Origin of the sequence: Cryobacterium arcticum (assembly GCF_001679725.1) — a bacterium.
In the GTDB taxonomy this organism is placed as follows: Bacteria; Actinomycetota; Actinomycetes; order Actinomycetales; family Microbacteriaceae; genus Cryobacterium; species Cryobacterium arcticum_A.
This window is the reverse complement of sequence record NZ_CP016282.1, coordinates 4,049,188-4,102,629: the sequence shown is the minus strand read 5'-3', so window position 1 is coordinate 4,102,629 and position 53,442 is coordinate 4,049,188. Positions and strand designations below refer to the sequence as shown.

Annotated in this window: 60 protein-coding genes (2 of these 60 cut by a window edge); 22 read left to right on the top strand and 38 right to left on the bottom strand. The window is 69.8% G+C overall.

What is annotated here, in order from left to right; translation table 11 throughout:
* Positions 1–192: the end of an ABC transporter permease gene (locus PA27867_RS18860; RefSeq protein ID WP_066598582.1), read on the top strand. The gene continues 1,098 nt to the left of window position 1, outside the view; 192 of the gene's 1,290 nt are visible here — the last part of the coding sequence; its start codon lies off the left edge, out of view; it ends in the stop codon at positions 190–192.
* 264 nt (positions 193–456) lie between these two features.
* On the opposite strand, the gene nhaA is transcribed toward PA27867_RS18860, so the two are convergent.
* The 3 genes from nhaA to PA27867_RS18845 form a co-directional block, all read right to left on the bottom strand.
* A complete protein-coding gene (gene nhaA, locus PA27867_RS18855) occupies positions 457–1,878 on the bottom strand; it encodes a Na+/H+ antiporter NhaA (RefSeq protein ID WP_066598581.1) in 1,422 nt (473 codons plus the stop codon).
* 107 nt (positions 1,879–1,985) lie between these two features.
* On the bottom strand, positions 1,986–2,345 hold the full coding sequence (locus tag PA27867_RS18850; protein ID WP_084021316.1) for an SdpI family protein: 360 nt from the start codon (positions 2,343–2,345) through the stop codon (positions 1,986–1,988).
* Between the two features lie 17 nt (positions 2,346–2,362).
* Positions 2,363–3,457 carry an SDR family oxidoreductase gene (locus tag PA27867_RS18845; RefSeq protein WP_066598579.1) on the bottom strand — a complete coding sequence of 365 codons (1,095 nt, stop codon included), beginning with the start codon at positions 3,455–3,457 and terminating at the stop codon, positions 2,363–2,365.
* A 327-nt stretch (positions 3,458–3,784) separates the two neighbouring features.
* Here PA27867_RS18845 and PA27867_RS18840 point away from each other — a divergent pair, with 327 nt between their 5' ends.
* A complete protein-coding gene (locus PA27867_RS18840) occupies positions 3,785–5,077 on the top strand; it encodes a sodium:proton exchanger (RefSeq protein ID WP_066600340.1) in 1,293 nt (430 codons plus the stop codon).
* A 10-nt stretch (positions 5,078–5,087) separates the two neighbouring features.
* Here the strand turns inward: PA27867_RS18840 and PA27867_RS18835 are convergent, their stop codons facing one another.
* Entirely contained in the window at positions 5,088–5,795 is a 708-nt protein-coding gene (locus PA27867_RS18835; RefSeq protein ID WP_066598578.1) for a metal-dependent transcriptional regulator, read from the bottom strand.
* Positions 5,796–5,881: 86 nt separating this feature from the next.
* On the opposite strand from PA27867_RS18835, the gene PA27867_RS18830 reads away from it, so the two are divergent.
* Positions 5,882–6,232, top strand: a complete 351-nt coding sequence (locus PA27867_RS18830) for a hypothetical protein (protein WP_066598577.1) — start codon at positions 5,882–5,884, stop codon at positions 6,230–6,232.
* A 219-nt stretch (positions 6,233–6,451) separates the two neighbouring features.
* Here the strand turns inward: PA27867_RS18830 and PA27867_RS18825 are convergent, their stop codons facing one another.
* Complete coding sequence (locus PA27867_RS18825) at positions 6,452–7,339, bottom strand: D-hexose-6-phosphate mutarotase (protein ID WP_066598576.1); 888 nt, start codon at positions 7,337–7,339, stop codon at positions 6,452–6,454.
* A gap of 304 nt (positions 7,340–7,643) precedes the next feature.
* Between PA27867_RS18825 and pepE the strand changes: the two genes are divergently transcribed.
* Positions 7,644–8,408, top strand: a complete 765-nt coding sequence (gene pepE, locus PA27867_RS18820; protein ID WP_066598575.1) for a dipeptidase PepE — start codon at positions 7,644–7,646, stop codon at positions 8,406–8,408.
* A 132-nt stretch (positions 8,409–8,540) separates the two neighbouring features.
* On the opposite strand, the gene PA27867_RS18815 is transcribed toward pepE, so the two are convergent.
* Positions 8,541–9,044 (bottom strand): MarR family winged helix-turn-helix transcriptional regulator, encoded by a 504-nt coding sequence (locus tag PA27867_RS18815; RefSeq protein ID WP_084021466.1) that lies wholly within the window; start codon positions 9,042–9,044, stop codon positions 8,541–8,543.
* A gap of 129 nt (positions 9,045–9,173) precedes the next feature.
* Here PA27867_RS18815 and PA27867_RS18810 point away from each other — a divergent pair, with 129 nt between their 5' ends.
* Entirely contained in the window at positions 9,174–10,649 is a 1,476-nt protein-coding gene (locus PA27867_RS18810; protein ID WP_066598574.1) for an MFS transporter, read from the top strand.
* A 304-nt stretch (positions 10,650–10,953) separates the two neighbouring features.
* Here PA27867_RS18810 and PA27867_RS18805 read toward each other — a convergent pair whose 3' ends face one another.
* The 7 genes from PA27867_RS18805 to PA27867_RS21315 all read right to left on the bottom strand — a co-directional run bounded on the left by PA27867_RS18805 (position 10,954) and on the right by PA27867_RS21315 (position 19,095).
* Positions 10,954–11,658 (bottom strand): response regulator transcription factor, encoded by a 705-nt coding sequence (locus PA27867_RS18805; RefSeq protein ID WP_066598573.1) that lies wholly within the window; start codon positions 11,656–11,658, stop codon positions 10,954–10,956.
* The gene (locus PA27867_RS18800; RefSeq protein ID WP_084021315.1) at positions 11,655–14,303 is read right to left on the bottom strand and encodes an ATP-binding protein; all 2,649 of its coding nucleotides are present in this window, start codon (positions 14,301–14,303) and stop codon (positions 11,655–11,657) included. Before PA27867_RS18800 ends, PA27867_RS18805 begins: the two co-directional genes overlap by 4 nt.
* A 3-nt stretch (positions 14,304–14,306) precedes the next feature.
* Positions 14,307–14,939, bottom strand: a complete 633-nt coding sequence (gene kdpC, locus PA27867_RS18795; protein WP_066598572.1) for a potassium-transporting ATPase subunit KdpC — start codon at positions 14,937–14,939, stop codon at positions 14,307–14,309.
* Positions 14,940–15,014: 75 nt separating this feature from the next.
* Positions 15,015–17,207, bottom strand: a complete 2,193-nt coding sequence (gene kdpB, locus PA27867_RS18790) for a potassium-transporting ATPase subunit KdpB (protein ID WP_066598571.1) — start codon at positions 17,205–17,207, stop codon at positions 15,015–15,017.
* A 3-nt stretch (positions 17,208–17,210) separates the two neighbouring features.
* Positions 17,211–18,884, bottom strand: a complete 1,674-nt coding sequence (gene kdpA, locus PA27867_RS18785) for a potassium-transporting ATPase subunit KdpA (protein WP_066598570.1) — start codon at positions 18,882–18,884, stop codon at positions 17,211–17,213.
* Positions 18,884–18,973: a K(+)-transporting ATPase subunit F gene (kdpF, locus tag PA27867_RS18780; protein ID WP_066598569.1), complete on the bottom strand. Its 90-nt coding sequence runs from the start codon at positions 18,971–18,973 to the stop codon at positions 18,884–18,886. The genes kdpA and kdpF overlap by 1 nt, the downstream gene beginning before the upstream one ends.
* The gene (locus tag PA27867_RS21315; protein ID WP_255579453.1) at positions 18,970–19,095 is read right to left on the bottom strand and encodes a hypothetical protein; all 126 of its coding nucleotides are present in this window, start codon (positions 19,093–19,095) and stop codon (positions 18,970–18,972) included. Before PA27867_RS21315 ends, kdpF begins: the two co-directional genes overlap by 4 nt.
* Before the next feature lie 144 nt (positions 19,096–19,239).
* Here PA27867_RS21315 and PA27867_RS18775 point away from each other — a divergent pair, with 144 nt between their 5' ends.
* Positions 19,240–19,659 carry a GNAT family N-acetyltransferase gene (locus PA27867_RS18775; RefSeq protein WP_157109301.1) on the top strand — a complete coding sequence of 140 codons (420 nt, stop codon included), beginning with the start codon at positions 19,240–19,242 and terminating at the stop codon, positions 19,657–19,659.
* Positions 19,660–19,766: 107 nt separating this feature from the next.
* Positions 19,767–20,210 (top strand): hypothetical protein, encoded by a 444-nt coding sequence (locus PA27867_RS18770; protein ID WP_157109300.1) that lies wholly within the window; start codon positions 19,767–19,769, stop codon positions 20,208–20,210.
* Positions 20,211–20,439: 229 nt separating this feature from the next.
* On the opposite strand, the gene PA27867_RS18765 is transcribed toward PA27867_RS18770, so the two are convergent.
* Together PA27867_RS18765 and glgX are read right to left on the bottom strand one after the other, a co-directional pair.
* Entirely contained in the window at positions 20,440–20,949 is a 510-nt protein-coding gene (locus PA27867_RS18765; protein WP_066598566.1) for a septum formation family protein, read from the bottom strand.
* Between the two features lie 202 nt (positions 20,950–21,151).
* Positions 21,152–23,194 (bottom strand): glycogen debranching protein GlgX, encoded by a 2,043-nt coding sequence (glgX, locus tag PA27867_RS18760; RefSeq protein ID WP_066598565.1) that lies wholly within the window; start codon positions 23,192–23,194, stop codon positions 21,152–21,154.
* Positions 23,195–23,391: 197 nt separating this feature from the next.
* Between glgX and PA27867_RS18755 the strand changes: the two genes are divergently transcribed.
* From PA27867_RS18755 to PA27867_RS18745, 3 genes are all read left to right on the top strand, one after another.
* Positions 23,392–23,892 carry a Dps family protein gene (locus PA27867_RS18755; protein WP_066598564.1) on the top strand — a complete coding sequence of 167 codons (501 nt, stop codon included), beginning with the start codon at positions 23,392–23,394 and terminating at the stop codon, positions 23,890–23,892.
* A 182-nt stretch (positions 23,893–24,074) separates the two neighbouring features.
* Entirely contained in the window at positions 24,075–24,530 is a 456-nt protein-coding gene (locus PA27867_RS18750) for an SRPBCC family protein (RefSeq protein ID WP_066598563.1), read from the top strand.
* Between the two features lie 205 nt (positions 24,531–24,735).
* On the top strand, positions 24,736–25,194 hold the full coding sequence (locus tag PA27867_RS18745; protein WP_157109299.1) for a hypothetical protein: 459 nt from the start codon (positions 24,736–24,738) through the stop codon (positions 25,192–25,194).
* A gap of 9 nt (positions 25,195–25,203) precedes the next feature.
* Here the strand turns inward: PA27867_RS18745 and PA27867_RS18740 are convergent, their stop codons facing one another.
* Entirely contained in the window at positions 25,204–25,584 is a 381-nt protein-coding gene (locus tag PA27867_RS18740) for a DUF5655 domain-containing protein (RefSeq protein WP_066598561.1), read from the bottom strand.
* 156 nt (positions 25,585–25,740) lie between these two features.
* Here PA27867_RS18740 and PA27867_RS18735 point away from each other — a divergent pair, with 156 nt between their 5' ends.
* Positions 25,741–28,044, top strand: coding sequence for an MMPL family transporter (locus PA27867_RS18735; protein ID WP_066598560.1), 2,304 nt, complete (start codon positions 25,741–25,743; stop codon positions 28,042–28,044).
* Positions 28,045–28,132: 88 nt separating this feature from the next.
* On the opposite strand, the gene PA27867_RS18730 is transcribed toward PA27867_RS18735, so the two are convergent.
* Positions 28,133–28,888, bottom strand: a complete 756-nt coding sequence (locus tag PA27867_RS18730; RefSeq protein WP_066598559.1) for a DeoR/GlpR family DNA-binding transcription regulator — start codon at positions 28,886–28,888, stop codon at positions 28,133–28,135.
* A 55-nt stretch (positions 28,889–28,943) separates the two neighbouring features.
* Between PA27867_RS18730 and PA27867_RS18725 the strand changes: the two genes are divergently transcribed.
* From PA27867_RS18725 to PA27867_RS18705, 5 genes are all read left to right on the top strand, one after another.
* Entirely contained in the window at positions 28,944–29,330 is a 387-nt protein-coding gene (locus PA27867_RS18725; RefSeq protein ID WP_236900766.1) for a DUF4406 domain-containing protein, read from the top strand.
* 53 nt (positions 29,331–29,383) lie between these two features.
* A complete protein-coding gene (locus PA27867_RS18720) occupies positions 29,384–30,022 on the top strand; it encodes an NUDIX domain-containing protein (RefSeq protein ID WP_335582772.1) in 639 nt (212 codons plus the stop codon).
* 82 nt (positions 30,023–30,104) lie between these two features.
* Complete coding sequence (locus PA27867_RS18715; protein WP_066598557.1) at positions 30,105–30,674, top strand: helix-turn-helix domain-containing protein; 570 nt, start codon at positions 30,105–30,107, stop codon at positions 30,672–30,674.
* The gene (locus PA27867_RS18710) at positions 30,671–31,477 is read left to right on the top strand and encodes an MFS transporter (RefSeq protein ID WP_066598556.1); all 807 of its coding nucleotides are present in this window, start codon (positions 30,671–30,673) and stop codon (positions 31,475–31,477) included. Before PA27867_RS18715 ends, PA27867_RS18710 begins: the two co-directional genes overlap by 4 nt.
* A gap of 57 nt (positions 31,478–31,534) precedes the next feature.
* On the top strand, positions 31,535–31,912 hold the full coding sequence (locus PA27867_RS18705; protein WP_157109298.1) for an MFS transporter: 378 nt from the start codon (positions 31,535–31,537) through the stop codon (positions 31,910–31,912).
* 16 nt (positions 31,913–31,928) lie between these two features.
* Here the strand turns inward: PA27867_RS18705 and PA27867_RS18700 are convergent, their stop codons facing one another.
* The 6 genes from PA27867_RS18700 to PA27867_RS18675 all read right to left on the bottom strand — a co-directional run bounded on the left by PA27867_RS18700 (position 31,929) and on the right by PA27867_RS18675 (position 37,721).
* The gene (locus PA27867_RS18700) at positions 31,929–32,624 is read right to left on the bottom strand and encodes a DUF2306 domain-containing protein (RefSeq protein ID WP_066598554.1); all 696 of its coding nucleotides are present in this window, start codon (positions 32,622–32,624) and stop codon (positions 31,929–31,931) included.
* Between the two features lie 12 nt (positions 32,625–32,636).
* Entirely contained in the window at positions 32,637–32,867 is a 231-nt protein-coding gene (locus tag PA27867_RS18695) for a hypothetical protein (RefSeq protein WP_066598553.1), read from the bottom strand.
* Positions 32,848–33,600 carry a hypothetical protein gene (locus PA27867_RS18690; protein WP_084021313.1) on the bottom strand — a complete coding sequence of 251 codons (753 nt, stop codon included), beginning with the start codon at positions 33,598–33,600 and terminating at the stop codon, positions 32,848–32,850. Before PA27867_RS18690 ends, PA27867_RS18695 begins: the two co-directional genes overlap by 20 nt.
* Positions 33,601–33,783: 183 nt before the next feature.
* Entirely contained in the window at positions 33,784–36,513 is a 2,730-nt protein-coding gene (locus PA27867_RS18685) for a LuxR C-terminal-related transcriptional regulator (RefSeq protein ID WP_066598552.1), read from the bottom strand.
* Positions 36,514–36,665: 152 nt separating this feature from the next.
* On the bottom strand, positions 36,666–37,172 hold the full coding sequence (locus PA27867_RS18680; protein WP_066598551.1) for an SRPBCC family protein: 507 nt from the start codon (positions 37,170–37,172) through the stop codon (positions 36,666–36,668).
* Positions 37,173–37,229: 57 nt separating this feature from the next.
* Positions 37,230–37,721 (bottom strand): SRPBCC family protein, encoded by a 492-nt coding sequence (locus PA27867_RS18675; protein ID WP_066598550.1) that lies wholly within the window; start codon positions 37,719–37,721, stop codon positions 37,230–37,232.
* A 408-nt stretch (positions 37,722–38,129) separates the two neighbouring features.
* Between PA27867_RS18675 and PA27867_RS18670 the strand changes: the two genes are divergently transcribed.
* The 3 genes from PA27867_RS18670 to PA27867_RS18660 are packed head-to-tail and all read left to right on the top strand — an operon-like array spanning position 38,130 to position 39,804.
* Positions 38,130–39,035 carry a hypothetical protein gene (locus tag PA27867_RS18670; protein WP_066598549.1) on the top strand — a complete coding sequence of 302 codons (906 nt, stop codon included), beginning with the start codon at positions 38,130–38,132 and terminating at the stop codon, positions 39,033–39,035.
* Positions 39,036–39,081: 46 nt separating this feature from the next.
* Entirely contained in the window at positions 39,082–39,465 is a 384-nt protein-coding gene (locus tag PA27867_RS18665; protein ID WP_066598548.1) for a hypothetical protein, read from the top strand.
* Positions 39,466–39,483: 18 nt separating this feature from the next.
* Positions 39,484–39,804 (top strand): ATP-dependent DNA ligase, encoded by a 321-nt coding sequence (locus PA27867_RS18660; RefSeq protein WP_066598547.1) that lies wholly within the window; start codon positions 39,484–39,486, stop codon positions 39,802–39,804.
* Positions 39,805–39,859: 55 nt separating this feature from the next.
* Here the strand turns inward: PA27867_RS18660 and PA27867_RS18655 are convergent, their stop codons facing one another.
* From PA27867_RS18655 to PA27867_RS21310, 3 genes are all read right to left on the bottom strand, one after another.
* Positions 39,860–40,675, bottom strand: a complete 816-nt coding sequence (locus PA27867_RS18655; protein ID WP_066598546.1) for an MBL fold metallo-hydrolase — start codon at positions 40,673–40,675, stop codon at positions 39,860–39,862.
* A 78-nt stretch (positions 40,676–40,753) separates the two neighbouring features.
* Positions 40,754–41,446: a DUF4386 domain-containing protein gene (locus PA27867_RS18650; RefSeq protein ID WP_066598545.1), complete on the bottom strand. Its 693-nt coding sequence runs from the start codon at positions 41,444–41,446 to the stop codon at positions 40,754–40,756.
* A 97-nt stretch (positions 41,447–41,543) separates the two neighbouring features.
* Positions 41,544–42,101: a TetR/AcrR family transcriptional regulator gene (locus tag PA27867_RS21310; protein ID WP_066598544.1), complete on the bottom strand. Its 558-nt coding sequence runs from the start codon at positions 42,099–42,101 to the stop codon at positions 41,544–41,546.
* Between the two features lie 88 nt (positions 42,102–42,189).
* Here PA27867_RS21310 and PA27867_RS18640 point away from each other — a divergent pair, with 88 nt between their 5' ends.
* Positions 42,190–43,260 (top strand): SDR family NAD(P)-dependent oxidoreductase, encoded by a 1,071-nt coding sequence (locus PA27867_RS18640; RefSeq protein ID WP_066598543.1) that lies wholly within the window; start codon positions 42,190–42,192, stop codon positions 43,258–43,260.
* A gap of 343 nt (positions 43,261–43,603) precedes the next feature.
* Here the strand turns inward: PA27867_RS18640 and PA27867_RS18635 are convergent, their stop codons facing one another.
* Together PA27867_RS18635 and PA27867_RS18630 are read right to left on the bottom strand one after the other, a co-directional pair.
* The gene (locus PA27867_RS18635) at positions 43,604–44,545 is read right to left on the bottom strand and encodes an SDR family NAD(P)-dependent oxidoreductase (RefSeq protein WP_066598542.1); all 942 of its coding nucleotides are present in this window, start codon (positions 44,543–44,545) and stop codon (positions 43,604–43,606) included.
* 8 nt (positions 44,546–44,553) lie between these two features.
* Positions 44,554–45,351 carry an SDR family NAD(P)-dependent oxidoreductase gene (locus PA27867_RS18630; protein ID WP_066598541.1) on the bottom strand — a complete coding sequence of 266 codons (798 nt, stop codon included), beginning with the start codon at positions 45,349–45,351 and terminating at the stop codon, positions 44,554–44,556.
* Between the two features lie 54 nt (positions 45,352–45,405).
* Between PA27867_RS18630 and PA27867_RS18625 the strand changes: the two genes are divergently transcribed.
* Complete coding sequence (locus PA27867_RS18625; protein WP_066598540.1) at positions 45,406–46,050, top strand: TetR/AcrR family transcriptional regulator; 645 nt, start codon at positions 45,406–45,408, stop codon at positions 46,048–46,050.
* Positions 46,051–46,072: 22 nt separating this feature from the next.
* Here PA27867_RS18625 and PA27867_RS18620 read toward each other — a convergent pair whose 3' ends face one another.
* The 8 genes from PA27867_RS18620 to PA27867_RS18585 all read right to left on the bottom strand — a co-directional run bounded on the left by PA27867_RS18620 (position 46,073) and on the right by PA27867_RS18585 (position 51,217).
* Positions 46,073–46,483, bottom strand: coding sequence for a VOC family protein (locus PA27867_RS18620; protein WP_066598539.1), 411 nt, complete (start codon positions 46,481–46,483; stop codon positions 46,073–46,075).
* Between the two features lie 10 nt (positions 46,484–46,493).
* Entirely contained in the window at positions 46,494–46,976 is a 483-nt protein-coding gene (locus PA27867_RS18615; protein WP_066598538.1) for a helix-turn-helix transcriptional regulator, read from the bottom strand.
* Positions 46,977–47,052: 76 nt separating this feature from the next.
* Positions 47,053–48,144 (bottom strand): DUF418 domain-containing protein, encoded by a 1,092-nt coding sequence (locus PA27867_RS18610; protein WP_066598537.1) that lies wholly within the window; start codon positions 48,142–48,144, stop codon positions 47,053–47,055.
* Positions 48,145–48,216: 72 nt separating this feature from the next.
* Positions 48,217–48,417 carry a hypothetical protein gene (locus PA27867_RS18605; protein ID WP_066598536.1) on the bottom strand — a complete coding sequence of 67 codons (201 nt, stop codon included), beginning with the start codon at positions 48,415–48,417 and terminating at the stop codon, positions 48,217–48,219.
* A 111-nt stretch (positions 48,418–48,528) separates the two neighbouring features.
* The gene (locus tag PA27867_RS18600) at positions 48,529–49,347 is read right to left on the bottom strand and encodes an alpha/beta fold hydrolase (protein ID WP_066598535.1); all 819 of its coding nucleotides are present in this window, start codon (positions 49,345–49,347) and stop codon (positions 48,529–48,531) included.
* A gap of 390 nt (positions 49,348–49,737) precedes the next feature.
* On the bottom strand, positions 49,738–50,130 hold the full coding sequence (locus PA27867_RS18595) for a hypothetical protein (RefSeq protein WP_066598534.1): 393 nt from the start codon (positions 50,128–50,130) through the stop codon (positions 49,738–49,740).
* Positions 50,127–50,705, bottom strand: a complete 579-nt coding sequence (locus PA27867_RS18590) for a PadR family transcriptional regulator (protein ID WP_208857276.1) — start codon at positions 50,703–50,705, stop codon at positions 50,127–50,129. Before PA27867_RS18590 ends, PA27867_RS18595 begins: the two co-directional genes overlap by 4 nt.
* Before the next feature lie 53 nt (positions 50,706–50,758).
* Entirely contained in the window at positions 50,759–51,217 is a 459-nt protein-coding gene (locus tag PA27867_RS18585; RefSeq protein WP_066598532.1) for a MarR family winged helix-turn-helix transcriptional regulator, read from the bottom strand.
* A 229-nt stretch (positions 51,218–51,446) separates the two neighbouring features.
* Here PA27867_RS18585 and PA27867_RS18580 point away from each other — a divergent pair, with 229 nt between their 5' ends.
* Positions 51,447–52,262: a bacteriorhodopsin-like gene (locus tag PA27867_RS18580; protein WP_066598531.1), complete on the top strand. Its 816-nt coding sequence runs from the start codon at positions 51,447–51,449 to the stop codon at positions 52,260–52,262.
* A gap of 243 nt (positions 52,263–52,505) precedes the next feature.
* Here PA27867_RS18580 and PA27867_RS18575 read toward each other — a convergent pair whose 3' ends face one another.
* A complete protein-coding gene (locus PA27867_RS18575; RefSeq protein ID WP_066600331.1) occupies positions 52,506–53,120 on the bottom strand; it encodes a hypothetical protein in 615 nt (204 codons plus the stop codon).
* A gap of 10 nt (positions 53,121–53,130) precedes the next feature.
* On the bottom strand, positions 53,131–53,442 hold the final stretch of the coding sequence (locus PA27867_RS18570) for an endonuclease/exonuclease/phosphatase family protein (protein WP_066598530.1). The gene runs 567 nt beyond the window's last position; the window shows 312 of its 879 coding nt (coding positions 568–879); its start codon lies beyond the right edge, outside the window — the gene reads right to left on this strand; its stop codon occupies positions 53,131–53,133.

Here is a 53,442-nt window from a genome sequence, read left to right as displayed (position 1 = left end):
GGCACGGCCGCGAACGCCCTGCTCGCCGACACGCTGCTGGCGGACCTGCCCGGGCTCACCCTGGTGGCCTTCGATCCGGCAGCCCTGGCCACGATCGTGCTCACCGTGATGGGTCTGGCCTTCCTGGCCGGCACCATCCCGGCCCTGCGCGCCGCCCGCCAGGACCCGATCGAGTCACTCCGCTACGAGTAGTGCCGCTGGCCTTCCGGGCCGGTTCTGACAGAGGGTGTGCCGGGTGGCGCACCCTCTGTTTCGTGTGTACGGGTGTGTGTGTGTGTGTGTGGCTCGCGCTCGTAGCGTGCGAACCCTCGGTCTCGTCGCGGGGGTTCGCGCTCGCAGCGTGCGAAAAGGCTCGCAGCGTGCGAAAAGCACTGCATTAGCGCCCGCTGCGAGCACTTTCGCCTGCGGCGAGCACTTTCGCGTGGGGAGGTGTCGCTCAGGCCGAGCAGGTGCCGCTCAGGCTCCGGGCGTCACGCCGGCCCGACCCTCGGGAGTCTGCCGTGGGTCGTGCTGCTGGTAGACGTCGGGGATGCCGTCACCGTCGGCATCCACCGCCTCGGCCTGCTCGATGCGGCGGTAGAGCCGGTTGCGCGAGCGCAGGATCACCGAGGCGAGCAGGGCCGCCGTGAGCGACGCCACGAGGATGCCCACCTTGGCGTGGTCATTGGCCAGCGACCCGGCGCCGAAGCTGAGGTCGGCGATGAGCAGCGACACCGTGAAGCCGATGCCGGCGAGGATCGCGACCCCGATCAGGTCGATCCAGCGCAGCGTCGGGTCCAGGCGCACCGGGGTGAGCTTGGTCATCAGCCAGGTGGTGCCCACGATGCCGACGGGCTTGCCGAGCACCAGCCCCACGATGATGCCGATCGCGACGGGGTCGGTGACCGCGCCGATCAGGCCGTTCCAGCCGCCCACGGTGACGCCGGCGGAGAAGAACGCGAACACCGGCACGGCGAATCCGGCCGAGAGTGGGCGGAACCGGTGCTCGAAGTTCTCCGACAGGCCCGGCCCCGCTACTGCGGGCGCACCCGGGCGGCTGCGACCGTGCAGAACCGGCACGGCGAACCCCAGCAGTACCCCGGCGACGGTGGCGTGGATGCCGCCGGCGTGCACGAGCGCCCACACCGCGAAGCCCAGCGGCAGCAGGATCAGCCAGGCGGCCCAGGCCCGTTCCGCGAAGAAGCGCCGGTACTTCTGGGCCAGAACCGTGTACAGCGCCAGAGGGATCAGGGCCAGCAGCAGCGGGCTGAACTGCACGTCGTCGGAGTAGAAGATCGCGATGATCGAGATGGCGAGCAGGTCGTCGACCACGGCCAGGGTGAGCAGGAAGATACGCAGGGCGCTGGGCAGGTGCGAGCCCACGATGGCGAGCACCGCGACCGCGAACGCGATGTCGGTGGCGGTGGGGATGGCCCAGCCGCGCAGGGTCTCGGGGCTGACGAGGTTGACGCCAGCGTAGAACAGGGCGGGCACGGCCACGCCACCCATGGCGGCGGCCACCGGCACGATGGCCCGGGACGGGTTGCGCAGGTCGCCGGCCACGAACTCTTTCTTAAGCTCGAGGCCCACCAGGAAGAAGAAGATCGCCAGCAGCCCGTCGGCCGCCCAGGCGCCCAGGCTCAGCTCCAGGTGCCACGGTTCGTAGCCGATGCGGAAGTCGCGCAGCGCGAAGTAGCTCTCCGACGCGGGCGAGTTGGCCCAGATCAGCGCCACAGCGGCGGCGAAGACCAGCAGGAAGCCGCCGACAGTCTCACGACGGAGGATCTCGCCGATGCGGAGCTTCTCGCGGTAGCTGCCTCGCGAGGGAACGCTCTGCGGGGAGGGGGCGTGTGAGGAGGGGGCTTCGGGGGAGGGGGAACGAGGGGTGTCGCCGGACATGGCACTCCTGAGGTTTGGGGGTCGGTCGTACGAGTGCTGACCAGACTTCCCAGCTCACCTGCCACCCAGCCTACGCGGCGCGGCTGGTCAGGTCATGTGTGACCGGGCTACTCGGCCGCGAGGTCGTCGACCAGGGCGCGGTTGGCGGCCGGCGTCGCGACAACTGCCGCGATCACAATGAGAACGACCGAGGCGACGGCTGCCGACAGCACGATCGCGCCGGTGGCGGGCTCGCCCAGGCGAAACGCCAGAGCGACGCCTCCAGCCAGGAACAGCACGACTCCGGCCAGGCCCAGGGGGATCCGGGCGGCCCGGTGTCCGGCGGTCCACGCCGCCTCGGAAGCCATCAGCGCGCTCGTGCGGATTCCCGCCAGCGAGTTGATTCCCAGGCGCCCGCTCGCCGCCCGCTCGCTGATCACCACGACCAGGATTCCGCTGAACATCAGGACTATTGCGGAGATGAGCATGCCTGGAGACTATCGGGCTACGGGGTGAGCCGCTCGGCCCGGTAGCGCTCGAACAGGTCGAAGAAGGCCTGCTCGGTCTCGCGGTAGCCCGTGAAACCCGCGGCGCGGCTGCGGCCCATGTCGGCGAAGACCTCCATGGTGCGGCCGAGGTCGGCGTCGGTGTGCCACCAGGACGCCAGCCGGGAGAGATCACCTTCGACAAGGCTGTGCTTCGCTGCGATAGCGGTCCAGACCGGCTGGGCATCCGCCATCTGGGCCTCAAGGGGCCGGGGAGCATCGGAGAAGCCTTCCCACTCCACGCCGAAGTGCGCGGCAAGGCGCGGCCACAGCCAGCGCCACCGGAAGGTGTCGCCGTTGACGATGTTGAACGCGGTGTCGGCGGCGGCCGGGGTGGTGGCGGCCCAGACCATCTGCTCGGCCAGCAGGCCGGCATCCGTCATGTCGGTGACGCCGTTCCACTGGGTCTCGGAGCCGGGGAACACGAACGGCCGGCCGAGTTCACGGCAGATGGCCGCGTAGACGGCGAGGGTGGAGCCCATGTTCATGGCGTTGCCGACGGCGTGGCCGATCACGGTGTGGGCGCGGTGCACCGACCAGGTGAAACCGCGCGCCCGGGCTGCGGCCCAGAGCTCGTCCTCCTGGGCGTAGTAGAAGTTCTCCACCGACAGGCGGGGCTCGTCTTCGTGGAACGGGGTGTCGGGCACCTCGCCCTGGCCGTAGGCCTCGAACGGGCCGAGGTACTGCTTGAGCCCGGTCATCAGGGCCACGTGCCGCACGGGGGCGTCGTCGAGGGCGGTGAGCAGGTCGCGCACCATGGCCGAGTTCACCCGGATGTTCTCCGCCTCGGTGTCTTGGCGGAGCCACGCCGTGAAGAACACATGGGTGGGCGCGTGGCCGGCCAGTGCGGCCCGCAGCGAGGCAACACTGCGCAGGTCGGCGCTCACCGGAACGACACCCGGCCGGGCGGCAATCGGAGTGCGGGACAGGGCGATCACCTGCCAGCCGTCTGCCGAGAGCTGGTCAACCAGTGCGGAGCCGGCGATGCCGCTGGCGCCGGCCACGAGGGCGGTTCGGGTGGGCAGGTCGGTCAGGGTTTCGGGTTCACTAGTCATCCTCAGGCACAACGTCCCGATCGGGCCGCGAATTCCGGAGCCTGCGATGCCCAGGGTCATGACGGGCCGCCGAGAGAGCGGATGAGCCTCGGCGCACCCCTGAATTCGGCATGCCGAACATATGCGAAAAGTGGAATATTACCGCTGGGGTGTGGTTGGCTGAGGGCATCGAAGGGGAGTAGTTCCCATGGTTCGCGCCTCGTGTGCGCGAACAGAGCGGTACGTCGACATACTGGCGATCACGACGATCGCCCGGCGTACCACCCCGGTTCCTTGCGGGGCGAACGAGACCTTCGGCCAGTTCCTGTGGCCGGAGTCTCGCTGCGCGTGCGTCCGGTTGCAGCCGACCGAGAGTTCATCGTGCCCGCACCCCTTCTTCGCCGCATCCTGCTGTGCCTGGCCATCGCCGCGCCGGCCATGGTCTTCCGTATCCTGGGCCTGGCGCCCCACCCCGTTCTCGACCTCGTGATCTTCGGCGCCGCCGTGGTCGCGGCGTCCTTCATGCTTGCCTGGGCCGCCGAGGCCGCCCAGAAAGACATTTCCGGAGCCCTCGCCATCGCCATCCTCGCCCTGATCGCGGTGCTGCCCGAGTACGCCGTCGACCTGTACTACGCGTTCCGCTCCGGCTCCGACCCCGCCTACGCCCAGTTCGCGGCCGCCAACATGACCGGGTCCAACCGGCTGTTACTCGGCTTCGGCTGGCCGCTCGTGGTGGTCGTCGCGCTCATCGTGGCCCGTCGGGCCGCCGCCGCCCGCGGAGTGACCGGCGCGGGTCTACCGCGGGCGCTGGAGCTTCCGAAGAGCAGCCGCCTGGACATCGGCGTGCTCGCGATGGTCGCCGTGCTGGCCTTCGCGATCCCGCTGATGCAGGCGATCGCCATGTGGTTCGGCCTCGTGCTGATCCTGATCTTCATCGCCTACCTGTGGCGGGCGAGCAAGGTGCCCGACACCGGCGAGGAAGAGTTCGTCGGCATGGCCGCGCACATCGTCGAACTGCCAGAGCGGCAGCGCCGCATCCTCGTGGTGAGCATGTTCGTGGTGTCCGCCGCGATCATCCTCGCCTCGGCCGAACCGTTCGCGGAGGCGCTGGTGGAGTCCGGCAGCGCGCTGGGGATCGACAGCTATTTCCTGGTGCAGTGGCTGGCGCCGCTGGCCTCCGAGGCGCCGGAGTTCATCATCGCGGTGCTGTTCGCCCTACGTGGAATGGGGACCGCCGCCATCGGCACCCTGATCGCGTCGAAGATCAACCAGTGGACCCTGCTGGTGGGTTCGCTGCCCATCGCGCACTACTTCGGCGGCGGCGGCCTGGACCTGGCGCTGGACCCGCGGCAGGTGGAGGAGTTCGTGCTCACGGCCAGCCAGACCGTGATGGGCGTGGCGATCATCATCGCCCTGCGCTTCCACCGCTGGTCGGCGCTGGCCCTGGTAGCGCTGTTCGCGGTGCAGTTCGTGGTCACCGACACGTCCGGCCGCTACGTGCTCAGCGCCATCCACCTCGGGATCGCCGTGGTGCTGTTCTGGGTGCACCGGCGCGACATCCTGCCGGCCCTGGCGGCCCCGTTCCGGCGCAGCCTGCTGGAGCCGGCCGACGACGATCGGGAAGCGCAACTGGCGCGCTGACCCGTTCGGCTCAGGCCGTGGTGACCCAGATCGCGTTGGCGGCCACCGTGGCCAGTTCGACTGGGGCGGGATCGACCGCGGGGGCGGCATCCGTTGTCGCATCGTCATCGACCTGGCTGATCGCCATCGACCCGGCGTAGTCGCGGCGGGCGTGCACCCGCAGGATGCTGCCCACGGTGATGCCCAGCGAGTGCAGGTAGCGCAGCAGCGCCGGGTCGTGGTCGGAGACCCGCAGCACGGTGCCGGTCTCGTGCTCGGCGAGCTCGTGCAGGCGGCGACCGTCGGGACGGGCGACCGTGCCGTCTTTGCGGGGGATGGGGTCACCGTGCGGGTCCTGCAGGGGGTTGCCGAGCTCGTCGTCCCAGATCTCCAGCAGCCGGTCGGACACCGCGTGTTCGAGCACCTCGGCCTCCTCGTGCACCTCGTCCCAGCCGTACCCGCACTGCTCCACGAGGTAGGTCTCGATGATGCGGTGCCGGCGCACCATCTGCACGGCGATGCTGCGCCCGGCGTCGCTGAGCAGGATGCGGCCATACGGCTCGTGCAGGATGTAGCCGTCACGGGCGAGCTTGTTCAGGTTGCCAGACACCGAGGAGGCGGCGACGCCGAGCGTGGCGGCGATCTCGTTGGTGGTGATGCCCTCGTCGGACCACTCGTGCGATTTCCAGATGACCTTGAGGTAGTCCTCCGTCATGGTGGTGGGGGTGGAGGCGGCCATCCTCCGATTTTAGGTGCCCTTGCGCGCGGTGCACGGCTCGCCTACCGTGACCGCTGAATGTGCCACCGGGTAGGAGCGGAGGAACCATGCGCAGGTCGAAGACGGGCGGGCCGAGGATCGGCAGGTCGGAGATCGCCACGCTCGCGGTCGTGGCGGTGCTCACGGCGCTCGTGCTCACCGGATGCGCCCCCGGACCCAATGACGTGGGGGCGATCACTCCGCCGGAGGCGCAGGCCGGGTTCTGGCTCGGGCTATGGCAGGGCTTCATCAGCCCGATCACGTTCCTCGTGTCGTTGTTCAACCCGGACGTGAACATCTACGAGGTGCACAACGACGGCAACTGGTACAACTTCGGCTTCATGATCGGCGTGGCGCTCGCCTTCGGCGGCCCCGCCAGCGCCGGCGGCTACGCCACGCCTGGGCGGCGCAAGGGCTGACCTGCGGGGCCCCGTTGTCCCGGGGTGGTCTGGCCCGGCGGCTCGGCGACCCCATCGCCGCGAGGGCCCGGCGCGAAGTGCGCGGGTGCCGCGCCGTTTCGCTACCGGCGCGCCACGCGCGCAGCGGCGCGTGACCCGCGCGTCGCATCCGGGCCCGCGCTCGCTGCGGTCAGGTCGCTGCAGAGCTCAGCCCACGCGCAGTTCGGGCCGCCGCGCAGGTCAGGCCACCGAGTAGCTCGCGCTGATCTCGTGGTTTTCCCCGGGCGCCAGGGTGATCGTGTTGTCCCGGATGTTGCAGGTCTCCACGCACACCATGCCGGTGTACTCGGTGTCGCCGAAGTCCGCCATGGCGGCGGCCTTGTCGATCCAGGGGTTCCAGACGACGGTGCTGGCGGAGCCCTGCTTGGCGACGGTGATGACCCGGCCCGTGGACGCATCCGTCACGGTGGTAGTGGCCGGGGTGTTCAGGTAGATGCGGTCGGTCTCGGCGTCGAAGCGCACCGGTGTGCTTTCCGCGGGGCGCGGGCCGGTGAGCCGGTCGGTGAACGGGGTGCCTTCGAGGCCGGCGACCTCGGTCTGGCGGATGTCGGCTACGGCAAGGTAGGTGTGCAGGGCCTCCTCGAAGCTAACCGCCTCGGTGTCGCGGTTCGTGACCTCGAGCGCCAGCGTGAGCCGGGCTCCCACGGTGACCGTGTAGCGCGCCTCGAACCGGTGCGGCCAGGCCGAGGCCCGGCTGGCCTCGGTGTCGGTGAGCACGAAGACGAGCACGACGTCGTCTCCGGCCTCGCGTGCCTCGACCAGCTGCCAATCGGCCAGGCGGGCGAACCCGTGTGACGGGGCCGTGGCATCCGTGGGGTGGGCGGCGAACCAGGGGAAGCAGATCGGCACGCCGCCGCGCAGCGGGACGCCGGGCGCGTACTCGCTCTGCTCGCTCATCCAGATCACGGGGGTGCCGCCGGCGGGTGTCCAGGCGCTCACGTGCGCGCCGCGCAGGTACACCTCGGCGGTGCCGGTCGGGGCGAAGACCCGTGCGACGGCCAAACCGCCCTGCCCGAGGCCCAGTTCGACGGAGGATGGAAGCTCGAGCGTGCTGGGAACGGCGGGCATGGTGCCTCCAGGGTCGATGGACGTACTCCCATCCTAGGAAGCCCCGCCCCCGGGCGCCCCACCGCGGTTGCCGCCGAGGTGTCCGCGCCACAGCCTGACGCCGTCCGCAACCCCTTCCGTCCGACCCGTTCGTGTCCCAAACTGGGCTGACTGTTTCCCAATCGGGCAAGTGCACCCGGCGTACCGGGTGCACTTGCCCGCATCGGCACCACTTACCCTGCCCCATTGCCCATTGCCCATTGCCCATTGCCCATTGCCCATCCGCACCCCCGCCCAGCCGCTCCAGCAGACCCGAAGGATCGCCATGCACCTGCTCCTGTTGTCCAACTCCACCAACCACGGACGGGGTTACCTCGACCATGCCCTCCCCGAGGTGCTCGCGTTCCTCGACGGGGTGACCGAACTCACCTTCGTGCCCTTCGCGGGCGCTGACCACGACGCGTACACGGCCTCGGTGCGCGACGCCTTCTCGCCGCATGGCATCGCCGTGCGCGGCCTGCACGAAGCTGTCGACCCGGTGGCCGCAGTGGCCTCCGCGCAGGCGCTCTTCGTCGGCGGCGGCAACACCTTCCGGCTGCTGGCCACCCTGCAGCGCCTCGGCCTGGTGCCGGTCATCCGCGCCCGGGTGCAGAGCGGCCTGCCCTACCTAGGCGCCAGCGCCGGCACGAACATCACAGCGCCCAGCATCCGCACGACCAACGACATGCCCATCGTGCAGCCGGAGTCGTTCGAGGCGCTGGGGCTGGTGCCGTTCCAGATCAACCCGCACTACCTCGACGCCGAACCGGCCAGCGTGCACAATGGCGAATCCCGGGCCACCCGCATCACCGAGTTCCTCGATGAGAACGACGTGCTCGTGGTGGGGCTGCGCGAAGGCGCGCACCTCAGCATCACGTCCACCGACGCCTGCGCCCTGGCCGTGATCGGCGGAGCGTCGGCCAATCCGCTCTCCGATCGGCCGGCGATCCTCTTCGAGCGCGGCCAGCTGCCGCGCGACATCGACGGCGATGTCAGCCCTCTGCTCGCGCACCCCGCACGCTATGACTCCCCTCGGGTGGCCGTGGCCTAGCTCCGCAGCCCCCCCCCGCTGGCCCGTCGGGCCGTTCGCTGCGCCCCGTATGGCTGGATGCGCCCGCTTTAGGTGGCGCATCCAGCCACAGGGGGCGCAGTGACGGTCGATCCGGGCATCCGAGTGACGGAATCAGACCATGGCGTCGTCGTAGGCGGCGATCACCTTGTCGAGAAAGGCGCTCGCCGCCGCGCGCTCGTCGTCGTCCATCGACGCGACCACCGCTTCGAGCCCGTTGATCAGGGGCAGCACGTGGCCGTAGGCGAGTCGCACCGAGTCATCCGTGGCGGCCACGATCAGGCGGCGTCCGTCAGACGGATGCCGCTGGCGGGTGATGTGCCCGGCCGACTCCAGGCGCTGCAGCACCAGGCTCATCGCCGCGGTGGAGATGTCGATCTCGTGGGCCAGCTCGGTGGGGCTGGACGAGCCGCGGGACATGAGGTGGTCCATCACCTCCAGGCCCATCTCGTCGACGGCGATCTGGTCGGCTAGGAACCGCCGGAACGCTTGCTCTTTCAGGCCCAAGCGCTGGATTCGGGCACGCACGTCCTTCTCCGGCATCGCCTTGCCGTCCCGCCGCGCGGCCGCGCGGGTGGCGTTGTATTCGGTCCCGAACAGTTCAGGTTTGACATCCATGATCTCCATGGTAATACTCAATATTGCCAATCACATTGATTACCTCCGGGAGTGACCTCCCGGCACCCCTCGCGCTTCGCGGTGCCAGCATCCTGGCCCGTTTCCCCACCCCTGCACTGGAGCCCTCCCATGCCCTCCGCCCCGTCTCCTTCGACGTCCACATCCACATCCGCCGATCCGTACCGCTTCAAATGGCTGATCCTGGCGGTGATGCTCACGGCCGAGATCCTCGACCTCATCGACGCCACCATCGTCAACGTCGCCGGACCGTCCCTCGAGGCGAGCCTGGGCGCCGGCTCCACCGGACTGCAGTGGGTGATCGGTGGTTATGCCCTCACCCTCGGCGCCGGCCTGATCCTCGGCGGACGCCTGGGGGACCGGTTCGGCCGCCGCACCATGTTCCTGATCGGCCTGATCTCCTTCACCCTCATGTCCCTGCTCTGCGCAGTGGCACCGAGCATCGGCATGCTCATCGCCTTCCGCCTCATTCAGGGCTTCTCGGCCGCGATCTTGCTTCCCCAGGGACTCGGCCTGCTCCGTGCGGCGTTCCCGCCGCGGGAGATCGGCAAGGCCTTCGCCGTCTTCGGACCGGTCTTCGGCCTCGCGGGCATCGCCGGCCCCATCATCGGCGGCGCCATCATCCAGGCCGACCTGTTCGGGTTGGGCTGGCGGGCGGTGTTCCTGGTGAACCTGCCGGTGGGCATCGCCGCCATCGTGATCGCGTGGATCGTCGTGCCCCGCACGGCCGGCGACCGCAGCATCACCATCGACCTGGTCGGTTCGGCCATCATGGTGCTCTCCAGCGCCCTGCTCGTGCTGCCGCTGGTGCAGGGTGAGAACGCCGGCTGGCCGGCCTGGACCTGGCTGTGCATCGCCGCATCCCTGGTCGGCTTCTACCTGTTCACCCGTCGGCAGAAGTCCCGGCTCGACGCCGGCAAGACCCCGCTGGTGACGCCGGGCATCTTCCGCAAGCCCGCCTATCTGGTGGGGCTGGGCGGCATCGGGCTGTTCTTCTGCGGAACCGTGGGAGCGCAGCTGGTCTTCACGCTGTTCCTGCAGCTCGGCGAGCAGTTCAGCGCCGGGGAGGCCGGCGTGAGCAGCCTGCCGCTGGCCATCGGCACCCTGATCGGTGGCGCGGTCAGCGGCGCGCTGCTCGCCGACAAGCTCGGCCGGGCCGTGCTGCAGATCGGCGGTGTCTTCCAGATCGCGGGCGTCGTCTGGCTGTTCATCGCCCTCGGCGACATCTCCGACTTCAGCATCTGGCAGTTGGCTCCCGGCCTGCTACTCACGGGCATCGGCAGCGGCTTCGTGGTCGCCAGCCTGTTCAACGTCATCCTCGGCACTGTCGACGACGACGAGGTCGGGTCGGCCTCCGGCGTGCTCACGGCCGTGCAGTCGATCTTCTCCGCGGTGGGCGTGGCCGTTCTCGGGTCGGTCTTCTTCGCCGGCCTGGATGCGGGCGACCCCGGCCAGGGATTCCGCACCGCGCTGCTCGTGCAGGGTGGCCTCATCGTGGTGTTCCTGCTGCTCAGCCCGCTCTTCCCCGTGCGGGCCCGGCCCGAGGAGCCGGCACTCGCCGAGGAGGAGCCCGCCCTGGCCGAATAACGGCTGGGTGGGCGAGCGAGCGCGTGCGGCTCGCGCTGCGGGCGGGCGCGGCGGCGGGCGTGGCGCGGTCGCGGCGCCGTTTCGCGGGTGGCACGCCGGGCGCGAATCGGCGTGTGTCCCGCGCAGCGCGCACCCGGCCGGGTCAGGTGGGGGCGGGCGGATGCGGCGAGTGCGACAGGGCGCGGGCGGGTGAAGCGGGTGGCGCGGGCGCGGCGCCGTTTCGCGGGTGGCACGCCGGGCGCGAATTGGCGTGTGTCCCGCGCAGGGCGCATCCGGCCCGTGAGACGGGCCCGCGGCGGGTGGGTCAGGCGGGCGCGGCGGGCGGGTCGGGCGCGAAACGGTAGCCCATGCCGGCCTCGGTGAGCAGGTAGCGCGGATGCGAGGGGTCGGCCTCGAGCTTCTTGCGCAACTGGGCGAGGTAGAGCCGCAGGTAACCCGTGTCAGTCATACGCACCTGCCCCCACACCTCCGCGTAGAGGGCCTGCCGGCTCACGAGCTTGCCCGGGTTGCGCAGCAGCAGCTCCAGGATCTGCCATTCGGTGGGGGTCAGCCGCACGGGCTGCGGCCCGGCCGGCCCGGCGCGCACCACGGTCTTGGCCGGCAGGTCCACCGTGAGGTCGCCGAAGGTGATGACGGGTTCGTCCCCCGGCCCCGACAGTCGGCGGGTGAGCGCCCGGATGCGTGCCAGCAGCTCGTCGATCGAGAACGGCTTGGTGACGTAGTCGTCGGCGCCGCGGTCGAGGGCCTCGACCTTGTCGGAGGCTCCGCTGCGCCCGCTCACCACCAGGATCGGCACGCTGTTCCAGGCGCGCAGGGAGTCGATGACGGTGAGCCCGTCGAGGTTGGGCATGCCGAGGTCGAGCATGACCAGGTCCGGGTGGTACTCCACCACCGCGGCCAGGGCGCTGACCCCGTCGTGCGCGGTGATGATCTCGTAGCCGCGGGCCCCCAGGGTGATGCGCAGGGCGCGCAGAATCTGCGGGTCGTCGTCGGCGATCAGGATTCTCATGCGGTGTCCTCATCGGTGCCCGGGTTCGTGGCCCGGCGGGTGCTGGGGGTGGCGGGGCCTTCTGCGCCGAGGTCCTCGAGGGCAGTGTCTTCGAGGGCGGGGACGTCGGCCGCGGGGTCGTGGGAGGCGAAATCTTCGGCGGCGGAGCCCGCACCATCGGCACCGTCCGCGACCGCGTCCAGCGACACGACCATGGTGAGCCCGCCGCCCGGGGTGTCCTCGGCCTCGAGCGTGCCCCCCATTCCCTCCACGAATCCCTTCGACAGGGCCAACCCGAGGCCGAGCCCGGTGGTGTTGTCGGTGTCGCCCAACCGTTGGAACGGCACGAAGACGTCCTCGCGGCGGTCGGGCGGGATGCCCGGGCCGCGGTCCATGATGCGCAGCTGCACGGTTCCGGCGAACAGGCTGGCCGACACCCGCACCCGCTCGTCGTGCGGTGAGAAGCGGATGGCGTTGCTGAGCAGGTTCACCACGGCGCGTTGCAGCAGCCCGGGGTCGGCCAGCACCGGGGACAGATCTGCCGGCAGGTCGAGCTCGACGGCGTCCGGCCCCAGGCCCAGCTCGTCGAGGGCGGGCAGCACCACGTCGGCCAGGTCGACGGGGGCGAGCGCCACCGCGAGGGCTCCGGCCTGCAGGCGGCTCACATCGAGCAGGTTCGTCACCAGGTCGGAGAGGGTGTCGAGGCTCTCGCCGGCGGTGGCGAGAAGTTCGGTGCGGTCGGCCGGAGAGAGGGTGATGTCGGGGGAGCGCAGGCCGCTGATCGCGGTGGTCGCGGCGGCCAGCGGGCGACGCAGGTCGTGGCCGACGGCGGCGAGCAGCGCGCTGCGCATGCGGTCGGCCTCGGCGAGCGGGCCGATCTCGCTCGCGGTCTGCTCCAGAGCGCTGTGCTCCAGGGCCGCGTCGATCTGGCTGACGATCACGGTGAGCAGCCGGCGTTCGGATGCGGCCAGGACGGGCCCGTACAACTCCAGGGTGGCGCGGCTACCGATCGGGATGGTCGTGGTGGGGTTGGCATCACCAACCTCACCCGCATCCGCCTCGACCAGCACGGCGCCGCCAGACACCAGCCGCACCCGGGTCAGCCCGAAGGCCTCGCGGGTGCGGGCGACGAGGGCCTGCAGGGCGTCCTCGCCGCGCAGCACGCTGCCGGCGGTGGTGGCCAGCAGCTCGGACTCCGCCGCAGCGCGGCGGGCCGAGCGGCTGCGCCGGGCCGCCTGGTCCACGACGTAGCTCACCAGCACGGCGTTCACCAGGTAGAGCGTGAGCGCGAAGAGGTGCAGCGGCTCGGCCACGGTGATCGTGTAGAGCGGCTGCACCAGGAAGTAGTCCAGGGTCAGCCCGGACAAGAGGGCAGCGAACACCGCGGGCCAGAGGCCGCCGACGAGCGCGACGACCACCACGAGAAGCTGGTAGCTGAGCACATCGCTGGTGATGGACTCCTCGCTGCGGAAGGTGACGAGCAGCCAGGTGAGCAGCGGGCCGCCGGCCAGCGCGAGGGCGAAACCGGCGAGCCGGCGGCGTACCGTGAGCGCTCCGCCCAGCCGGGGCAGCGCGAGGCCGCCGCCGGCCGCGGAGTGCGTGACGATGTGCACGTCGATGTCGCCGGACTCGCGGGTGATGGTGCTGCCGATCCCCGGGCCGCTCAGCGCGGCGGTGAACCGGTTGCGCCGGCTGACGCCGATCACGAGCTGGGTGGCGTTGGCGGCGCGGGCGAAGTCCACCAGCGCCCGCGGGATGTCGTCGCCGACGACCTGGTGGTAGCTGCCGCCGAGTTCTTCCACCAGCGCCCGCTGCGCGGCCAGGGCGCCCGGATGCGGTGTGGCCAGGCCATCCTGGCTGATCACGTGCGCCGCGATGAGCTCGCCGCCGGCCGACCGGGCCGCGATGCGGGCGCCCCGGCGAATCAGGGTGTCGCCCTCCGGGCCGCCGGTGAGCGCCACGACCACACGTTCCCTGGCCTCCCATTTGTCCTGGATGCCGTGCTCGGCCCGGTAGGTCTGCAGCGCCGTGTCGACCTCGTCGGCCAGCCAGAGCAGCGCCAGTTCGCGGAGCGCCGTGAGGTTGCCCAGCCGGAAGTAGTTCGACAGTGCCGCGTCGATGCGTGCCGCCGGGTAGACATTGCCCTCGGCGAGCCGGTCCCGCAGCGCCTGCGGGGCCAGGTCAACGACCTCCACCTGGTCGGCGCCGCGCAGCACGGCATCCGGCAGCGTCTCCCGCTGGGCCACCCCGGTGATCTGCCGCACGACGTCGGCCAGCGATTCGATGTGCTGGATGTTGACGGTGGAGATAACGTCGATGCCCGCCGCGAGCAGCGCCTCCACGTCCTGGTAGCGCTTGGTGTGCGCCGACCCGGGCGCGTTGCTGTGTGCGAGTTCGTCCACGAGCGCGATCTGGGGGCGGCGGTCCAGCACGGCCGCCAGGTCGAGTTCGCTCAGCTCGATGCCGCGGTGCTGCACCCGCATCCGTGGCACCACCTCGAGACCCTCCGACATGAGCGCGGTGGCGGCGCGGCCGTGGGTTTCCACCACCGCGACGACCACGTCCTTGCCCTCGTCGCGCAGCCGGCGGCCCTCTTCGAGCATGCTGTAGGTCTTGCCGACGCCGGGGGCGGCGCCGAGCAGCACACGCAATCGACCGCGTTTCATGGGTTACCTCACCGTGGAATCGAGCTTGGCCAGCTCGAGGTTCAAGTTGAGCACATTCACGGTCGGTTCGCCGAGATAACCGAGGTCGCGCCCCTGAACGAGCGAGTCGACGAGTGCGCTCACCTCGGCCTCGGGCAGGTCGCGGGCGGCCGCGACCCTGGCCACCTGCAGGCGGGCGTACTCCGGGCTGATCTGCGGGTCGAGGCCCGAGGCGGATGCGGTGACCGCGTCGGCGGGGATCTCCGAACGGCTGACGCCGTCGAGCTTCTCGATCGCGGCCTGCCGGTCGCCGATGGCCTGGATCAGGTCGGGGTTCTCCGGCCCCCAGTTGCTGCCGCTGGACGCCGCGGCGTCGTAGCCGTCGCCGGCCGCGGAGGGACGGGACTGGAACCACTCGGGCAGGGCGTTTCCGTCGGCATCCGTGAAGGACTGCCCGATCAGGCTCGAGCCCACGACCGTGCCTTCGGCGCTCTGCACGAGGGACCCGTTGGCCTGCGCGGGCAGAGCCACTTGGCCCACGATGGTGATGACCAGCGGGTAGGCGATGCCGAGCACGACCGTGAAGACGAGCATGGCCTTGAGGGCCACCCAGTAGGGCCGGGTGAGGGGGCCGGTGCGGGGACGGGAGGCGTTCATGGGAGCAAGGTCCGTTCTGTGTGGCGTTCGAGGAATGTGCGCACGGGGAGAGGAAGCGGGAAGGAGGTCATGGCCCTAGAACCCGGGGAGCAGCGACACGACGAGGTCGATGAGCTTGATGCCCAGGAACGGGGCGATCACCCCGCCGAGACCGTAGATGAGCAGGTTGCGGCCCAGGATGCTCGACGCGCTCGCGGGGCGGTAGCGCACCCCGCGCAGGGCCAGCGGGATCAGCGCCACGATGATGATGGCGTTGAAGATGATCGCCGAGAGGATCGCCGACGCCGGTGAGTTCAGCTGCATGATGTTGAGCACCGCGAGCCCGGGGAACACCCCGGCGAACATGGCCGGGATGATGGCGAAGTACTTGGCCACGTCGTTGGCGATGGAGAACGTGGTGAGCGCCCCGCGGGTGATCAGCAGTTGCTTGCCGATGCGCACGATGTCGATGAGCTTGGTGGGGTCGGAGTCGAGGTCGACCATGTTGCCGGCCTCCTTCGCGGCGGAGGTGCCGGTGTTCATCGCCACCCCCACGTCGGCCTGCGCCAGCGCCGGGGCGTCGTTGGTGCCGTCGCCGGTCATCGCCACGAGGTTGCCGCCCTCCTGTTCCCGGCGGATCAGCGCGAGCTTGTCCTCCGGGGTGGCCTCGGCGAGGAAGTCGTCGACACCGGCCTCGGCCGCGATGGTGGTGGCGGTCAGGGCGTTGTCGCCGGTGACCATGATGGTGCGGATGCCCATCGAGCGCAGCTCGGCGAAGCGCTCCTTGATGCCCTCCTTGACGATGTCCTTGAGGTAGACCACGCCGAGCACGGTGCGCTCGCCGAGGTCGGGGGCATCCGTGCCGGCCGCAACGGATGTGCCGGTCGCGGCTGTACCCACGGCCACGACGAGCGGCGTGCCGCCCAGTCGGGAGATGCGTTCCACCTCGGCGGTGAGCTCGGTCAGCACGGTGTCGGCCACGGGCCCCGCCTCGCCGACCCAGGCCAGCACGGCCGAGCCGGCTCCCTTGCGGATCTGGCCGCCTGCGGTCAGGTCGATGCCGCTCATGCGGGTCTGCGCGGTGAACGGCACGATGTCGCCGGCCAGGCTGTCGGGCCGGTGGAAGCCCCGCTCCGCGGCGAGGTCCACGATGGACTTGCCTTCCGGGGTGGGGTCGCTCAGCGACGAGAGCGCCGCGGCGCGCACCAGTTCGGCCTCGGTGACGCCGGTCAGCGGGGCGAATTCGCGGGCCTGCCGGTTGCCGTAGGTGATGGTGCCGGTCTTGTCGAGCAGCAGGATGGTGACGTCACCGGCCGCCTCGACCGCGCGGCCCGACATGGCCAGCACGTTCCGCTGCACGAGCCGGTCCATGCCGGCGATGCCGATGGCCGAGAGCAGCGCACCGATCGTGGTGGGGATCAGGCAGACCAGCAGGGCCACGAGCACGGGAAGGCTCACCGTCGCCGCGGAGTAGCTGGCGATCGGGTTGAGGGTGAGCACCACGACGAGGAAGACGATCGACAGGCTGGCGAGCAGGATGTTCAGCGCCAACTCGTTGGGGGTCTTCTGCCGGGCGGCTCCCTCGACGAGGGCGATCATGCGGTCGACGAAGGTCTCACCGGGTTTACTCGTGATGCGGACCACGATGCGGTCGGAGAGCACCCGGGTGCCGCCGGTGACGGCGCTACGGTCGCCGCCGGATTCCCGCACGACGGGGGCGGATTCACCCGTGATCGCGGATTCGTCGATCGAGGCGATGCCCCAGACGATGTCCCCGTCGCCGGGGATGAGCTCGCCGGCGACGACGATGACGGTGTCGCCCAGGGTGAGGTCGGCCGAGGAGATCGTGCGCACCGACGCCCCTTCCGCGCCGGGGTTGGTGTCGGCCTGGTAATCGAGCACCTGGGTGGCGCTGGTGCTCGTGCGGGTCTGCCGCAGGCTGTCGGCCTGGGCCTTGCCGCGCCCCTCGGCCACGGACTCGGCCAGGTTGGCGAAGATGACGGTGAGCCAGAGCCACACCGCGATGCCCACGGTGAACGAGCCGGGCACGGCGGAGCCGCCGGACTCGCCCGGGCCGCCGAGGAACGGCTCGGCCACGGCGAGCAGGGTGGTGAGCACCGCCCCGATCTCGACGATGAACATCACGGGGTTGCGCCACATCAGGCGCGGGTCGAGCTTGCGCGCGGCGCCGGGCAGCGCGGCCAGCAGTTGCGCGGCGCTGATCGTCTTCGCCGGTTTCGGGCGGTGGCCGCCGGTGGGGGCGGTGGGAGTGTCAACGAGAGTGGTCATGGCTTACTGCAGCCCTTCCGCCAGGGGACCCAGCGCGAGTACGGGGAAATAGGTGAGGGCGGTGATGATGAGCGTCACGCCGATGAGCAGGCCCACAAACTGGGGCCGGTTGGTGGGCAGGGTGCCCACGGTGGCCGGCACCCGGTCCTGCGCGGCGAAGGAGCCGGCCAGGGCCAGCACGAACACCATCGGCAGGAACCGCCCGAGCAGCATGACCACACCGAGCGCCGTGTTGAGCCAGGGCGTGTTGGCGGTGAGTCCGGCGAACGCCGAGCCGTTGTTGTTGGCCGCGGAGGTGAAGGCGTACAACACCTCGGAGAAGCCGTGCAGGCCGGGGTTCCAGATCGACGTGGTCTCCACATCCGCCCGGATCGCCGGGATGGCGAAGGACAGCGCGGTGCCGAGCAGCACCAGGGTCGGCGTGATCAGGATGTACAGGCTGGCGAGCTTGATCTCGCGCGGGCCGATTTTCTTGCCCAGGTATTCCGGGGTGCGGCCCACCAGCAGGCCGGCCACGAAGACCGCGATCACGGCGAGGATCAGCATGCCGTAGAGGCCGGAGCCGACGCCGCCAGGGGCGACCTCGCCGAGCATCATGTTGAGCATCGGCATCATGCCGCCCAGCGCCGTGTAGGAGTCGTGCATGGAGTTGACCGCTCCGGTGGACGTGAGGGTGGTCGAGGTGGCATACAGGGTGGACCCCCAGATGCCGAACCGGGTCTCCTTGCCCTCCATGGCGCCGCCGGCCAGTCCTGGCGCGGTGCCGGCCCCGCCCAGTTCGAACAGCGTGAGCGCCGTGAGCGAGACCACGAAGATCGTGGCCATGGTGGCCAGGATCGCGTAACCCTGGCGCTTGTCGCCCACCAGGGTGCCGAAGGTGCGCGGCAGGCTGAACGGGATCGCCAGCATCAGGACGATCTGGAACAGGCTGGTCCAGGCGGTCGGATTCTCGAACGGATGCGCCGAGTTGGCGTTGAAGAAACCGCCACCGTTGGTGCCGAGCTCCTTGATCGCCTCCTGGGAGGCCACCGGACCGCCCGGAATCGACTGGGTGGCGCCGGTGAGGGTGCTCACGTCGGTGAATCCGGTGACGTTCTGGATCACCCCGCCGGCCAGCAGCACGATCGCGCCGATCACCGCCAGCGGCAGCAGCAGGCGCAGCACCCCGCGGGTGAGGTCCACCCAGAAGTTGCCGATGGTGCCGGAGCGGCGCAGCATCAGGCCGCGCACGAGCGCGATGGCCACGGCCAGACCCACGGCGGCCGAGACGAAGTTCTGCACCGCGAGCCCGGTGAGCTGCACCGTGTAGCCCAGGGTCACATCGGGGGAGTACGACTGCCAGTTGGTGTTGGTCACGAACGACGCCGCGGTGTTGAAGGAGAGCCCCTCCGGCACCGCGGGGAAGCCCAGCGAATACGGCAGCACGGCCTGGGCGCGCTGGATCGCGTAGACGACCAGCACCCCCACGAGAGAGAACGCGAGCACGCCGCGCAGGTAGGCCGACCAGGTCTGCTCGCCGCGGGCATCCACGCCGATCAGCCGGTAGAAACCGCGTTCGACGGCGAGGTGCTTGCGCGAGGAGTAGATGGTGGCCATGTAGTCACCGAGCGGACGGTAGATGACCGCGAGCACGGCCACGAGAGTGAGGGCCTGCAGGACGCCCAGCCAGACCGGCACTAGAACCGCTCCGGCTTCACGAGGGCGTAGACCAGGTAGCCGATGGCGGCCACGGCGAGCACCGCGGCGACGACGTTGAAGACGATCACAGTTTGGCCACCCCCCAGGCCACCAGGCCGATGAGCGCGAACACGGCGATGACGCCGAGCACGTAGACGATGTCGAGCATGCGTTCACTCCATTCATGGGCCGTCGTTCTGGCGGCCGGCACGTGTGCTCCGCACGAGCACGAACTGAGTAAACACCCGCCCGGCACCGCCCACCGGAATCCTCACGAACCCCTAACGCCCCATCCGGCGGGGTTCGGCCGGCACGGGGTTTGCGCTTGCGCGGTCGGGTCCGGTTGAGTGATCGCATGACGGATGCCGACTACCGCTTTTCTTCAGACACCGCCGAGATGGACCGTGCCCTCGTGCACGCCTGGCTGAGCACCGAGGCGTACTGGGCGCTGGGGCGCACGCGAGCCGTGCAGGATGCCGCGATGGACGCATCCGTGAACTTCGGCATGTTCGACGCACTCACGGGCCGGCAGGTCGCCTACGCGCGCCTGGTCACCGACTCGGTCACCTTCGCCTGGCTCTGCGATGTGTTCGTCGCCCCTGAGGTGCGCGGGCAGGGTGTGGGGGTGACCCTGATCGAGAACATCGGCGCCGCACTCGACGCGCTCAACCTGCGGCGGGTGGTGCTGGCGACCTCCACCGCCCACGGCCTCTATGCCAAATTCGGTTTCGAGACGCTGGCCGCCCCCGACCACTGGATGGAGCGGCGAGCATAACTCCTGCTGGTTCTTCGTAATCGGGCCAAAACCGGCCGTTCTGCCCCGTTCCGGCGCGAATTGCAGGAGTTATGCGCAGCCACGCGGGGCGGTTCTAGAGTGTGGGCATGGGGATAGTGACCAGAACCGCGCGGACGGTCGGTGTCGCTGTGCTCTGTCTGGTCGGGGTGTCCGCCTGCTCGGCATCCATCGCGGACTCCGAGTACGACGGCGTGCTGCCGAGTGACGCGATCACGACGCCGACAGCGATTCCGGAGGACGGCGAGGCGAACCTGTTGGATCCGTATCCCAGCGCGGGATGGCTGGATGACGGCGACCGGTTCGCGATCGTGCTCGGCGGCAGCTCGAGTTGTCCCAGTTTTCCGGCGTCGATGGTCGTCGAGGACAGCCACACCCTGAGCATCGAGATCGGGCAGAGCGGCGGGCCGATGTGCACGGCCGACATGAAGCTGCGCACCCACGTGCTCACGACACCGTCGGGCATGGACACGACATCTGAGATCACCATCCGCTACGGCGAATCCGGAACCGCAGTTCTGCCCGCGCTCTGAAAGCTCGGCAGGTCGATCGTCAGTAGGCGCCCGGGCAGCGAAAAGCCCCGGTGCCGCTCACGCTTTGGGGGAAAGGGAGCGGGCGCCGGGGCCGATGTTTGGAGTGGGGGAACTCCGAGTACTACGGTACGCCCTCAGACCTGCGTAGAGGGTGTCCAGACTCTAAGAATCCTCTATGTGTTTGTGATGCGAGACTTAATGTCCCGCGTCGTGGTGCGGTCGGCGAGGCTCAGAGAGCCACCCCGGCCAGCGAACCGGTGGTCTTGTCCGGGCCCATCACGATGCAGAGGATCTCGTGGTCGCCGTTCTCCCAGCTGCCCTCGGTGGGGGAGAGGTAGTTGAAGTCCAGGGTGGATGCCTCATAGTCCGAGCCCACGAAGGTCTCGAACTCGGTCATGCAACGCTCCTCCGCCACGGTCGTGATGGCGTCCTCACCGGGGTAGGCCTCGTCGTCGCTCACGTCGAAGGCGAAGTAGGCCTCGTAGTCGTGGGCGTCGGTGCAGGGAATCGCCTGGACGCTGTCGATCTGCTCGGCATCCTGGTCGTTGAAGCAGTCGCCGACGGCCAGGGTGAAGACGTCGGCCTTACCGGCCTCGCTGATCTCCTGGGTCTCGGCGTCGCGGGCGGCTTCCTTGGGGAACAGGTCGGTGATCGCGCTGCAGCCCGACAGGGTGAGGGCGCCCACCGAGAAGACGGCGGCGGCGATGATGACCCTCAAACGGGACGTGGTGCGGGACATGGAAGTGCCTTTCGAATGGATACGGGCACCCTCGACGGCACGCGGGTCCAGGCGTGCCGAGACGGTGCTGAGAACTGCACGCCGGCGCTCGAACCCCAAATATTGGCGCTGGCGGCGTTTCTATATTGGCCGAATTCGAAACAAAAGCGCAAGCGCCGCGGGCGACTGAGCGGCGGCCGGCCTCAGGCCGGCCGCCTCCGGTTCAGCGGCGCGACCGCAGCAGCGTGAACGAGCCGTCCCGCACGATGAGGGTGCTCACCGGTGCCGTCACCTGCTGGTCGGGGTCGCTCGACGCCGCCAGTTCCCACTCGGTGTTCGGCGCGTCGGGGATGGTGAACTCCACCCCGTTCGCGGCCGCGTTCAGCAGCAGGGCGAACGCGTCCTCCCCGGCATGCTCCAGCACGAAGGTGATGGCGTGGGCGTCGTCGTCGGTCCAGTCCTCGTCGGTGAACTCCTCGGCATCCGCCCGCAGCACCCGCACGGTGTCTGTCGCGTCTGCTCCGGGCGCCTGCCGGAACCAGGCCGGCCGCAGCGCGGGGTTCTCGCGGCGCAGCTCGAGCAGGGTGCGGGTGAAGTCCAGCAGCCCGGTGTCGGTGTTGGCCCAGTCGTACCACGAGATCTCGTCGTCCTGGCAGTAGGCGTTGTTGTTGCCGCCCTGGCTGCGGCCGAGTTCGTCGCCACCGAGGATCATCGGCACCCCCGCGGACAGCAGCAGGGTGGCCAGGAGGTTGCGGCGCATCCGGTCGCGGCGCTCGTTCACCTCGGCGTCGTCGGTGGGGCCCTCGACGCCGTTGTTGGTGGACTGGTTGTCGCTCTCGCCGTCGTTGTTATCTTCGCCGTTGGCCTCGTTGTGCTTCTCGTCGTACATGGTGAGGTCGGCCAGGGTGAAGCCGTCGTGCGCGGTCACGAAGTTGACGCTGGAGAGCGGAGAGCGGCGGTCGGCCTCGTAGACGTCGGGGCTGCCGAGCACTCGCTGCGACAGGGTGCTGAGCAGGGAGGCGTTGCCGTGCCAGAAGCCGCGCACGTCGTCGCGGAACTTGCCGTTCCACTCCGACCAGTCGGCGGGGAAGCCGCCGACCTGGTACCCGGCGGTGTCCCAGGGCTCGGCGATCATCTTGACCGGCGCGAGCACCGGGTCCTGCTGGATGAGGGTGAGGAAGGCGCTGTGCAGGTCGGCGTCGCCGCCCTGCCGGGTGAGGGTGGTGGCCAGGTCGAAGCGGAAACCGTCGACGTGCATCTCGGTGACCCAGTAGCGCAGCGAATCCATGATCAGGCCGAGCGCGGCCGGGTGGCTCACGTTCACGCTGTTGCCGGTGCCGGTGGTGTCGAAGTAGTTGCCCCGGTCACCCTCCACCAGGCGGTAGTAGGCCTCGTTGTCGATGCCCTTGAACGAGAGGGTGGGGCCCATGTGGTTGCCCTCGGCGGTGTGGTTGTAGACCACGTCGAGGATCACCTCGAGGCCGGCGGCGTGCAGCGCCTTGACCATCTCCTTGAACTCGGCAACCTGGGCGCCGGTATCGCCGGCTGCGGCGTAGTCGCCGTGCGGGGCGAAGAAACCGATGGTGTTGTAGCCCCAGTAATTGCGCAGGCCCTTCTCCTCGAGGTGGCTGTCCTGCACAAACTGCTGCACCGGGATGAGCTCCACCGCGGTCACGCCGAGGTCGGTGAAGTGCTTGATCGCCGCCGGGCTGGCCAGGCCGGCGTAGGTGCCGCGGATGTCTTCGGGCACGTCGGGGTGGGTCTGAGTGAAGCCCTTGACGTGCACCTCGTAGATGACCGATTCGGCCAGCGGGGTGAGCGGTGCGGCGTCGTCGGCCCAGTCGAAGGCCGGGTCGGTGATCACGCACAGCGGGGTATGACCGGCGGAGTCGCTGGTGTCCAGTTCGAGCGGATTCTGCTGGTCATGGCCGAAAACCTCCTGGCCCCAGGTGTACTCACCCGAGACGGCGGTGGCGTGCGGATCCAGCAGCAGCTTGTTCGGGTTGTGGCGCACGCCGTTCGCCGGATCCCACGGGCCGTGCACCCGCAGGCCGTACCGGGTTCCCACTCCGGCGCCGGGCACGATGCCGTGGAAAACGTGCCCGGTGCGCTTGGTCAGCGGCGTGCGCGTCTCGGTGCCGTCCTCGTCGAAAACGCAGAACTCGATGCTGTCGGCCGTCTCGGAGTACACCGCCATGTCGACGCCTCCGTCGACGAGGGTGGCACCCAACGGGTAGGGCAGGGAACGGGGTGCGGCGGCGGTCATGATGCTCTTTCGGTCTGAAATTATTCGCAAGAAGGTGCGAGAGAGTGGAAACGATATCCGGCGGATCGGCGGCGAAACTGAGAAAAACCTGAGTCCCTTCGCTGTCGGGGGACGCTGCTAGTGTGCTGTCTCAGACAGGCGGGACGTCGGCTGAACCCTCGGCCGCCACCGTTCCCGCTGGTGATGAAGGGAATCCCATGAAGGCATCCGCAGAGCTCGGCAGCAACCTCCAGTCCGTGCTCGTCGACTTGATCGAGCTTCACATTCAGGGCAAGCAGGCGCACTGGAGCGTCGTGGGCACGAACTTCCGTGACCTGCACCTGCAGCTCGACGAGATCATCGACGACGCCCGCATCTTCACCGATGAGCTGGCCGAGCGGATGCGCGCGCTCGACGCCCTGCCCGACGGACGCACCGAGACGGTCACCAAGACCACCCACCTGGCCAAGTTCCCCGCCGGCGAGGTGGACACCACCGAAACCGTGACCTTGGTCACGGCGATGCTGACCGCAACCGTCGACAACATCCGCGAGATTCACGAGGCCGTCGACGAGGCGGACCCGGCCAGCGCGGACATTCTGAACGGCTTCATCCTGAAGCTCGAGCAGTACATCTGGATGGTCAGCGCGGAGGACCGGAAGCCCCGCAAGCCCACGGCCAAGGACTCCACCAGGCCGACCGGCAAGGCCACGGCGTAAGCAATACACCGCTTTCGGACCAATTCCGCCGGTCAACGTGACGAATCGCCTCGTTCGACCGTCACAACTATGAACGCAGCAACTGTGATTCCAACAACTGCGTACCCAATGGCTGAGACCGTGACATCGCGGAATCTACCCTGCGGCGCTCACCCGCCGCACGAAGAGGACAGAGGAAGACGATGACCCAAGTAATCGAGACCATCGACGTCGACGTTCCCGTACGCACCGCGTACAACCAGTGGACCCAGTTCGAGTCGTTCCCGCACTTCCTGGACTTCGTGCAGTCGATCAAGCAGATCGACGACACGCACACGCACTGGGTGGTGAAGATCGCCGGAGCAGAACGTGAGTTCGACGCCGTGATCACCGAGCAGCACCCCGACGAGCGGGTGGCCTGGAACAGCACCTCCGGCGAGGAGAACCACGCCGGTGTTGTCACCTTCCACAAGCTCAGCGACACGACGTCCAAGGTCACCGTGCAGCTCGACTGGGAGGCGGAGGGCTTCCTGGAGAAGGTCGGCGCCGTCTTCGGTGTGGACGACCACGTGATCAAGAAGGACCTCAAGAACTTCAAGGAGTTCGTCGAGAACCCGGCCAACCAGAACGACGGCTGGCGCGGCGAGGTACAGATCTAGTCGCACGCGATTAAAGAGAAGGGGCCGCACACTGTGCGGCCCCTTCTCTTGTGCCGCACCGCGTTAAGAGGAGAAAGTGATTTTAGAAGGACGGAATTGGCCAAAACGTCCTCTTTTTCGACCGATGTCCTCACAAACGGCGGCTGCCGCCCGAGTCCTGCTAGATTTCGGCCACGACCACGGGTGGCGACGAGCGGGGGCTCTCATGCAACGCAGGACGAAGACCGGACCGGCCTGGGTGGCGGGGCTGCTGGTCGTCGGAGTGGCCGTGGCACTCTCGGGATGTGCCGCAGGCACTGCCAATCCCCATATAGGTGCCGTGCTGGGCACTCCTCGGGAGGCGGAGGATGCCTGGCCCGTGGACACCGAAGACCTCGATATCGATCTGGACTCGAGCCGGCTCGTGGGAACGCTCGATCACGTGGACTACTTCGTGGCGTCCTACTCTGATGCGGACACGGATGACGGCGTCTGTCTGCTGCTCTCCGGCCCCGACGGCCACTTCGTGGCTGCGTGCAGCCCCAGCGAGAGTGGCATGTCGATGTTCGGCATCGGGGTGGGGAGCGCCCGTGTCTCTGCCGACACCGTGACGTATCCAGCCTCGGCCGGGTGGGTGCAACTCACTGACTTCCTCCTGGTGAACCCCGGCGCCTCCGCACCCTGAAAATGCGGGTCAGCCGGCCTTGGACCAGGCCTCCCGCAGGCAGTCCAGCACGGCCGGTTCGAGGTCCGACATCCGGCGCAGCTCGAGGTGGTGCATGAAGTGGTTGAGGGTAGGTTCCACCACTTCCTTCCAGCGCGGTGATGTGTCGAACCGGTCCAGGTCGATGGTGAGCACGAGCGGGGCGACCGCGCCGGAAAGGTACTGACCGGGCAACCAGGTCCAGGCGAATGACCGGTTGCGGCGGAACGCCACCTGGCTCTTGGTGACGCGCATCTCGGTCGGCCCGATCCGGAGGATGGCCGAACGCACGGCGTCGAAGAGGGGGCGGGCCAGCGGATCGCGCCCCGCGAAGAACTGCTCGAGCGGGATGGGTTTGCTGACGGCGGTCATGTGCAGCAGGGTAGCCCGGTCGACCCGATGCCGGGCGGGAGCGTAGCGACGGGAGTAGTTTGGCCGCGGTACGACCGTCAGCGGGTATGCGGGGATGCGCGTTCACAAGCCGAGGAAGGCCAAGGAATGCCGAGGGACACCGAGGGATGACCCGACATGTTGCGTAAATTGGGCGTGAGCGTTGCCCGTCACCGACTGATCTCGGTGCTCTGCTGGGCGGTGGCGCTCGCCGCCTGCGCGGCCACGGCCCTGTTCGGGGTCACCGGGGACAGCCTGTTCCAGCGCCTGTCCAGCGCCGGGCCCTCGGTGCAGGGCGAGGCGCAGGACGCTGCCGACCGCCTCGCCGGCCCATCCGGACAGCAGACCGAGTCGCTGTCGCTGCTCGCGCACCCCACCGATCTCAGCTCGCCCGACTTGGCGGCCATCCTCGACTCGGCCACGCTGCGGCTGCAGCAGGTCGACGGGGTGACCCAGGTGATCAACCCGCTCGCCATCCCGCCGCTGCCCGACGGCACACCGAACCCGGCGGCCGCGCCGCTACTCTCCGCCGACGGCAAGGGCCTGCTCCTCACCGCGGAGATGGAGGCCACCGACGGCACCGTCAGCGACTCGCTGCTCACCTCGGTGGAAAGCCGGCTCGACGTGGCGGCCGACGAGGTCAGCCAGCTCGACCCGGAGGCCCAGGTGGAGGTGGGCGGGGCACCCCTCGTGGTCGAGTCGCTCGTCGCCGTGGCCGAGTCCGACCTGCAAAAGGGGGAACTGATCGCCCTGCCCATCGCGCTGCTGGTGATGCTGGTGATCTTCGGCGGCTTCCTGGCCGCCGGCATCCCGCTGGTGGGCGCCATCGCGTCGATCATCGGGGCGCTCGGGATGCTCTACGCCTTCACCTTCGTGATGGACATCGGCATCACGGTGATGAACGTGATCACCGTGATCGGGCTGGGCCTCTCGATCGACTACGGACTGCTCATGGTTAGCCGGTTCCGCGAGGAGTTCCGGGCCCGGGTGGGTGGCGAGGGTCCGGGCGCCCCGGCGGGGCGGCCGGGCCCGCCGGTCGCCGAGGCAACCGAGCTGGCCACCGGCGAGCTGTTGACCCTGCCGCACCACCGGCACAGCCGGCACGAACTCATGCTCCAGGCGGTGGGCGGCACGGTGAACACGGCCGGGCGCACGGTGCTCTACTCGGGGTTGACCTTTGCCATTGCCACGGCAGGCTTGCTCGTGTTCGAACCGTCCATCATCCGGGCCATCGCGATCGGCGCCATCTGCGTGGTGCTCATCGCCATCCTCACCGCGCTGGTCCTGGTGCCGGCCCTGCTCGGCTACCTGGGCGACCGGCTCCTGCAACCCGGCCTGCTCACTCGAATCCCGGGCCTGGGCCGCTGGCTCACCCGGTTCGGCGACATCGCCCCCGAGGAGGGCGTGTTCTCCCGGCTGGCCCGCGGCGTGCAGCGGGCGCCGCTGCTCATCGCGCTGGCCGCCACCGCCGTGCTGCTGCTGCTCGGCAGCCCGGTGCTGTCGATGACGGTGTCGAACAGCGCCGACGACGCCATCCCGCCGTCGTCCACCCAGTACGACTTCCTCACCACCCTCTCGGAGGAGTTCCCGCTCGCCACCGCGCCGCGGGTGCAACTGGTGTCGAGCGCCGAACAGGCGGCTGCGGCCGGGTGGGCCGACGACGTCGCGGCCCTGCCCGGGGTGACGGATGTCTCGCCGCCGGTCGACCAGAACGGCTACTGGGTGTCCCGGGTGAACGTGGAGACCCACCAGGGCATGGAGGTGGTGCGGGAGATTCGGGCCGACCCGCCGGATTTCGAGAGCTGGGTCGGCGGGGCCGATGCGCAGGCCGTCGACTACCTCGATTCCCTCGCGCAGGGGGCGCCCTGGGCGGTGCTCATCATCGCCGTGGCCACCTTCGTGTTGCTGTTCCTCATGACCGGGTCGGCCGTCATCCCCCTCACTGCCCTGGTGATCAGCGCCATCTCGCTGGGGGCGGCGGCCGGGGTGCTGGTCTGGGGCTTCCAGGAGGGCAACCTGTCGGGGGTGCTCAATTTCGACCCCGACAGCATCTCCGGCGTCGACGCTCTCGTGCTCACGCTCGTGCTCACCTTCGGGTTCGGCCTGGCGATGGACTACGAGATGTTCCTCCTGGCGCGCATCAAGGAACACCACGACAGGGGTGAGAGCACCCGGAAGGCGATCGAGACCGGCCTGCAGAGTTCGGGGCGCATCATCACCTCGGCGGCGTTGATCATCGTGCTGGTCTTCGCGGGCTTCGCCACGGGTGAGCTCATGCAGATGAAGCAGATCGGCACGGCCCTGGCGGTGGCGGTGCTACTGGATGCGACACTGGTACGCATCGTGCTGGTGCCGGCGGTGATGACCTCGCTCGAGCGTGTGCTCTGGTGGTCGCCGCGCTGGACCGCACCCATCCATGCCCGCTTCGGTCTGCGCGAGTAGCCGCCGCCGCGCCCCGCCCCGCGTCACAGGTGGGGACAGCGCGGGCCGGAACAGTGCGAGTGGGAACGGCGCGGGCGGGAGAAGGCAGTCAAGCAGGGAGGATGGCGACGCCGGCGTCGCGTAGGTCGACCAGCGCCGGGTGGTCCGCGGCGGTGTCGGTGACGATGCCCGCGACCTCGCCGAGCGGCAGCACCCGGTAGGGGGAGGCCGCGCCGATCTTCTCCGCGCTCGCCAGAACATAGGTGTCGGCGGCCCGCCCGGCCAGGGCCCGCTTCATCGCGGCCTCCTCGACGTCCCCGGTGGTGAGCCCCGCGGTGGCGTGCACGCCCGTGACGCCGAGCAGGAACAGGTCGGCCGACACCGCCTGCGCGGCCTCGACCGCGGCGGCTCCGCAGGCGACCGCCGAGTGCTTGAACAGGCGCCCGCCGATCACGTAGACCTCCACACCCGCGTGCGGCACCAAGGCGGCGGCGATGGTGGGGCTGTGGGTGATGACGGTGCAGACCAGATCGGCCGGGAGCGCGTGCACCACCGCGAGGGTTGTCGTGCCGCCGTCGAGGATGACGGTGCTGCCCGGTGTGATCAGCTGGGCCGCGCGCGCGGCGACCCGGTCCTTGCTGGCCGGCTGCACGAGGGTGCGGTCCGCGTACTGCGCGAGTGCCGCCGACACCGGCAGCGCCCCGCCGTAGACGCGCTGGCAGAGGCCGGCGGCCGCGAGTTCGCGCAGGTCGCGGCGCACGCTGTCGTCGGACAGGCCGAGCTCGGCCGCGATCTCCTTGGCCACCACCTTGCCGTCGCGGGCCAGTCGAGCGAGGAGGAGGGCCTGTCGTTCCGCTGCCAGCATTACGCGTTCCTTCCGATTTGTGCATGTTTGTGCACGTTGTATTACTCTAGCGGCCATGACCGCATCCCTCATGATCCTCATCGCTGGCCCCTACCGATCGGGCACGGGCGACGACCCCGTGCTCCTGCGCCGGAACCTCGACCGGCTCGAGGAGGCGGCCTGGCCGATCTTCCGCGCCGGCCACCTGCCGATGATCGGCGAGTGGGTGGCGCTGCCCGTGCTCGCCAGCGCCGGGGTGACGGATGTCGCGCATCCGTTGGCCGCCGACGTCATGTACCCCACCGCCGAGCGCCTGCTCGAACGGTGCGACGGTGTGCTGAGGCTCCCCGGCGAGTCCCAGGGGGCCGACCAGGATGTGGTCATCGCCCGCCGTCTGGGCATCCCCGTGTACACGAGCCTGGACGAGGTGCCCGGCGTCGGCGCGCCCCTGCCGCAGCCGTGACCCCCGCAGTCGGCAGCACCCCCACTGATCGGCCCGGCATGGATCGGCCTGGCATGGACCGGCCCGACAGGCGCGGCCGCACCGGACTGCACCTGACCGCGGCCGGGCTGTGCGGCAATCCCGACGTCACGGTGCGCCAGGTCGAGGTGACCAGCGATGGCTGGCACGTGCTGCGCCGCACCACGTTCGACTACCGCCGCCGCGACGGCCGCATGGTGAGGGAGCAGCGCGAGACCTACGACCGCGGCAACGGCGCCACCATCCTGCTCTACGACCCGGTGCGTCGCACGGTGTTGCTCACGCGCCAGTTCCGCTACCCCGCCTACGTCAACGGCCACCCCGACGGCATACTCATCGAGACCGCCGCCGGGCTGCTCGACGACGATGCCCCGGAGGTGGCGATCCGCCGCGAGGCGAGCGAGGAGCTCGGCGTCGACGTGCGGGAACTGCGGCACGTCTTCGACCTCTATATGAGCCCGGGTTCGGTCACCGAGCGGGTGCACTTCTACGTGGCCGCCTACGGACCTGCCGATCGGGTGACGCCGGGCGGCGGCCTGGCCGAGGAGGGCGAGGACATCGAGGTGCTCGAGATCCCGGCCGACGACGCCCTGCTCATGGTGGCCGATGGTCGGATCGTCGACGGTAAGACCGTCATCCTGCTGCAGTGGGCGGCGCTGACGGGGCTGCTCTGAGCCCGCTACGCCGCCCCACCTGCGCCCGCGCACCCCAAAAGGGTTGTTTGACAGTAGGCGAACGGATGTCTAGCCTGAACCCATGCCCACTCCCCACGACCTCGAGGGTCTGCGCGTGGTGGCCCATCCGCTCCGGCTCAAGCTCCTCTCCCTGCTCACTGCCGAGAGCCTGAGCGCCGCCGAGGCCGCCCGGGTGCTCGGCGAGAGCCAGGCGAACGTGAGCTACCACCTGCGCCGGTTGGCGCAGGCGGGCCTCGTGCAGCTGGTCGAGGAGGCCCGGGTGCGGGGCGGGGTTGCCAAGCGCTACCGGCACGATCCATCGTCGGGCGAGGCCCTCGCCGGCGGGGACGCGGACGAACACCGGGCGTTGATGGCTGCCCTATCGGCCGAGTTGGTGCAGCGGAGCGCCCGCTACGAACCGGGCGCGCCGATCGTCTTCACCGACGCCGAGGTGCTGTTGCCCGCCGAGGCGTGGCACCGCGTGCGCGACCTGGGGCGTGAGCTGGGCCGGCTCCTGCACGACGAGGCGGTGGCCGCCGGCACGCCCGGTGCCGTGCGGGTCGCCGCCACGGTGGCCCTCTTCCCGGTCGCCCCGGCCCTCGCTGCCCCGGCCTCCGAAGCCCCGCCCTCCTCCGATCCCGGCGCGGAGTGATCGCCGGCTACCTGCAGGCGCTCCGCACACCGGGAGCCCTCCGGGTCTTCCTGCCCGCCCTGCTGGGGCGCCTGTCGCTCGCCATGGTGACACTCGCCCTGCTCTACAGTGTGCAGACCAGCACCGGCTCCTTCGCCGCGGCGGGCGCCGCCACGGGGGCGTTCGGGCTGGCGAACGTGATCGCCTCGCCCTACCGCGCCCGGATCGTCGACCGGGTCGGGCAGCGGATGGCGCTGGGCACCATGAGCATCCTGTTCGCGCTCGGCCTCGGCGCGCTTGCGTGGGCGACGACCCGGCCCGACACACCCGTCGGGCTCGTGGTCGGCATCGCCGCCCTCACCGGCCTCTTCCCGCCGCCGCTCGGCGCCGCCATGCGGGTGATCTGGGGGTCGCTCACCGCTCCGGGCCCGCAGCGCACCCGCGCCTACAGCATCGACGCCGTGTGCGAGGAGGTGCTGTTCACCACCGGGCCCCTGATCGCCGCGGCGATCATCGCACTGACGAGCCCCGCGACAGCGATCCTCGTGACGGGCGGCATCGCGGTGCTTGGCACCCTGGGTATGACCGGGGGTGCGGCCTCCCGGCAGCGCGGCGCCCGCCGCGCCCCGGCGCCGCCGGTGCTGCGTCCGCTGCGGCAGCCCGGCTTCGCCCTGGTGCTGGTGGCCCTGCTAGCGGTGGGATGCGTGCTCGGCACCGTCGAGGTGGCCGCCCCGGCCGTGGCCGAGCGGGCGGGCTCGGTGCAGGTGGCGGGGATGCTGCTGGCCGCCTTCGCCGCGGGCAGTGCGATCGGCGGGCTGGTCTAGGGGCAACGCGTCTGGCGGGCCTCCCTCGGGGTGCGGCTGCAGGTCACCGGCGCGACGATGACCGTGCTGTGCGCGGCCCTCGCGTTGCTGTCCGGGCTGCTCGCCCTCGCCGCCGTGCTCGCCCTGGTCGGCTTCTTCCTGGCGCCCGCGCTGATCACCGGTTACCTCAGCGCCGACGAGCTGACGGCGGCCGAGGTGCGCACCGAGGCCTCCAGCTGGATCAACACCGCCGTCAATGCGGGTGCGGCGGGGGCCGCGATTGTGGTCGGCACCGTGGTCGACGTGGCCGATCCGCAGCTCGGCTTCCTCGTCGGAGCGGTCATCGCTCTCGTGCTCTTGCTCGTCGTTGCGCCCCGGCTCGCGAGGGGTGTCGGCCGGACTCGACCGCCCGACCGAACTGCTCACGAGGCCGCCCGGTCCGGCGACGCCCACTGACGGAACGGGACTGCCGTCACCGAACCGGCCGGGGCCACCGGGGGGAGTGCCGTGCGCGGCGATGGATGATCCCTTCGGCCACCGCCAGATTCAGCAGCCAGGCGAGACCCATGATCACCGTTCGGGAGGGCTCGTCGGTGGGCCCGAACAGCATGGCTCCGGGGATGAGCAGGAGCGCCTGGGTGCCGGCGGCCACCCCGATCGCGTAGGCCCGGGTCATCCAGCTGCCGTGGCCGACGAGGTCGCGGCGCGAGATCGCGCGGATTCCCAGGGCGAGACTGGCCACCATCGCGGCCCCGAAGAACAGGCGAAGCAGCGACATGGCCAGGCCGTCGCCGGGCGGGTGCGGGTAGAACGCCGCCATCCACATGCCGGAGAGGGCCGCGAGCAGCCCGGCCGGGAGCAGGAGGATGCGGCCCGCGACCCGGTGCCAGCCGGCGCGGCCGCGGCGCAGGGCCGGCACGAACTGGAACGCTCCGATCAGGCTGAAGATCGTGGCGCCGACGATATGCGCCAGCACCGGAACCGGGGAGTCGAGGAACCGGGCGTTGTGCGCGGTCGGCACGGCTCCGCCGGTCAGTTCGCCGAGTCGCGCGGCGCCGGCGAGCACCGGGATGAGGCTGAGCAGAATCAGCCCGGCGGGCACCAGCCACGAAAAGCGGGAGCGCGAGTGCTGGCTTGGGGGCGTTTGGGTGATCTGTGTGTCGTTCATCTGTGTCAGCTCCTAGGGCCGGGTCGGCGTCGGATTGACCGAGAGGAGGGTGAGTCCCACGTCGCCGATGCGCCGCAGGATCCCGTGCAGGGCGGCCTGGTCGGTGACCGTACCGGTCAGGATGGTGGTTCCGTCGCGGCAATCGGTCAGCTCGAAGCCGTCGAACCAGTCGCTCCAGCCCGCATCCAGCTGTCCCTGGATGCGGATCTCGAAGCGGTGCGGGTCAGCGAGTCTGGGTGGCACGACGGATGCCTCGCTCGGTGCCGGCAGTGCCCTCGGCACCATCGGTGGGCTGCTGCGCCGCCCGGCGCTGGGTCGACCACAGCGAGTAGCCGAGCCAGATCAGCGCCAGACCCATCGGAATCGCGGCCATCCGTTCGACGGTGTGCGGAAGCAGGCCGGCCACGGGCGTCAGTACGGCCGCGACGATGAGCAGGATGCTCGCTCCGCGGGACAGGACCCGGGCGCGGAGGAGCGCGATTCCGAACACGAGGGCGCCGACGATATAGAGGGCGCTGCCCACGGGAACCACCAGGGCCAGCGGGCCGAGGTCGGTCGTGCTGGCGTATCGGCCGAACAGGCCGACGAAGTCCGTGGCGAACTGGGGCGCGGCATCCGTGAGCAGGGGCGCGATGAGCGCCTCGGCGAAGTTGAAGGCCGACTGCAGGATGAAGAAGAGACTGAACATGAGGTAGCCGATCAGGCCGAGTACCCCGAGCCGGCGCACCTGGCTGAGGTACAGGCCCGCCAGCCCGGTGAGCGCGAGGACGGCCATGCTCAGACTGAGCAGGTGCACGACCAGCCACATCGGGGTGGTGATCGAGGCGATGACGTCACGGGGATGGATGAATTGGATGACGATGTAGAAGATCCCGGCCAGGGCGGCGGATGCGCCGGCGGCGCGGGTGAGGCCGGACGGGGTGATGGTGGCACGGGCTGGGGCTGAAGAGGTGGGTGCGGAACGGGTGGCGCTCATGGCGGTTCTCCTTGATTGGTGATTCGGTCGTCCCCAGGCGGCAACCTGAGGATGACTGGAATCTACGGAGACACCTGGTGACGCGGCATCACCCGGCATGGTGATCGACGTGGTGATTGCGCGGATGGCTGCTGTGCGGATGGCTGCGCGGATCGCTACGCGAGGCCAGGGCGAATGCCCGCGCTAGAGCAGGCCCAGCGCCTCCGCCCGGCGCACGGCAGCGGGGCGGCTGTTCACCTCGAGCTTGCCGAAGATGTGCCGGGTGTGGGTACGCAGGGTGTTCAGCGAGATGTAGAGCTCCCGGGCGATGTCGGGGCCGCTCAGTTCGCTGGCCAGCAGCCGCAGCACCTGCCGTTCGCGCTCGCTCAGCGGCTCGGCGAGCCCGCCCACCGGCGCCGCGCTCCCACCCGCCGGCAGCGCGCCCTCGCCCGGCGGGATGGCGTCGCTCAGACGTTGGACGGCCGCGGGAGCGATGCCCGCGGCGGAGGCGTTCCGCAGTAGTGCCGCCAGCGGTTCGCCCTCGTCGAGGAACAGCCGGCGGTACCCCTCCGGCTCCGCCCGGAGGAGGGCCCGCTCCAGGGGCTCGAGCGCCCGGGCGGTGTCGCCGTTCGCCGCGTGCGCGAGCGCCTGCAGCAGCTGGATCTCGGTCACGCTGCCCCAGCGGCGCCCGGTTTCGGCGGTCGCGAGCAGCCGGCCCAGCAGGTGCAGCGCCTCGCGGAGCCGGCCGATGCCGGGGTCGGCCCGGTGCTCGGCGATCAGTAGCCGGGCCAGGGTGAGGTGCTCGAATTCGCGCAGGTAGGCCGGGGCATCCGTGCTCGACAGGCCCCGCCCGGTCGCCCACGCCGCGGCCTCGCCCAGGCGTCCCTGACCGATCCAGACTCGGGCCGCCTGCGCGTCGATCGGGCGCAGTTCCGGCAGGAACCCGCGTCGGTAGTGCTGCTCCGCCGTGCCGAGCAGCTCGAGCGCGGCCTCGGGTTCTCCCTCCGCCTGCCGGATGCGTGCCATCGACACGAACCAGCGGTACCGGTTCTCGTGCGAATGCGCCTGTTCGCCCAGCGCCTCGCTCGCGGCCAGGTGGGCCTGGGCGGAGGGCAGGTCGTTCTGCTCCCGCAGGATCTCGCTGAGCCCCACCTCCAGGTCGCCGGTGGATTGCGGGGGAGCGCCCTCCGCGATGCTCAGCCGGAGCGCCTCCCCGAGCGCTTCCTCATAGAACCGCTGGGCATCCCGCAGCCGGCCCTGGCCCAGGAGCATGTCGGCGGTGGGGATGGTCGTGCTGAGCGCATCCGCCAGGTTGCCGGCCCGCCGCAGGCTGGTTCGGACCTCGCCGAACGCCCGCACCCCGGCGTCGAGGTCGCCGGTGGCCCACGCGGCGAGCCCGAGGAACCCGGCCGCCGCACCCCGGCCCAGATGGTCGCCGGGTTCGGTGAGATCCAAGGCCCGTTGCGCGTGGGTTCTCATGCCGTCGAGGTCGCCGCGGGCCTGCGCCACCGCGGCTCGGTACACGGCAATCGTCACGGGCAGGGTGTGCAGCTCCTCGCTGGGCGCTGAGTCGTGCGCCGGCCCACCCAACTCGTCGCTGGCGGCAAGGGCGCTTTCCGCGGCGGCCAGCCGGGGCTCAACGGCCTCCACATCGCCGGCGACGAGCGAGGACCACGCGTGATAGACGCCCAGCACGGGCCGGCGACGGATGATGGGCGCCGGCAACAGCGCCAGCCAGCGCAGCAGGGTGGCGTCGTGCCGGCTCAGCCGCACGGCCGGAACGGCGAGCTCGATCAGCCGGGCCGCCCGCTCGACGTCGTCAGCGGCCAGCGCGTGCGTCACGGCGTCCTCGATGAGGTCGTTGCGTTCGTACCACTCGCTCGCGTGGGTGTGCAGAATCTGCGGGCCGGGATCCTGGCCGGCCAGCCGGGCCCGGAGCACATCGGCGAACAGGTGGTGGTAGCGGTACCACTGCCGCTGGTCATCCAGCGGAAACACGAACAGGTTGTCCCGCTCAAGGGCGGCCAGCATCTCGCTGCCGCCGGTGAGTCCGGTGACGGCGTCGCAGAGCGCACCGTTCAGCCCGTCCAGGATGGAGGTCCGCAGTAGGAAGTCGCGCACGGGCGCGGGTTGGCGCTGCAGCACCTCCTCCACGAGATAGTCGAGGACGAACCGGTTGCTGCCGGCGAAGCCGGAGATGAAGCCCGACACGTCGTCGCGCTCCCGCAGTGACAGGGCGGCCAACTGGAGCCCGGCGATCCATCCCTCCGTGCGGGCGTCGAGCACCGCGACATCCGTGGCGGACAGGTTCAGCCCCATCATCTCGTTGAGAAAAGCGGCCGCCTCGGCCGGGGTGAAGCGCAGGTCGGCTGCCCGCATCTCGGTGAGCTGACCGCCGGCGCGCAGCCGGGCCACCGGGAGGAGCGGGTCCGACCGGCTGGCCAGGGCGAGGTGCAGCGTGTGCGGCTGGTGGTCGAGCAGGAACGCGACGGCTTCACGGACCGGTTGCGCCTCGATGGCCTGGAAATCGTCGAGCACCAGGATGATCGGGGTAGCGCTCGCGGCGAGGGCATTGATGAGGGCCGTGAGGGTCTGGTCGACCGACCCCGGCTGGCCCGCCGCGGCCCCCAGGTCGAGCGCGGGGTCGGCTGCCTGCAGGGCGCTGACCAGGTAACCGAGGAACCGGGCCGGGTCGTTGTCGGCCTCGTCGAGCGAGATCCAGGCGACTCCCAGCAGGGGATCCCGCCGCCGGGCGTCGGCTATCCACTCGCTGAGTACCGAAGTCTTGCCGAACCCGGCCGGGGCCGACACCAGCGTCAGCTTGCGGCCCAAGCGACGCCCGTCGTGCAGCTTCTCGATGAGCCGCGGGCGGGAGACGGCGTGCGGTCGCACGGTCGGAACGAACAGTTTGGTGGCGAGGACCGGCAGTGCCATGGTCGGTCAGTTCGCGGTCGACGGTGTGGAGCGGGCGAACAGGCGGATGCGTTCGCGGCGGTGGATGATCAGGAGACGTCAATCGTGAGGGATGTGCGCACGGTGTGCATGAGGGAAGACTAGCGCCGCGCGGTTGCCGGGGCCAGGGCGGGTCACGCCTGATCCGACTGGACGCCTGTCGCGCTCGCCGCCTCCGCAGCCCTGGTCTCGGCCAATTCCTTGAGCTTGGCCAGTCCCTGTGGCCACAGCTCGCCGAAGAGTTCCGCATAGGTATCGGCCGTGTCCACATCGACGGTGACGGTCGTGAATCCATCGGCCTCGTCGAGCGAATAGGACTCCCGAGCTCCGATCAGCTGTCGCGCCTCACGGCTGGTGGTGTCGTCGATGTCGTTGACGATCTGGCCTTGGTACTCGATCAGGACGAATTCATAGGGGCGGTTCTCGGTGATCACACCGAACATCCCGGTCAGGCCGCCGTGTGCGCCATCAGGGTTACTGCCCAGGAACCGGATCTCGCTGCCGGGCAACCAATCACCCTCGAAGTAGGAATCCGGGTTGAACACGCTCGTCCACTGACGGTAGGTCGTGTCGTCGAACATGGTCTGCCAGACCACTGCGGCCGATGCGCGCACCTGGATCGAGAACTGCTGACTCTGCACGGCGTGAGTGTATCCCCAGCGCCGGGTTATCCCCAGGCCCAGGGCTCGAGTCTTTCCTCAGTCTTCCTGGTCGGCCGGATGCTGCCCGCGGGTGTGCGCTTCGGCCTCGGAGAGGTCCCGGAGTGCGATGAGGGCACGGGGCCACATCTCGGCAAACATCTCGGCGTACTGGTCGTCCACGTCGATGTCCACCAGAACTGTGGTGACCCCGTCGGCCTCGGTGAAGGTGTAATTCTCGTGTGTGCCGGCGATGGCCCGCGCATCATCGCTCGTGGTGTCCTCGATCCCGTTCATGATCTGCCCGCGGTACTCGATCGAGACGAACTCGTGCGGGCGGTGTTCGGCGATCACCCCCACCATGCCGCTCGCCGTGCCGTCGTCGTTGTCACCTAGGAAGAGGATCTCGCTGCCCTGCAGCCAGGATCCCTCGAAGTAGGAGCCGGGTTGGAACGCGCCCGCCCAGAGGCGGTACGTCGCATCGTCCAGCATCGTTTCCCACACCACCTCGGCCGGTGCGTGCACCGTGATTTCATAATGTTGGGTCTGCATGCGGGGGAGTGTAGCCCGCATCCCTTCGAGGCTCTAGGCCGCACCGGACGCAAGCGAGCGAAGTTTCGAATGTGCATTCGTGTTCGCACCTGTGGATAAGCCTGTGCACAGGGTGTGGAAACCCGCTCCCTGACTACTCACAGGCTGTGGAATGTCGTGTGGATAACCTGGGGATAGCCCTGTGCACTCGGCTGCAACGCGCCCGGCGCGGCGCAGCCGCGAGTGCCCCCGATCGTGCTAACAGTGTCGAAGATGGCTACGTCGGCACTCCGCGGCGGATGCATCGCCATTACAGCCGGTCCGGTCGCGCCGCTCGCACGGTCTACTCTGAGCATCAGCGGCACAGCGGCCGTGGGCGGGCGCGCACCGGAGCGGGCTCGCAGAAGGCAGCCAGTGAGTGCGACGGATATGACCCGATCGGCGGAGTTCGACGCGTTCGGCCCCTGGGTGGACCAGGTGCGGAACGTTGCCGAGGTGCCGGGCCTCTACCGGGATTACCCGGTCGACTTCGCCGCCAGTCGACTCGTGCTCAAGGTGCCCCGCAACATCAGCCGCCGCGACGCGCTGCCCACGATGGACCTCTACGACCACCTCATCATCGTGGCCCCGGCCGCGTTCACCGTGCTCAGCCGCACGGGCAGCAGCTTCACCGAACGCTCCCTGGGCTACGCCGACATCGTGGCGATCACCGACACCGTCGACCTCGTCGACGGCCGGCTGAGCATCCTCACGCGCACGGGCGACACGCTCGCCGTGCCCTACAACGGGTCGTCCCAGGAGGTGATCACCCGGCTCATCGACGTGCTGGGCGAGCTGACCCGCGCGGCCCCGAGAGCCGCCGCGGCTGCGACCCTGCCCGCAACGGTCGCGCCGCCGGCGCTCGACCTGCTCGACCTCGGCAAGCAGGACGTGGGCCTGGTCACCTCATACTTCGACCTGGTGCGCCACCACTTCGGTGCGAGCCTGCTGGCCGCCCACGGGCGTGCAGCGCTCATCCCGCGCGGCGGCGTACTCACCCGGGCCGTGCACGCCCTCTACCCGATGACCCTGCACGGTGCCGTGCTCTGCCGCACCGAGGGCGAGTTGCACATCCTCGGACGAAAGGCCTGGCTGGTGCGCGGAAACGCACCCGACCTGTCCCGTTCCCACAGCACCATTCCACTCGGTGCGATCGACCGGGTCACCGTAGCGCCGCATCCGAAATACCTGGCTGCCGTGGTGGTCACCGTTCGCGTGGGTGAGGCTCACTTCGACCTCGTGTTGCCCGAGGGGTCGGCCGCGGAGCGTGCCCTCGCCGTCGAATCGGCCTCCTGACCGCGGGTCATTCCCAAGACGCCCTCGCGCGGCTATCGTCAGTGCCATGAAGCGCATCAGCTATGCGGGCGGTTCCATCCTCACCGGTGACGATGTGGCCCAGGCGTTGCTGGACTATGTCACGGAGCACTCCAGTGGCGATGCAAGCGTGGCCGTCAACATCCTGGTGCAGGAGCCGGACGGCACCACCCGGACACACACGCTGGTGCTCGGACCCGCAACCGAGCTCGATGTGGCGGATGTGGCGGAAGAGTCCCTCGCGGGGGAACTCGAGCTGTTTCCGTTGCCGGTCTTCCCGGCCAGCCGGGTGCTGGCGGTCGAGGAGCCGTCGGCTGAGGGGGAGGCCGAGGCCGAGATACGCGCCAAGGATTTCAACCGGGCCGTCGAGGAGATTGACCAGGGCGAGGACCGCGGCCGGTACGACCAGTGAGCACGAGTGAGGATTCCGATGGGTAAGTTCATCTACGGGTCGCCGGCGATCTCGGTGGACATCGACGACCGCACATTGGCTCACCTCAAGGTCGTGATCGTGGCCAAGCTGCGCCGCGGGGAGAGCTTCGCGTTCTCCTGGGAGAAGTCGAAGGATTCCGGCAGCGGGCACAGCTCGATCTGGCTGAACCCGGCGGTGCCGCTCGACTTCGAGTTCTCCGGCAAGCGCGAGCCCAGCCTCAACCGGGCCTGGATCGACGAACTCGTGCAGGTGGCCAACACGCCTGCGGGCTTGCGCATCCTGCCCGAACCGCCAGACCTGCCTCCGGCGACCACGTGAGTCGACTCCCTGGCCCGGCTGCCTGGCCCGGCCGCCGGCGCCGCCGAGCGCTGTCTCAGGTCAGGTGGTCGAAGTCGCCGCGCACCCAGTCCCAATGCCGGTCGGCCGATCGGCGCACGATCGCGCGGGCATCCGCCGCAATCACGTTGTCGAAGTTGCCGTACAGCCGGTCGAACTCGAATCGCTCCATCGTGCGCGCGATGCGCTCCACGACCGGGCCCGAGAGGGGCAGCCGGTTGGGGTAGCTGCGCATGAAACTCACCGAGCTGCGGTCGGGGTTGGCGAACACGGTGTCGCCGCTGAGCAGCACGCCCCGGCCGCCGGCGCCGGTTGCCCAGTGGATGACGGCGCTGCCGGGGAAATGCCCGCCCACCTGTACGAGCGTCACGCCCGGCAGCAGGTGCACCTCGCTGGACCAGGGCTGGATCACCGGGTCACGCCGGGCCACCCAGGCCAGGTCGGCTTCGGCCACGAGCACCGGCGGATGCCCGAGAGCCCGGCTCCACTCCACCTGAACGCCGAACATGTGCGGGTGGCTCGCCACGACCGCCCGCACCGGCCCGTGCTCGAGCACCTGGGTGGCGATGTCGTTGTCGACGAACCCGATCGGGTCCCAGAGCACCGTGCCGGAGGGCGTGCAGAGCAGTTTGGCCTGCTGGCCGATGCCCACGGCGGGGGTGCTTTCGATGCCGAACAGATCGGGCTCGAGGTCGAGCAGCCTGGCCTGGGCGCCGGCCTCGTGCAGGTCGTACAGGGTCGTCCACTGCTGGCCGGCCGCCGGCACCCACTGTCGTTCGTCGGCGCAGATGGCGCACACTCCCGTGTTTTCGGCGTGCTCGACGCCGCACGTTGCGCAAATCCAGAAGCTCACGTTGGTCCCTCCCGATTGGCCCGCTGCGTCGGGGCACGTGCGGCCAGTATGCCCCGCAACCCATCTCCGTGGTGCCCGTCATAGCAGCAGGAACACGCCGGTCGCCACCAGCCAGAGCGACCACACGATGTACGTGATCGGCGTGAGCCGGGCGGCCAACGTCCACCCGGCGAGCTCGAACGCCCCCACGAACTCGAGCGAGCACAGGACGAGTACGGCGCCGGCCACGATCCCCACGATGCCGAGCCACGACGGCAGTACCGATGTCTGGGTGCAGGCGGTGCCCACCAGAATGCTCCAGGCGCCCGTGAAGAGCAGACCGAGGTGTTCGCCGACCGCCACGCCCAGGTAGCGGTTGAAGGCCTGGAAGACGATGTCGACGGTCTCTCGTCGCGCGGGCGTCGCATCCGGATCGGTGCTCACCCGGGCGAGGTAGGGCACCAGGAACGGCCAGCGGATGAGGCCGAGGAACTGCACCAGTCCGGCCACCACCCCGACGAACGAACCGAGCGCGAGCAGGGTGGGATCGGCGCCGGGCAGGGCGCTGGGCAGCAGAACGGCCAGTGGCTCGAAAAGCACGGCGGTGAGGGCGAAGGTCCACCAGAGCAGCACCAGTCGTGAACCGCCACGGTGGAACCGGGCAAGGACCTCCTCGGTGGGCCGCCGCAGGATGTCCGGGTAGTCGAAGGTCGCGGCCAGCCCCGCGAATGCGGCGTTGAAGGCAAGCGGTAGCACGATCAGCAGTACCGCGGTCGCGGGAGTGTCGGTCATGCCGGAACCGTAGGCAGGCCAAGCCGGGTGCGCAACCCCAGGGCCGCCGGTTGCGCTGGGAGGGCCTGACCGGAATGGTCCGGCTAGAAGATGCTGCTCAGCCGGGCGCGAAGGCCGCGTGGAAGAGGGCCCAGGCGCGACGGGCCACGTCGGGGCGGTCCGCGGGGTCGCTGCGGGCCAGCACTCCGGCGAGCATGGAGACGGCCAGGATCACATCTGGCGGGGTGACGTGCTCACCGAGCCGGCCGGCCGCCTGCTCGCGGGTGAGTAGCCGGCTCACCACGGCGTCGAGCCGCTCGGCCAGGTGCGCCGTATGCGGGTCGTGCGGGTTGGCGGAGACCAGGTCGATGAGCGCCGTCGACGCCAGCGCCTGTTCGATCACCCGGTCGAGCAGCCCGTCGAGGGTGCTCTCCGGGCGGTCCACGAACGCCTCGAGGTCGGCGAGGTTCTCGTCGAAGATGGCGATCGCCAGTGTGGTGCGGTCGGGAAAATGCCGGTAGAGGCTGCCCTGGCCCACGCCGGCCCGGCGCGCGATCGCGCTGAGGGGCGCCGAGAACCCCTCGGTCGCGAAGACCTCCCGGGCCGCGGCCAGGAGCGCGCGCCGGTTCTCGGGCCCGGCGCTCGGTCCACGATTCGCTTTGGTTTTTGATGTCACCGAGGTAGGTTACATCCGGACAGCGTTGTCCGGATCGAGAACGCGCCTCCCGCGGAGCCGATCAACGACCAGAGAAGGAACCCCGCGCATGACTCAGAACACCCTCACCGCCGACTCCTCAGTGGGATCCTGGCTCGATGACCCGATCGGCGGTCCGATCCTGCGGGACCTCCTCGCCCAGGCCGGCCAGAGCGCCGACGTGCTGCGCCCGGTGCGGCGCCTCGCGATCAAACGCCTGGTCAAGCTCAGCAAGGGACAGTTCCCGCCCGAGCTGATCGACGACCTCGTGCGCCGCGTCGCGGCCGGCGAGGTGCCCGGCTCCGCCGGTTCAGCGGATGCGCCGGCGGCCGCAACGGACGCGCCTGCATCTGCCGGCACGCCCGTGGTTGAGCGCCCGGAGTGGGTGGAACGGGTCAGCGCCGGACGGTTCACCGGCCAGACCGTGATCGTCACCGGGGCCGGTTCCGGCATCGGCCGGGCCACCGCCTCCCGGGTCGCTCGGGAGGGTGGCCGGGTGATCGCGGTCGACATCTCCCAGGAGCGGCTCGATGACTTCGTCGTCGAGCACGCCGGTGCCGACGTCGTGCCGGTGGTGGCGAACATCACCGACGACGACGCCATCGCCGGTGTGCTCGCCGCGGCCGGGGAGCGCATCGATGCCCTCGCGAACGTGGCCGGCATCATGGACGACATGACCCCGGTGCACGAGGTGTCCGACGCCGTGTGGAAGCGGGTCTTCGCGATCAACGTGGACGGCACGATGAAGCTCATGCGCGCCGTGGTGCCCGGGATGCTCGAGCGTCAGGCGGGGTCGATCGTCAACGTGGCCTCGGAGGCGGCGCTCCGCGGTTCAGCGGCTGGGGTTGCCTACACGGCGTCCAAGCACGCGGTCGTGGGGCTGACCAAGAGCAGCGCGTATATGTACGGGCCCAGCGGCATCCGGGTGAACGCGGTGGCGCCCGGCCCCACCATCACCAACATCGAGGCCACCTTTGCGTCGCCGCTCGGTGCAGAGCGGGTGCGGGCGGGCATGGCCCTGCTGCCCGATGCGGTCGAGGCGGATGCGCTCGCCGCGTCGATCACGTTCCTGCTCAGCGACGACGGAGTGAACGTGAATGGCCAGGTGCTCGCCAGCGACGGAGGCTGGTCGGTCGCCTAGCCGCACCCGGTCGCCGGGCTTAGTTCGACAGGATCAGCACCGCGTCGTCGGGCTCGACCACCGCACCGGTCGGGATCCTGCGTATGGTCGCCGGGTCTCGACAGGCTCGACCGCCGTTCTGGTCGCGATCCCGCGTGCGGTCGCCAGGTCTCGACAAGCTCGACCACCGTTCTGGTCGCGATCCCGCGTGCGGTCGCCAGGTCTCGACAAGCTCGACCACCGCACTGGTCGCGACTCCACGCGGGCCGTGCCCCCACGCTGGTCGAGCCTGTCGAGACCCCGTGAGCCGGTTTGCGGGTCGTGCCCCCGTCGTTGGTCGAGCCTGTCGAGACCCCGTGAGCCGTCAGGCCGAGGCGACCAGCTCGGCCGAGACCTCCCAGAGCCGGCGAGCGGCCTCCGGATCGAGCGCGTGTGGCAGCACCCCGTGGATGCCGTCGACGATCTCCGGCACCACCTGGGCCGGGTGGCAGTCCTCGTAGTACCCGGGCGTCCCCACGCCGAGCGTCGCCCGGGTCGCCACGAACACCGAGGTCGCGGCCCCCTGCGCCGGGCTCTTCCCCGGATATCGGCGCTTCATCCCGGCCAGCACCTCCGGATCCCAGTGCCGCTGCAGGTTCGTCCAGATGCCTCCGGGCATCAGGGCGGCCGCTGTAATGGCGTCGTCCGCCCACCGCCGGGTGGCCTCGAGCGCGAACAGCACGTTCGCGGTCTTCGACTGGCCGTACGCGAGGCCGGAGTCGTAGGCATCCCGCTCGAAGAACAGGTCGTCGAACCGGATGCCGCTGGACCCGTGCCCGCTCGAACTCACCGCCACGATCCGAGCGTCGCCGGCCGCGGCCAGGGCCGGATGCAGCGCCGACGCGAGCGCGAAGTGGCCCAGGTGGTTCACGGCGAACTGCATCTCCCAACCGGCCGGGGTGCGCAGCTCGGGGGTGTGCATGATTCCCGCGTTGTTCACCAGGATGTGCAGCGGCCCCGCCCAGCCCGCGGCCAATTCTCGCACCGAGCCGAGGTCGGCCAAGTCGAGGTTGACCACCCGCACCGCGTCGTTGCCGGTCGTCGCACGGATGTCCGCGGCCGTGCGGGCGCCGGCCGCGAGGTCCCGAACGGCGAGAGTCACGCTCGCACCGGTGGCGGCCAGCGCCCGGGCGGTCTCCACCCCGATGCCGGAGCTCGCCCCGGTGACGAGAGCGGACCTACCGGCCAGGTTGATCCCCTCCACGATCTCGAGCGCGGTCGACTCGGCCCCGAAGGGCGCGGTCCCTGTCGATGCAGCGTCAGTCATCGCGAGCCTCAGCCGAGCCGGGTTTTGACGATGCCGCCGTCGACGTCGAGCACGGTGCCGTGCACGAACGCGGCGTCGTCGGAGACCAGGTAGCGCACCGCGAAGGCGATGTCCACGGGGCGCACCGGCCGGCCGGCCGCAGTGCTCGCGGTCATTACCTCGAGCACCGCGGCGCTGTCGGCGTTGCCCGGCGTGCTCGTCGCGCCGGGCGCCACGGTGTTCACGTTCACGCCGCTCGGTCCGAACTCGGCCGACCACGTGCGGGTCATCTGCTCGACCGCGGCCTTCGATGCCGTGTAGATGGCGCCGAAGGGCACGCCCACCCGCGACATCCACGAGCCCACGTTCACGATCGAGCCGCTGCCGCGTTCGGCCATCGCCGGCGCGAGTTCGGCGACAAGTACGTGCGGAGCGCGGATGTTGGTGGCCAGAACCGCGTCGAGGTCGGCATCCGTCAGCGCCGCAGTGGCCGTAGCGGGGTAGATGCCCGCATTGTTGACGAGGATGTCGACGTGCCCGCCGAGTGCGGTCGTCGCCTCGGTGGCGAAGCTGCGGATGTCGGCGTAGGAGCCGCCGAGGTCGCCCACGACGGCATGCGCGCGGCCGCCGGCGGCGATGATGGTGTCGACGACGGTCTGGGCGCGGCCGGCATCGCGGCCGCTCACCACGACCTCGGCACCGGATGCGGCGAGCACGCGGGCGATGGCCTCACCGATTCCGCTGGTGGAGCCGGTGACGACGGCGGTGCGTCCCGCCAGGCGAGTGTCGGGGGAGAGGGACTGGAGTTCTTCACTATTGGACTTCATGGTCCATTCGTACCACAGTGTGGACCAAGCGGTCCAATAAGCTACGATCGGAGGATGGAGGAAAAGAAGATCACCGCCCGCGGCCGGGCCACCCGGCAGCGGATCATCGAGGCCACCGGCGAGCAGATCCTCGCCGCGGGGATCGGCGGCACCACTCTCGACACCGTGCGTGCGGCCACGCTCACCAGTAAGAGCCAGCTCTTCCACTACTTTCCCGGCGGCAAGACCGAGCTCGTGCGCGAGGTCGCGACCTGGGAGGGTCAGCAGCTTCTCGAGGCCCAGGAGCCTTTCGTCCACGACCTGAGCACCTGGGAGTCCTGGAACCAGTGGCGTGCCGCCCTGGTGGAGTACTACCTGGGCCTGGGCCGCTGGGCGTGCCCGATCGGGTCGCTGGCCACGCAGGCCGCCATGACCGATCCCGACCTGGAGGCATTCCTGGGCGCCAGCATGTCTGACTGGCGGGACCTGCTGGCGGCGGGCGTGACAAAGATGCAGGCCGCCGGCCAGATCGACCGGGAGGTCGATCCCCAGCGCATTGCCGTGGTGATCCTCGCCGCCATCCAGGGCGGGCTCGTGCTCAGCCAGCCGATGCGGTCGGCCTGGCCGCTCGAAGCGGCCCTCGACTCCGCGCTGGAGCCGCTGCACCAGGCGGCCCTCGCCGACCGCCGGGTTCCGTCCTCGCCGCCCGCCGACGCCTAGGGTCTCGCCGACAGCACGACGCCTAGTCGGCCGGTGCCTGCGCGATGCGCACGGTGTTGCCCGACGGGTCGCGGAAGGCGCAGTCGCGCGGGCCCCAGGGCTGGTCGATCGGTTCCTGCAGCACCTCGGCGCCCGACGCACGCAGGGTCTCGAAGGTCGCGTCGACGTCGTCGGAGCGGAACACGAGCATCGGCAGCACGCCCTTGGTGAGCAGCTCCTGCATCGCGTCGCCGTCGGCCGGCGAGCGTCCGGCGTGGGGTTCGGAGAGCACGATCTCGAGCCCCGGCTGCGCGTCGCTGCCCAGGGTGACCCAGCGGTACTTGCCCGAAGGCACATCGCTTCGCACCTGCAGGCCGAGCGCGCCACTGTAGAAGGCGATGGCCTCATCGACGTCATTCACGGTGATGTTGCAGTACTGCAGTGAGATTGTCATACCGGCGACTTTAGGCCGCCGCCGCGCCGCCGGCTTCTTCGATCCTGCTCGACACGGCACCGCCCGACACGGCACCGCCCGACGAGCCGGATGCGGCCGTGCGGGCAGGGCGTGTGTGCGCCATCGCCACGCAGGCCGGCATGGCCTTGACCGCGCCGTGCTCGTGGCGGCGGTACGCGCTCGGGCTCTCACCCACGATCTCGGTGAACCGGGAACTGAACGAGCCGAGCGAAGTACAGCCGACCGCCATGCACGCATCCGTCACGGTCGCACCGGCCCGCAATAGCTGCATCGCCCGCTCGATGCGGCGGGTCATCAGGTAGTTGTACGGCGTCTCTCCGTAGGCCGCACGGAACTGCCGGGAGAAATGCGCGGGCGACATCAGTGCGCGCCGGGCGATGGTGGGCACGTCCAGCGGTTGGGCGTAGTCCCGGTCGATGAGGTCACGCGCGCGGCGCAGGCACACCAGGTTCTCGAGCTCCTGCGGGGTCATGCCCCGACGGTAGCACGCGCCTTAACGCTCCGCGAGAGCGAGGAAATGGCTACCTCAGCGCCGTGAAGCGGCACTTTCACCGCTCTCGCAGGCGCCGGAAGAAGCCGGGGCGGTACCGGCCGCTGACCACGCCGATCAGCCATTCGATCGGCCCGCGGCCCACGAACCGCCACCAGAGGATGCCCACGATGGGCACGCCCACGACGAGAACCAGCCAGGCCACCGGGTCGGTGCTGCCGAAGCGGATGCCGTTCTTGTACATCAGCGCCACCACTCCCACCTGGAACACGTAGAGCGACAGCGAGATCGAGCCGATCGCCCGTAGGGGCAGGAAGACCGCGCGTACGACGGTCTCGGTGGGCTTCTGGCGGATCGAGTTGAGCAGCATGATGAGGCCGAGCACCAGCAGCACCAGCCCGGTGTCGTGCAGGGTGTCGAGGTAGCTGCCCGTGGGGCTGAACTCGGCGCCGGTGATGCTTCGGATCAGCGGGTCGGCGAACCAGGCGGGCACGGCGATCGCCAGCAGCACCCAGCCGGCGGTGCGGCCGCCGAAGCGGATGCGGAACAACAGCGCGCCGAACAAGAACCAGGGCAGCAGATTGGTCACCCGGTAGTGCGGGCTGAGGAAGATCCACTCGAGCAGGAAGCTCGCCGGGGTGCGCTCGCCCTCGGTGATCAGCGGGCCGGTGGCCGCCAGGACCGCCTCGTTGAGCGGCGCGCCCAGCACCAGCACCACGCCGAGCACGGCGATCAACAGGCGGGTGCGGAGCAGCACCAGCGGGGTGCCGACGGCCAGCACGATGCCCAGGAACGACAGCACGACCGCGATCCAGCTGCCCCAGCTGGCCAGCCACAGGCCCAGCCCCACCAGGATGGCGCCGCGGATGATGTTCTGCACGATGACAGCGCGCACCGCCCCGCGATTGCCGCCCGCCTTGGCCAGCACGATCGCCGCTGCGGCGCCCATCGTGGTGGCGAAGAGCGGCGAAGCGACGTCGTTGAGCTGCCCCTGCAGGAAGAGGGTGGTGGCCGGTTGGGCGGCCATGACCGGCCCGGCGTGCGCGACGAGCATCGCCATGATCGCGACTCCGCGCGCCACATCGGGCACGAGGTAGCGGTCGCCCTGGAGGCGCGGTGCGATCGGCGTGACAACGGCGGACCCGGTCATGCGGTGACCTCTCGACGGGGCGTGCGGATGTGTTTCACCGTACTGCAGGTCTGCGCCCCGGCATGTCTCGGACTACCAAACCGACCCGGCCGGGCGAGGCGATTCAGCGCCGCTGGAGTGCCTCGCGTCGTCGACGAAGGTATGCCCGAGCCACTCAAAAATCTCCCAGACGACTCCGAGGGAGAAGCCGAGCGCCGTGGTCACGGTCACGGCGGATGCCACGGGGCGGGGGAGGGCCGAGGCGTCGGGCAACACCCCGAGGCGCAAGAGCACGAGGTACAGCAGAACGGCGCAGAGGCCGTTCGGCCTGCACGGCGAGGTCGACCATGTCGCGGGAGTCGCCCCTAACGCTGCCGAGCGAGACGCCGACCCGCATGCGTTCGGTCAGTGGGTCACCGTGGCGACGGCCGGGTGGTGCGCGAAGAAGTCGTGCATGAGGGCAGTGAGTTCGTCGGGCGCCACGTCGAAGGCGTCGATGCCGAGGTCGCGGACGTCGGCGAGGGTGGCGTTGGGGAACACGGCGATGCTCGCCACGGTCTCGTCGTGCAGCATCTCCCGGGAGCCGCACATTGCGAGCACCGGATGCGCGACGGCCCGCACGAGCGCGACGGTGTCCTCCCGGCCCACGGCGCGGTGGCCGTCCGGGCGGTGCGAGCCGCTGAGCAAGATCTCGGCCTGGTTGCGCGGCACCACGTGGGCCGCGGTGGTGGGGTCGCACAGTGCCCACCAGGTGGTCCAGGAGGCGGCCATCGCCGCCGCATAGTCCTCGGTGAAATTTGGGGCCGCTTCGGTGGCAAGCTCGTGGGACAGATCGCCCTCGATCAGCGGCACTCCCCAGAGGGCCAGGGCGCCGACCCGGTCGGGCCGATCGCGGGCGAGGGCGAGCCCCACGCCGGCGCCGGTGTGGTGCCCGATGACATGAGCGGATGCGATGCCGAGCGCATCGAGGACGCCCGCGACGAGCTCGGCGTAGTCTTGCAGGCTCGGCAGGTCGCCGATCGGGTCGGACATGCCGTACCCGGGCAGGTCCACGGCGATCGCCCGGTACCCCGCGTCGGCCAGCGGCCGCATGATCGCCTCGAACATCGCTCCGGAGCTGGGCACCTGGTGCAACAGCAGCACCGGCACGCCCGCGGCGGAGCCGATGGTGCGCAGGTGCACCTGGGTCTCGCCGACGCTCACATACTGTCGCAGAACGCTCACGGGTGACTCCAACTCGCCTCGGGCCGCCGGGATGGGGCCGGTACTCCCATTAGAAGGCGTCGACGTTTCCCCGCCGTGACTCGCGTGGTTCCGCCGCATTACGCCGCCGCATCGCGTATCCCGCCGGGACCGCCGCCGTGCCTCGCGCCCCCGGGTGCGCCACCACCTCGTCGGTCGAGCTCGTCGAGACCTCGCGGGCTGGTCTGGATGCGCGACCATCTCGTCGGTCGAGCTTGTCGAGACCTAGTGGGCTGGTCTGGATGCGCCACCATCTCGTCGGTCGAGCCTGTCGAGACCTCGCGGGCCGGCCTGCGGATTGCACCATGCGAGGCACGTCACTGGGTCTCGACAAGCTCGACCACCGAGGAAGCACGAGCGACCTCGCCGAGGTCAGCTCAGGGCGACCACCACGGTGAGCACCGCGAGCAGCGCGCAGAGCGGCGCCATGGTCCACCGCTCCGGCCGCGACCGGGAGGCCGCGTTCATCACGATCCCGAGCCCGAAGTACCCCGCCAGCACCCACACCGCCACGGCCACGACGCCCGGCCAGGGCAGCACGGTGGCCAGGCCGGCCCGCTGCAGCACCAGCACCGCGAAGATCAGGTAGAGCCCTATGGAGACGGCGCTGCCCAGCCGCTTCTGCACGGGCAACACCCGGTCCTGCCCTCCCCAAGCGAAGTGGCCGAGCGGGGCTCCGGCGATCAGCGCGGCCTGAAAGACGATCAGCCCGGCCATCAGCGCGCTGAAGAGCAGGGCCGCGCCCGTCACCAGGCCCGCGCTCATTGCGACCTCTGGGTGGCCGTGGCCTGGCGTTCGAGAACGTCCAACGCGTCGTCGGCCCAGGCGAGGGTGGCCCGGGCGGCGTGCTCGCCGGCCACGACCGTGAGCAGGATGTAGGGGGCGTCCGCGCTGTCGTCGGCCTCGACCTCGGCGCGGATGGCGCTCAGCCCGGCCAGTTCGGCCTCGGCCCGACTCCGGGCATCCAGCACGAGTTGCCGGCACGCATCCGGGCCCAGCTGGCGGCCGAAGAACAGCCGGAGCAGCAGGCCATTGCGCGGCTTCTCCCGTGCGGGTGCTTCGGCCAGCAGCTCGCGCAGTCGCTGCACTCCGTCGGGGGTCACGGCGAAGATGGATGACCCGGAGCGGAGCGTCTCCCGGCGCTCGATCAGGCCGTCGCGTTCGAGGAGCGTCAGTGCGGGATAGATCTGACCGAAGCTCTCGGACCAGAACTGCCCGAGTGTGTCCCGGATCTGTTCCCGCAGGGCATACCCGGTCATCGGCGCGAGGCTGAGCCCACCCAGCACGGCCATCTGGGTTTGATCTGACACCGCCATCGTCAACTCCGTTCTGTTCGTCATATATCTATCAGATATATGACCGCGTGACAACGGGGGAGCTTCGGGAGGGTGGGTCAGGGGCGCTCGGAGCGGGTGCGCACCTCGGCGGCGACCGAGGTGAGGGCCGCGGTGAAGTCCGTCAGCTGGTCGGCGCTCAGGCTCGACGTGGAGGCGGAGAGCATCTCGGTGAAGTCGTGGTGGATTTGTCCCATGACGGTATGCCCCTCCGGAGTGAGTTCGAGGTAGAGGCTGCGGCGGTCGCCGGGGTGGTCGGTGCGCGTGACGAAACCGGCGTCGACGAGCCGTCGGGCGATCGCGGTGACGGCACCCGTCGTGAGGCCGAGGTGCGCGGCCAGATCCTTGGGGGTGATGCTCACGGCCTGGGCCACCCGGAACAGCGCGCGAAGCTCGGTTCCAGTCAGGCCTGCGTCCTCGGCGATCCGGCGTCGGTTGCCCTCGAGGGCGCTGACAAACGCGGAGGCTGCGGCCGGAAAGCCGGTGAGCGTGTGCGACGCCCGATCGGGATTGTGCATGTCTCCTCCGGCTGGAGCGGCGAGCCTGCGGGGGTCGCGGTGGCTGAAAACCAGTCTAGCCAAAGCCGTGCCAAAGAAGTTCAATTAATAGTTGACTTAGTAAGTCACTTAACGCTTCAATGAGTTTGCCACCGCGTTTCGCGGGCGGTCGTCACCAGCACCAGCTCCAGCACCAGCACCTGTTCCACTCCAGTCGTTCCTTCACGCAGTTTCCATAAAGGAGTGCACCATGATTCCCGACACCCTGTCGCCCGGGCAATACGACACCGTCTACAACTTCCTGTCCCTGGTGATCGCCGCGCAGCTCTTCACCGCGGTTTTCCTGCTCATCTCGCTGCCGCGCATCCTGCCGCGCTACCGGGCCGCGATCACGGTGGCCATCGTGGTCTGCGGCATCGCGGCGTATCACTACTTCCGCATCTTCGACTCGTTCAAGGCGGCCTTCGTCACGGAGGCGGCCGGCGGGCAGGGCGACTACGCGCAGGCAGCCGGTGTGGGATTCAACGAGGGCTACCGGTACGTGGACTGGCTACTCACCGTGCCGCTGCTTCTTGTGGAGCTGATTGCGGTGCTGGCGCTCGCCCGCTCGGTGCAGACTCGGCTCCTGCGCGGGCTGGTTCCGGCGGCCGCGCTCATGATCATCCTCGGCTACCCGGGTGAGATCAGCGGAGACAACGGGGTGCGGGGGCTGTTCGGACTGTTGTCCACCATTCCGTTCCTCTACATCCTCTACGTGTTGTTCGTGCAGCTGAGCAAGTCGCTCGACCGTCAGCCGGCGAGTGTGCGCGCCACGCTGGGGCGACTGCGTTACCTGCTGCTGCTGAGCTGGGGTGTCTACCCGATCGCCTACCTGCTGCCGCTCCTCAACATCGCCGGGTCCGACGCCTGGGTCTACAAGCAGGTGGGCTACTCCGTGGCCGATATCCTAGCCAAGGCCGTCTATGCGCTCATCATCTTCCAGGTCGCTCGCATGAAGTCCTTCAACGACGATCCCACCTTTGCCGCCATCGAGCTGTCCCGCGACGAAGAGCCGGCGCGCAGCTAGGCGAGCGGATGCGCCGCGGGCCGCGCGCACCGACAGGGAACGCCGTAGTGCCACCAGCAGGGCACGACGCTGCAGGGCGGGTGCCGGAGTTCGGGTCACCGGCACCCACCCCGGCACCGGCCGTGGCGAGCCCCACCCGGCAGATCCGCTCGCGGCCTGGTGCTGCCGGCGGTCGCCCGTCGGCCCAGGTTTCATCCCCTAAGAAGAGTTCGGAGCGCGGCCCGGGCCGGTTTGGGCGGTCGGTCAGGCCTCGGTGTCGGTGAGGCTGTCGCGCGGGGCTCGCGCGCTGACGGATCCGTCGGTGAGGTAGGTCATGCAACAGCCGGCGAGCAGGGCCCCGGCGCCGCCCCAGGCCAGGTCGCCGATCGAGTCGGTGTAACCCACGAAGATGGCCGGGTCGAGGAAGGTGTGCCCGACCCACTCGAACACCTCCCAGATCACCCCGAGGCCGAACCCCAGTGCCGTGGTCACCACGACGGTCGACAGCATCGGCCGGGGCAGGGAGTCCGGGTCGGCCACGATCCGCAGTTGAACCAGCACGATGTAGAGCAGCGCGGCGCAGAGGCCGTTGGTGATGAAGTGCACCGGCAGGTCCCACCAGCGGGTGGTGATGTAGATGTCCAGCACGCTGCTCCACACGGCCACGAGCACGACGATGCCGAACGCGATGTCCACGCTCGCGCGCAGCCCGAGCAGTCGCGGCACCAGCATCCCCACCGCCACGACGGCCAGGCTCACCCCGGAGAGCGGGCCCCACCCCACGCTCGCCACGATGATTCCCACGACGGCCAGCGCGCGCAGCACATCGGCCGCCGTCTCTGCGATTCCCGACGGGCGCCGAAGCAATGTCTGGATCATGCGCAGCACATTAGTCGATGTGGGGCCGAACGGTGTGGGGCGGATCCGGGGAGCCCGCGGCGCGCAGCACGGCCTGAACGGGCTCGTGGTCGGACGCCGCACGGCCGTCGAACCGGGCGGCGTTGATGCCCGTGCTCAGCACCTCGACGCCGGGTCCCACCAGTACGAAGTCGATGCGGGTGCCGCCCGGCCTCGGCTGCCGGTAGTGCGAGAAGGTGCCCCACTCCGGCGTCAACCGATCGGATGCCGCAGCCCAGCTGTCCCGGAGCCGGCCCGGCGCGGTGAGCCGACGGTAGACCTCCGAGTTCACCGAGGTGTTGAG

What these genes read in the sequence shown, in the direction of transcription:
- nhaA (WP_066598581.1), bottom strand. Translation starts at nt 1,878, where the DNA reads ATGTCCGGCGACACCCCTCGTTCCCCCTCCCCCGAAGCCCCCTCCTCA.
- PA27867_RS18850 (WP_084021316.1), bottom strand. Translation starts at nt 2,345, where the DNA reads ATGCTCATCTCCGCAATAGTCCTGATGTTCAGCGGAATCCTGGTCGTG.
- PA27867_RS18845 (WP_066598579.1), bottom strand. Translation starts at nt 3,457, where the DNA reads ATGACTAGTGAACCCGAAACCCTGACCGACCTGCCCACCCGAACCGCC.
- PA27867_RS18835 (WP_066598578.1), bottom strand. Translation starts at nt 5,795, where the DNA reads ATGGCCGCCTCCACCCCCACCACCATGACGGAGGACTACCTCAAGGTC.
- PA27867_RS18830 (WP_066598577.1), top strand. Translation starts at nt 5,882, where the DNA reads ATGCGCAGGTCGAAGACGGGCGGGCCGAGGATCGGCAGGTCGGAGATC.
- PA27867_RS18825 (WP_066598576.1), bottom strand. Translation starts at nt 7,339, where the DNA reads ATGCCCGCCGTTCCCAGCACGCTCGAGCTTCCATCCTCCGTCGAACTG.
- pepE (WP_066598575.1), top strand. Translation starts at nt 7,644, where the DNA reads ATGCACCTGCTCCTGTTGTCCAACTCCACCAACCACGGACGGGGTTAC.
- PA27867_RS18815 (WP_084021466.1), bottom strand. Translation starts at nt 9,044, where the DNA reads ATGGATGTCAAACCTGAACTGTTCGGGACCGAATACAACGCCACCCGC.
- PA27867_RS18810 (WP_066598574.1), top strand. Translation starts at nt 9,174, where the DNA reads ATGCCCTCCGCCCCGTCTCCTTCGACGTCCACATCCACATCCGCCGAT.
- PA27867_RS18805 (WP_066598573.1), bottom strand. Translation starts at nt 11,658, where the DNA reads ATGAGAATCCTGATCGCCGACGACGACCCGCAGATTCTGCGCGCCCTG.
- PA27867_RS18800 (WP_084021315.1), bottom strand. Translation starts at nt 14,303, where the DNA reads ATGAAACGCGGTCGATTGCGTGTGCTGCTCGGCGCCGCCCCCGGCGTC.
- kdpC (WP_066598572.1), bottom strand. Translation starts at nt 14,939, where the DNA reads ATGAACGCCTCCCGTCCCCGCACCGGCCCCCTCACCCGGCCCTACTGG.
- kdpB (WP_066598571.1), bottom strand. Translation starts at nt 17,207, where the DNA reads ATGACCACTCTCGTTGACACTCCCACCGCCCCCACCGGCGGCCACCGC.
- PA27867_RS18775 (WP_157109301.1), top strand. Translation starts at nt 19,240, where the DNA reads ATGACGGATGCCGACTACCGCTTTTCTTCAGACACCGCCGAGATGGAC.
- PA27867_RS18770 (WP_157109300.1), top strand. Translation starts at nt 19,767, where the DNA reads ATGGGGATAGTGACCAGAACCGCGCGGACGGTCGGTGTCGCTGTGCTC.
- PA27867_RS18765 (WP_066598566.1), bottom strand. Translation starts at nt 20,949, where the DNA reads ATGTCCCGCACCACGTCCCGTTTGAGGGTCATCATCGCCGCCGCCGTC.
- glgX (WP_066598565.1), bottom strand. Translation starts at nt 23,194, where the DNA reads ATGACCGCCGCCGCACCCCGTTCCCTGCCCTACCCGTTGGGTGCCACC.
- PA27867_RS18755 (WP_066598564.1), top strand. Translation starts at nt 23,392, where the DNA reads ATGAAGGCATCCGCAGAGCTCGGCAGCAACCTCCAGTCCGTGCTCGTC.
- PA27867_RS18750 (WP_066598563.1), top strand. Translation starts at nt 24,075, where the DNA reads ATGACCCAAGTAATCGAGACCATCGACGTCGACGTTCCCGTACGCACC.
- PA27867_RS18745 (WP_157109299.1), top strand. Translation starts at nt 24,736, where the DNA reads ATGCAACGCAGGACGAAGACCGGACCGGCCTGGGTGGCGGGGCTGCTG.
- PA27867_RS18740 (WP_066598561.1), bottom strand. Translation starts at nt 25,584, where the DNA reads ATGACCGCCGTCAGCAAACCCATCCCGCTCGAGCAGTTCTTCGCGGGG.
- PA27867_RS18735 (WP_066598560.1), top strand. Translation starts at nt 25,741, where the DNA reads ATGTTGCGTAAATTGGGCGTGAGCGTTGCCCGTCACCGACTGATCTCG.
- PA27867_RS18730 (WP_066598559.1), bottom strand. Translation starts at nt 28,888, where the DNA reads ATGCTGGCAGCGGAACGACAGGCCCTCCTCCTCGCTCGACTGGCCCGC.
- PA27867_RS18725 (WP_236900766.1), top strand. Translation starts at nt 28,944, where the DNA reads ATGACCGCATCCCTCATGATCCTCATCGCTGGCCCCTACCGATCGGGC.
- PA27867_RS18720 (WP_335582772.1), top strand. Translation starts at nt 29,384, where the DNA reads ATGGACCGGCCCGACAGGCGCGGCCGCACCGGACTGCACCTGACCGCG.
- PA27867_RS18715 (WP_066598557.1), top strand. Translation starts at nt 30,105, where the DNA reads ATGCCCACTCCCCACGACCTCGAGGGTCTGCGCGTGGTGGCCCATCCG.
- PA27867_RS18705 (WP_157109298.1), top strand. Translation starts at nt 31,535, where the DNA reads ATGACCGTGCTGTGCGCGGCCCTCGCGTTGCTGTCCGGGCTGCTCGCC.
- PA27867_RS18700 (WP_066598554.1), bottom strand. Translation starts at nt 32,624, where the DNA reads ATGAACGACACACAGATCACCCAAACGCCCCCAAGCCAGCACTCGCGC.
- PA27867_RS18690 (WP_084021313.1), bottom strand. Translation starts at nt 33,600, where the DNA reads ATGAGCGCCACCCGTTCCGCACCCACCTCTTCAGCCCCAGCCCGTGCC.
- PA27867_RS18685 (WP_066598552.1), bottom strand. Translation starts at nt 36,513, where the DNA reads ATGGCACTGCCGGTCCTCGCCACCAAACTGTTCGTTCCGACCGTGCGA.
- PA27867_RS18675 (WP_066598550.1), bottom strand. Translation starts at nt 37,721, where the DNA reads ATGCAGACCCAACATTATGAAATCACGGTGCACGCACCGGCCGAGGTG.
- PA27867_RS18670 (WP_066598549.1), top strand. Translation starts at nt 38,130, where the DNA reads ATGACCCGATCGGCGGAGTTCGACGCGTTCGGCCCCTGGGTGGACCAG.
- PA27867_RS18665 (WP_066598548.1), top strand. Translation starts at nt 39,082, where the DNA reads ATGAAGCGCATCAGCTATGCGGGCGGTTCCATCCTCACCGGTGACGAT.
- PA27867_RS18660 (WP_066598547.1), top strand. Translation starts at nt 39,484, where the DNA reads ATGGGTAAGTTCATCTACGGGTCGCCGGCGATCTCGGTGGACATCGAC.
- PA27867_RS18650 (WP_066598545.1), bottom strand. Translation starts at nt 41,446, where the DNA reads ATGACCGACACTCCCGCGACCGCGGTACTGCTGATCGTGCTACCGCTT.
- PA27867_RS18640 (WP_066598543.1), top strand. Translation starts at nt 42,190, where the DNA reads ATGACTCAGAACACCCTCACCGCCGACTCCTCAGTGGGATCCTGGCTC.
- PA27867_RS18635 (WP_066598542.1), bottom strand. Translation starts at nt 44,545, where the DNA reads ATGACTGACGCTGCATCGACAGGGACCGCGCCCTTCGGGGCCGAGTCG.
- PA27867_RS18630 (WP_066598541.1), bottom strand. Translation starts at nt 45,351, where the DNA reads ATGAAGTCCAATAGTGAAGAACTCCAGTCCCTCTCCCCCGACACTCGC.
- PA27867_RS18625 (WP_066598540.1), top strand. Translation starts at nt 45,406, where the DNA reads ATGGAGGAAAAGAAGATCACCGCCCGCGGCCGGGCCACCCGGCAGCGG.
- PA27867_RS18620 (WP_066598539.1), bottom strand. Translation starts at nt 46,483, where the DNA reads ATGACAATCTCACTGCAGTACTGCAACATCACCGTGAATGACGTCGAT.
- PA27867_RS18615 (WP_066598538.1), bottom strand. Translation starts at nt 46,976, where the DNA reads ATGACCCCGCAGGAGCTCGAGAACCTGGTGTGCCTGCGCCGCGCGCGT.
- PA27867_RS18610 (WP_066598537.1), bottom strand. Translation starts at nt 48,144, where the DNA reads ATGACCGGGTCCGCCGTTGTCACGCCGATCGCACCGCGCCTCCAGGGC.
- PA27867_RS18595 (WP_066598534.1), bottom strand. Translation starts at nt 50,130, where the DNA reads ATGAGCGCGGGCCTGGTGACGGGCGCGGCCCTGCTCTTCAGCGCGCTG.
- PA27867_RS18590 (WP_208857276.1), bottom strand. Translation starts at nt 50,705, where the DNA reads ATGACGAACAGAACGGAGTTGACGATGGCGGTGTCAGATCAAACCCAG.
- PA27867_RS18585 (WP_066598532.1), bottom strand. Translation starts at nt 51,217, where the DNA reads ATGCACAATCCCGATCGGGCGTCGCACACGCTCACCGGCTTTCCGGCC.
- PA27867_RS18580 (WP_066598531.1), top strand. Translation starts at nt 51,447, where the DNA reads ATGATTCCCGACACCCTGTCGCCCGGGCAATACGACACCGTCTACAAC.
- PA27867_RS18575 (WP_066600331.1), bottom strand. Translation starts at nt 53,120, where the DNA reads ATGATCCAGACATTGCTTCGGCGCCCGTCGGGAATCGCAGAGACGGCG.